Genomic DNA, 57,671 nt, shown 5'->3' with positions numbered 1-57,671 from the left:
ATGCCACCCAAGACACTGATATTGCAAAGCGTAAAGCAGTCATAAAGTTAGGTAGCGCTCCTCGAAGAAGAATTGTGAAAAATACTGTTTTGCTATTTACTTTGTATGCGCGAGCTAATTCCAAGAGTTTGGGATCAATATTACGAACTCCATCCCTCATATTTACGTAGAACGTTCCAAATACGCCTATAGCAATAAGAGCTATTTTCATAGTCTCACCAATGCCTAATAAAATAATAAGCAAAGGTGCTAGTGCAGTAAAAGGAACAGACCGTAGCATGTGGCCAGGCTTGTTAATAATAATGTCGCCCAGCTTTGTGCTACCAGAAATAACTCCTGCTGGAACTGCAATTATCATTCCTAAACATAATCCTGCAATAACTCTTGTAAAACTAATTCCCAACGAAGGCCAAATTAAACCTTCTGAGTTTAATTCTTGAAAAGCGTTAATTACTTCTGCAGGTGATGGAATGTGCCTAGTCTCTTTAGGCCCAAGTGTAGCTAAAAACCATCCAATAAGTATGACAAGTGTAGAAAGCCATGGCACACATAAACGTAGTGAAGAAGATGCATTTTTTAGCATGCTCTTACAATGGCTAACCATTCGACATTCCCTTCGATAGTACTAGCTATATCAGGTTCGACGGGTATGATCTCAGCAATTACAATCAAGCAAATAATTGCACCCCGTGTCAGTTTGTTATTATTGTACAAAGGTGTGGACAAATTAACAAAAGCTTAGATTATATAGTCTTGTATGCTTAACGACTTACGTTGCGAAATAACGTCCATAAAACGCATTAATCTTAAATATGTTACACAACCAACAGATAAATAAGGAGTAGTTGTGGCAGCTATTGAAAGCGTATATGCACGCGAAATTTTGGATTCTCGTGGAAATCCTACTGTTCAGGTTTATTTGGAGACCGAAGATGGCGCTCAAGGAATTGGTTTAGTTCCTTCTGGTGCTTCAACTGGTGAGGCAGAAGCTTGGGAGCGTCGCGATGGCGATAAGTCTCGCTACCAAGGCAAGGGTACTTTGGAAGCAGTTAAGGCTGTTAACGAAGTAATCGCTCCAAAGGTTATTGGCATGGATGCCTCTGATCAGCGCGCTCTTGATGAAACAATGATCGAGCTTGATGGCACTCCAAACAAGGGCAAGCTTGGCGCAAACGCTATTCTTGGCGTTTCTCTTGCTGCTCTTTATGCTGCTGCTGAGTCTGCTGAGCTTCCTTTGTATCGCTACATTGGCGGTACAAATGGCCACATTCTTCCAGTTCCAAACATGAACATTATGAACGGTGGTGCTCACGCTGATTTTGCAACCGATATTCAGGAATACATGATTTCTCCATACGGCTTTGCTACTTATAGCGACGCTTTGCGCGCTGGCGTTGAGGTTTATCACACCTTAAAGAACGTTTTGAAGAAGGAAGGCTTGGCTACTGGTCTTGGCGACGAAGGTGGCTTCGCTCCAAAGATGAAGTCCAACGAAGATTCTTTGAAGTACATTATGGATGCAATCGAAGCTGCTGGTTACGAGCCAGGCAAGCAGATTGGTATTTCCCTCGACGTTGCTTCTTCTGAGTTCTACAACAAGGAAACTGGCAAGTATCGTTTCGACGGCGAAGAGCGCGAATCTGCTTACATGCTTGATTACTACGAGAAGCTCATTAACGAGTATCCAATCGTTTCTATCGAAGATCCATTCCAGGAAGAAGGCTGGGATGATTGGGCAGCAATCACCAAGCGTCTTGGCGATCGTTTGCAGTTCGTTGGTGACGACTTGCTCGTTACTAATCCAAAGCGTTTGGCTAAGGGCATTGAGCTTGGAGCAGCTAACTCCTTGCTCGTAAAGTTGAACCAGATTGGTTCCGTTACCGAGACTCTCGACGCTATTGAGCTTGCAACCAAGAATGGCTTCACTTCTATGGTTTCTCACCGTTCTGGCGAAACCCCAGATACCACCATTTCTGATCTTGCTGTTGCTAAGAACACCGGCCAAATCAAGACTGGTGCTCCTGCTCGTGGCGAGCGTATTGCTAAGTACAACCGCTTGCTTGAGATTGAAGAAGAGCTTGGTTCTACTGCTCAGTATGCTGGTTACAGCGCATTCAAGGCTTGCAAGAAGTATATGAAGTAATATGCTAGAGCTTTTATAAGTTCTACGTGAGTCTTGTTTAAGATCTAGACTGTAGCATAATTCGGCCAGTCGCATTCGTGCGATTGGCCGTTTTTCGTATATTTTAGCGATTTTTTGAAAAAATATATAAATTTTTCTAAAATTACTTTCATTCTCATCAAAATAGTGCTATTTTTTATGGAAAACTAAAAACGGAAGGAGATGTTTCATATGAGAAAAGTCGCAGTTATAGGCATGGGAAACGTTGGTGCAGCAGTAGCGCATCAACTTGTTGTTGGCGGTCATGCTGATGATTTGTATCTTTATGATACAAACGAGGCAAAAGTGAATGCCGACGCATTGGATTTTGAAGATTCAATGGATAATGTGCCTTTTAACGTTAATATTACGGTTAATGATTATGAAGCATTAAAAGACGTAGAGGTAATTGTAAGCGCCTTGGGTCACATAAAGCTTTTGGACGTTCCTCATCCAGATCGTTTTGCAGAGCTTAAGTATAATCGTAAGGAAGTTGCAGAAGTTGGTGCAAAGATTAAGGCTTCTGGATTCCATGGTGTTTTAATCGACATAACAAATCCTTGCGACGCTATTTGCCAGCTTTACAAGGAAGCTACTGGTCTTCCTTACGAAAGGATTATTGGAACTGGCACTTTGCTTGATTCTGCGCGCTTGCATCGTGCAGTAGGCAAGTTCTTTGGCGTGCATCCAAAGGCTGTTAAGGGATATAGCTTAGGAGAGCATGGTGATTCGCAATTTGTTGCGTGGTCCACAGTTAAAGTCTTTGAGCAGCCTATAACAGAGCTTATTAAAGAAAAGAACATGGATTTAGATGCTATTGATGAGGAAACTCGCGAAGGCGGTTTTACTGTGTTCTACGGAAAGAAGTACACAAACTACGGTATTGCTGCTGCTGCAGTTCGTTTAGTGGATGCAGTTCTTTCGGATTCTAAAGAGCAAATGCCTGTTTCTAACTATCGCGAAGAATATCATTCTTATCTTTCTTACCCAGCAATTGTTGGTAGAGAAGGAATTGTTAAGCAATGCCAGCTTGATTTGACTCAAGAAGAGTTGCAAAAATTGCAACATTCTGCAGATACGATTTTGAGCAAAGCTCAAATGGAGTAATCTAAAGTCAAAACTCTAAAGACTACAGCTTAATAATAAGCTTAATAATAAAGCTAAGAGTTGATTGCGGTCAGTGGCCTTGTGCTGCTGGCCGCAATCTTATAAGCGCGTGTGCGTCACGTCGAATATTCAAAGTAATTTAGAAGTATGATTTTAAGAAATCGCCGCATGACTGCAAATACAGTTGACGAATCAAATCAGCCTCAAAAAAAGAAGCTGTTTTCTGGTTCAATCGTATTTGTTTCCATGATAGTTGTTGTATTTCTTTGCTGTATTGGTCTTATATCAACAATTCGTAACTATGCTTTAAGTTTGGCAGAATTGCACGCTTTGCAAAGAGATGAGTCTGCTTTGAAAGATAAAAAGCAAGCTCTTAATAACGATGTAGAGCGTTGGAAAGACAAGGCGTATGTTGCAGCTCAAGCAAGGGAAAGATTGGGGTTTATATTTCCAGGGGAGCAAGCTGTTAGAGTAGAGCATCCAGAGGCGATTACTGGTTCTGTTCCAGAATCGTTTAATAAGGATGATTCTTTGTACGAAGATAGAAAAGCGTTGCCGTGGTATAGTGACTTGTTTTATGCGCTTCACAAGGCAGATAAGCCAGACGATATGAGCTTTAAAGCTAAAGAAAATGATGAAAGTAGCAAGTCTTCTAAGATTAATACCACTAAGCAAAGTGGCAAACAAAATAATCACTCCAATAGCACAGGCAAGTCTAATAAATCTAAAAGTAATAATGAAAAGTCAACAAACAAAAAACATAGTAATAATGGTAATAAAACTAGATAGAATTAAAACTAGATAGAATTTAACAATAATAGTTATATACGATTTTAAGATGCGCAATGTATATGGAGTGTAACATGGGCCTAAACGCAAAGTTATTAGTGAGTAAGCTACTAGAGAATCCTGCAAATAAAGCAGACAAAAACATTGTAAAGCGTCAATTAGGAAGATTTCCAAGGGGCATGGTTGCAGTCGGCGCTAGATGCGTTTGTGGTAGGCCACTTGCTGTTATTACGCGTCCATGCTTAGAAGACGGAACTCCTTTTCCTACAACATGCTATTTAACAAGTCCAGAGGCTGTTAAAGCTGCTTCGCACCTAGAAGCACAAGGCTTTATGAAGGAATGCAATGATTTGTTAAACACTAACGAAGAAGTTGCTAAAAAATACGAATATGCGCATAAAGCGTATTTAGAGTTTCGCAAAGAGTTAGCTAATCGATTAAACGATAGCGAAGAGCATATTAAAAACATGAGTGCAGGCGGAATGCCAGTTCGTGTTAAATGCTTGCATGCTTTGCTAGCTCAAAGTCTTGTTATGGGCAGAGGCGTTAATCCTATTGGAGATATTGTTTTAGACAAAATCGCAAGTGAGTTTAGTCCAAAAGTTTGCAAATGTACTACTCCTTGGGAAGATAATGACTATGCTCAAAATGAAGATGAAGAATCGCTCAATCTTGGTTGCAAAAAAGTTAATCGAGAAGGCGTATCTAACAAGTCTGTTTGTGTTGCTGCAATCGATTGTGGAACTAATTCGATTCGTCTAAAAATTGCTAGAGTTGATGAAAATGGCATGAAAGATGTTGTTCCTAGAATGCTTAGGGTTGTACGCTTGGGGCAGGGAATTGACGAAACGCATATGTTTGCGCCCGATGCATTAGAGCGTGTAAAAGAAGCTGCTAAAGAGTTTGCTAAGGTTCTTAGCGAGCATAAGGTGGATGCTATTCGTTTTGTTGCAACTTCTGCAACAAGGGATGCTCTAAATAGAGATGTGTTTGAACAAATGATGTTTGAAGAACTTGGAGTGCATCCAGAGGTAATTAGTGGAACTGAAGAAGCTGCTTTGAGTTTTTTGGGAGCAACAAGTGTTGTTTCTAGAAAAGACTTGCAAGCGCCTTATCTTGTTATTGATTTAGGTGGAGGCTCCACAGAGCTTGTTTTAGGCGGAGATGGCGTAAATATTGCTGAAGATAAGGTTGATTCTGCATATTCTATGAACATTGGTTCTGTGCGCATGACTGAGCGTCATTTGCATACGGATCCGCCTACCGAAGAAGAGATATCTTGTGCAATTAAAGATATTGACAAGAATATAGATGAAGCGTTAAAGCATGTTGATGCTGGTAAAGCGCGCACGATTATTGGTGTTTCTGGCACTGTTACAACTATGGCGGCTCTTGCGATTGGCTTAAAGCATTATGATCATAAGGCTGTTGATGGAGTAAAAATCGCGTTAGATCAGGCATATACGGTTAACGATAGGTTCTTGCATATGTCTAGGGAGAGGCGCCGCACGTATGCCACGATTCATCCTGGAAGAGTTGATGTTGTTGGCGGAGGGGCAGTTGTGTTAAGTCGCGTTCTTGAGCGTCTTGCTAAAGAGGCTTATCAAGACCATGGCGGAGTGCTGGAAACTTTTGTTGCAAGTGAGCACGGTTTGTTGGACGGAATCACTCTAGATTTGGGTCGTAGAACACTCGCCACACGCTGAGTTGTTTTTAATTGTTTTATATGGCATAATTAATGACTGTTGCCTCCGTGGCGGAATTGGCATACGCATCAGACTTAAAATCTGACGCCCTTACGGGCTTGTGGGTTCGAGTCCCACCAGAGGCACAAATCTTACGCTGCGAATTTAATTTTTTCGCGTATTATGTTAATTCTTTGTTGCAAATCGTAAATCTTTAGGCTAAATGCTTGCTTTTCTATAAAAAATATTTGTATTCGGGCTTGCGTTAATTGAGAATCGTACTAATCTATACCATTAATTGCATTAAAAGCAATTGCAATGCATTAATTATAAAGCAATCACAAATACAGTAATTGCAAATAGGAAAAGAGACATAATGGCCGATTTAGAAGTCGCTCCAGAGTTTAAGGATGCCTACGATTCTTATGATCATAGCGATCCTGCTCTGTTAAACAAATTAGCTGGCAACTTTACCGTTTTGCCTAACGACAATCCAGTTTCTAGTGCTAAGCGCAACGAACTTATTGATAAGCCAGCATTTGGTCAGATTTTCTCCGACAATATGGTTCATATGTCTTGGACCAAGGGAGAAGGCTGGTCTGATAGGCGCGTTGAGCCTTACGGTCCGTTAAAAATGGATCCAGGCGCATCTGTTCTTCATTACGCGCAAGAATGCTTTGAAGGCTTGAAGGCTTATAAGCGTTCCGATGGTTCTGTTTGGCTTTTCCGCCCAGATATTAATGCTGCGCGATTCCAAAATTCTGCTAAGCGTTTGTATTTGCCGGATCTTTCTATTGACGATTTTATTGGATCGGTTGCAGCTTTAGTTAAGCGAGATAAAGAGTGGGTTCCAAGCAGGCGTGAATACACGCTTTATATGCGACCATTTATGTTTGCTTCCGAGCCTTTCCTTGGTGTTCGCGAAGCTCACGAGGTTGAGTATTGCGTAATTGCTTCTCCATCTGGCCCATACTTTAAGGGCGGCTTAAAGCCTGTTAGCATTTGGGTAGAAGATCAATGGTTCCGCACTGGTCCTGGTGGAACTGGTTTTGCTAAGTGCGGCGGAAATTATGCTGCTTCTTTGCTTGGCGAATATAAGGGTATTGAGCACGGATGCGAGCAGGTTTGCTTTGTGGATGCTGCAACTAAGACTTATTTGGAAGAGCTTGGCGGCATGAACATGTTTGCGCTCCACAAGGATGGTCATTTGGAAACTCCATCTTTGACTGGTAGCATTCTTCCAGGCGTTACTCGCCGTTCTATTATTCAACTTGCAAAAGAGAAGGGTCATGATGTTGTTGAAACCATGATTCCTCTTAAAGGCTTGCTTGACGACATTCGTTCTGGCGAAGTTACGGAAGTTCTTGCTTGCGGAACTGCTGCAATCATTACACCAATCGGCAGATTTAAGTCGGATGAATTCGATCTTAAGGTTGCAGACGGCGGTGTTGGTGCTCTTACGCAAGAGCTTCGCGATGAGCTTCTTGGCATTCAGCTTGGAGATGTTGAAGACACTCACAACTGGATGTGGAAGGTGTGCGACTAGTTAAGAATTAAAATCGTTCAAAATTAGTCGTAAAAACGTTATTATATTTGCTATTTAGCGCGTCATCTTATGTTTATAACATTTTATGTTTATAACAAGTGGCGCGCTAATTGTATGCTTGATTATCTATAGGTTTATTGTTAGTTAGATTTTGTTTTTAGTGTTTAGCGCATAGAAAGGGAGTATTGTGGAAGGGGCATTAGGCGACAACGTTTTCTTCCTTGTTGTTGAATACATAGCTATGGGTTGTTGCGGGATGGTTGGTGGAATGTGGGCTATTCGCAAGAACTACGATATTTTTGCAATAATCACAACATCTTGGCTTACAGCATTGGGTGGCGGAATTGTTAGAGACGTTTTGCTTGGAGCTTTGCCTCCTGTAGGAATTGCGGATAGGGGATTTGTTTTTACTGGCCTTGCATCGGGTGTTATTGTTGCTTTTGCTCATCTAGAAATTGATGAGTGGAAGTGGCTTATGTTAACTTTAGATGCTTTAGCATTGGGGCTTTTTGCTGTAAATGGCACTGCTAAAGGCTTGGATTTTCACATGTCTGGAATGGCTTCCGTGTTTTTAGGCATGGCTACCGCTCTTGGTGGTGGTTTAATTCGAGATATGGTTTTGAATCAAGTTCCTGTAATTGTTAGAGATAAGCATTGGTATGCGCTTCCTGCTGCAGTTGGGTGTGTTTTGACGGTATTTGTTGTAAAAGCACAACGCGCAGGGTGTTTTGATGTTATTACAGAGATGATTTTAGACACGCTTATTGTTGTGCTAGTAGTTGCGATGCGATTAATGTCTGTAAAGTTTGATTTAACACTTTTTGGTGCAATGAATCGCAAATCGCCAATAAAAATAAGTAAATATCGTAGGCATAACACATATAATCGTAAAATTTCCGATAAACCTATAAAAAATACAGAAAAAAATAATCAAAATAAGTAGAAAATCTAGTCTAATCTGAATAAATATCGGTTAGTGTCTAGAGTTTGTCTTTGCCTATCTTAATAATAAAACACATCGACCAGAGGTCGCGCTCAACAAGAGTAGCAATCATTAGCCAGAAAGAGGCGTTAAGTGATTTGTAAAAGGGGAGAGCGCCGAAGTTTGTAGGTTATTCTTTCTAGCTTACAAGCTGGGACTTGGCTTAATAGGCCAAGGACTGTCGCAGCAATTTTGGCAATTTGCTGCGGAGTGCTATCGACATGCATACTGTTGCTTGTTTGCCTCTGTTTGAATATTGTCAAAAGGAGGAAACAATGAGTAACAACAGTTCATCAAATACTGAATCTCAAACCGTTCATCGCGGTCTAAAAACACGCCACATTTCCATGATTGCTTTGGGTGGAAGCATTGGAACAGGCTTATTTGTAGCTAGCGGTGCAACAATCCACATGGCAGGCCCTGGGGGTGCGCTTTTAGCGTATGCTGCAATCGGCATTATGGTTTATTTTCTTATGACATCTCTTGGGGAGATGGCAACGTATATGCCAATTAGTGGATCTTTTGCATCTTATTCTGGAAAGTTTATTGATCCAGCTTTAGGATTTGCAATGGGTTGGAATTATTGGTTTAACTGGGCAATCACAGTTGCTGTAGATATAAGCACTGCAGCAATCGTCTTGCAATATTGGCTTCCAAAGGTGCCAATTTGGGTATTTTCTCTAACAGTTCTTGTTGTTATTCTTTTGATTAATATTCTTACTGTTAAGTGCTTTGGAGAAACCGAGTATTGGCTTTCGATTATTAAAGTTGTAACCGTTATTATATTCCTTGCTATTGGTTTGCTTACGATTGTTGGAATTTTAGGCGGAAAAGCGCCATTGCTAAGCAACTTTACGCATAAGAATGCTCCATTTGCTGGCGGAATCCCAGCTGTTTTAGGCGCGTTTGCTATTGCAGGCTTCTCGTTCCAGGGAACAGAGCTTATTGGCATTACAGCAGGCGAATCTGCAACACCAGATAAGAGCATTCCAAAGGCTGTAAAGCAAGTGTTCTGGCGTATTGTTTTGTTCTACATTCTTGCAATCTTTGTAATCGCATGCATTATTCCATACACAAGCCCAAGTTTGCTTGGATCGGAAGCTAGCGATATTTCTATAAGCCCATTCACGCTTGTGTTCCAGCGCGCAGGATTGGCAATTGCAGCAACAATTATGAACGCTGTTGTACTTACATCTGTTATTTCGGCAGCAAACTCTGGAATGTACGCTTCTACTAGAATGCTTTACGCTCTTGCAAAAGATGATCACGCTCCAAAGATGTTTGGAAACGTAGATAGAAGAGGTGTTCCAATGCAATCTTTGGTTGCAACGTTTGTTGTAGCTCTTTTAACATTCTTAATGAGTATTTTTGGAACGCAAATTTACATGTTCTTAGTTGCTGCAAGTGGTTTGACTGGATTTATTGCCTGGGCAGGAATTGCAGCTGCGCACTACAGGTTCCGCAAGGCGTATATTGCGCAAGGAAAGTCTTTGGACGATCTTGTTTATAAAGCTAAGTGGTATCCATTTGGCCCTATTGTGGCTCTTGTATTGTGCATTTTGGTTATTGTTGGACAAGATCTTGAATCGTTCCACACGCTTAATTGGCAAGCGATTGGCATAACTTATATGTCTGTTCCGCTATTCATTGTGCTTTATGTTGGATACAAGATTAAGTATCACACTAAGGTTATTCCGTTAGATCAAGTTGATTTAACAAAGTGATTAGAGTATAAAAAATGCGCTCAGTGATTTGCTGAGCGCATTTTTTATTGATTAACAGAGGTTATTATTTGTTTCCTTTGTCATTAGTTGGTGGAGGTGTAGTGCCGTCAGGATTTCCTGTTGCTGCTTCAGGTGTAGGAACTTGTGGATTAGGATTTTGTGGCTGCTTTTTCTCTTCCTCTTCCTCTTCCTTCTTCTTTCTATCTTCTTCTGCCTTCTTTTCGGCTTCTCTAATCTCTTTTCTCATTTGCTCTAATTCTTCTACTCTCTTTTCAGCTGGATTCTTTTCAGCTGGATTCTTTTCAGCTGGATTCTTTTCAGCTGCAGCCTTCTTCTTTTCTGCTTCTCTAATTGCTTCTTTTGCAGCATCTTCTTCTTGAGCTTTTTTCTTTGCTGTTTCTACAGGATCTGGAGGAATGTTAGGAATGGTAAGTCTTGGCCTGCGTTGTACTCTAGGCGCTTTTCTAATAATAGAATCAGTAAGCTTTTGCAATTGCTTTTGGCTTTCTTCTTCTTTCTTTTTGTCTTCTTGAGTAGACTCGTCGCCTGCAGCTTTATCAATCATAATAGAAGTGATGCTGCGAATTCGTTGAGCGTTATCGGAATACCATTGCGCTGCTGCAACAGCTTGAGCATTTTGCGCGCCTAAAGCTTCTGGTGAATTTGCGTTGCACACAACTGTTTCTGGAATGCGCAACTTCATAAGCTTATTTAGTAGTTTGCCGTTTTCGGAATCTTCTTTAGCAAAAGACACAAGTAGAGAATTTTTAATAAGTTTGTTCCAAGATTTGTTTGCTTTAGTTACTTGCGCAACTTGAACTTCGCAAGCTTTACGAGCCTCTTTTACGCGAGCATTATGCTGAACGCTCCAGCATAATGCGCCTATGCAAAGAACTAGCGCAAGTACTACAAAGCCAGTTATAAGAACTATCATCTTCTTTTTATTGCCATTATTCATGACTTTGGAGATGTTTTCTAACATATTTATCCTCTGTTTATCAATATTTGCCAAGATTTGCTTTATGCAAACGACCTTTACAGTTTACGCCAAAGCAAGTACGTAATGCCTTGCAACTTATAGGTTTTTGGCCTATAACCCGAGAGTTTGACTTAGCTTTGATGTAGCTAAAATTTTTATAAAACAAAAAACCACCAGACGAACTGGTGGTTTATTTTGCTCCTGCGGCTGGGCTTGAACCAGCGACCATTCGATTAACAGTCGAACGCTCTGCCAACTGAGCTACGCAGGAATATCTTCCATGCTTGGCTTTGTGCCGTGCACAAGACATTTATATTACACGGAATTTGGCAATATGCAAATATATGCTCGTTTGGGCGTGTCGAAAATTGTTAAATGTTGAAATATCAAGGTTTTATAGCCTTTAACCACATTGCTTAAAAAATCTTTACTAAAAAAGAATCGTATGAAAAACTTTTAAGAACGTAAATGAAATTAGCAAAAACCCTTAAAATACGCCACTTTTAGTGTGAAATTCAAAGGAGAGAAAACATGCGGAAAATATTGAGTATAAAAGTCATTTATAAAAAAATGATGCAAAGAATCATCAAAAAAATTAATCGAATAAAAAAATATGTTTTGAAACATAAGATAATTTTTGTATACATAATAGCGTTTTTTGCTTTGATTGCATTTATTACACTAATTCGTGTTCTAGAAAATACGAGTATTAGCAAAAGCGTTGAATATGAGTACATTCAAGCGAATCAGCAAGATGCGTATACGCAATATGCGAATATTTGTAAAAATAATTCTAAAAAGCATGTTTTAGCTACAAGTATGAGTGAGGATTCTAAGGAGGAATATTGCAAGTCTAGGATGATATATCCAGTAAAAGAAGCAAATATTATTAAGGATTTTGATGCTCCAAGCAAGCCTTGGCTTGCAGGCCACAGAGGTGTTGATTTACAAGCTAAAGAAGGCGATGAATTGCGCGCGCCACAAGACGGAATAATCGCCTTTGCGGGGCTGGTTGCTGGAAAGTCTGTTGTAACAATAAGTCATGGTGTTTTAACATCTACATTTGAGCCTGCATATACCGATTTGCCTGTTGGATCAATTGTTAAAAAAGGTCAAAATTTTGCATATGTAACAGTTGGATCGGATCATTGCGATAATCTTTGCGTTCAATGGGGATTAAAACGAAAAAACAGAACGTACGCAAACCCAAAAAAGATGGTTCAAAAACAAAAAATAGTGTTAAAGTCAAAAGAAGACTTAAAAGAAAAATAGTAAAATACGTATCGTATAGTGTGTATAGATTCTTGAGTAAAATGTTGAGAATCATTGCTTAAACAATATGCGCAATTTAAGGAGCGGTTATGCAAAAGTATTCTCGCAATCTTGATGAGAAGATTGATTACGACGCAAATGTTTTTTCGCTTCTTGAAGATCGCGTTAATCGCAAGCCAAACGACCCTTTGATTGAATACATTGCAAAAAGCGGAGAGTGGAATTCTTTTAGCGCTAAAGAGTTTAGAGATTTAGTTATAGCGGTTGCAAAAGGGTTTATAGCGCATGGCGTTATGCCAGGGGATTCAATATCTATAATTGCTCATACTTCTTGGCAGTGGACTTTGCTAGATATGGCAATAATGTCTATTGGAGCTTTAACTGTTCCAATCTACGAAACAAGCTCGGTGAGTCAAATAGAAAACATTGTTAACGATTCCAATGTGAGCATGATTTTTGTTGAAGACGAAGCAATTAGAGAGAATGCATTGATTGCAAAAAAGTCGTGCAAATGTCTTGAAGAAATATTCGTATTGAGTTCAGATGCAATAGATGCGTTTATTGAATACGGAAAAACCGTTACGGATGCAGAATTTTACGAAAGAGAAAAATCTGTTAAAGGTAAAGATTTATCAACAATTGTTTATACTTCTGGATCTACTGGAGAGCCAAAAGGCATTGAGCTTTCGCACGGAAACTTTGTTTTTATAGCAAAGTCTGGAATACTTTCTATGCCAGATATAGCGTTAAAAAGTAAGAATGGTAATCCACGACTTTTGCTGTTCCTTCCTCTCGCACACGTTTTTGCGCGATATATGCAATTCTTTTGCTTTACCGGAAACGTTACACTTGGATTATCTAGTAATCTAAAAACAATACTTAGTGATTTCAAAAGCTTTAGACCAACATTCGTGCTTGGTGTTCCTAGAATATTTGAAAAAATCTACAATGCGGCTTCTCAAAAAGCAGGCAGAGGATTAAAAGGCGTTATGTTTGCGTTAAGCGCAAAAGTTGCTAAACAATGGTCAAAAGCGCAGCAAAATGGTGCAATGGTTTCTCCATTGATTGCAATAAGTCACGAATTCTTTAAAAACACTGTATATAAGTCGATTTTGCAAGTTTTTGGAGGATGTGTTGAATACGGTGTTTCTGGTGGTGCTCCTTTAGACACATCTATATCTCACTTCTTTAATGGAATTGGGCTTCCAATTCTTGAAGGCTACGGAATGACAGAAACATGCGCTCCATCAATGGTAAACCCTACAAAGGGATACAGAATTGGAACAGTAGGTATTCCAGTTAAAGGCGTGTCTGTTGCAATAGATAATGAAGGTGAGCTTTGCATTAAAAGCCCTGCAGTATGCGTTGGATACCATAATCATCCAGAAATAACAGAAAAGCAAATAGTAAATGGTTGGTTGCATACGGGAGATTTTGGCCTGCTAGAACCAGATGGATTTGTTAGGATTACAGGCCGTAAAAAGGATTTAATAATAACAGCTGGCGGTAAAAACGTTTCTCCAAGCATTCTAGAAGCTTCTGTTATGACTTGCCCAATAGTTTCTCAATGCGTTGTTGTAGGAGATAGAAAGCCGTTTATATCGGCAATTATTGTGCTTGATTTGGCAGAAGTAAACTCGTGGCTTATATCTAGAGGGGCAGGGGCTGTGCGCTCGCTGGATGAAGCTCGGAAAAATTCGATTGTAAGATCCGAAATCGAGCAAAGTGTTGTAAAAGCAAATTCTAAGGTTTCTAGAGCGCAGTCGATTAGAAAGTTTGAGATTGTTCCAGACGCATTTACGCAAGAAAATGGATTGGTTACTCCAAGCCTTAAAGCAAAAAGAAGCGTTGTTCTAGAGCGTTACAAAGATCTTATTGAAAATAAGATTTATGCTCCAAGAGTCAAAAGATAATCGAAATAATCTCTACTAATAGTGTGCAAGCTAGTGCATAAGATTAAGCTGCCTAGTGTAAGGCGTTAGTGTAATGCAATGGAGTAAAGCGATTAAAGCCCAGCGTCTGCAAGAGTCACATAGCCTGGGTCTATTAAAAGCGCTTTAAGATTAGTTGCGCTGATCGCAAGAATGTCTTCATTTGCAACTGGTACACCTTTTTGCGAATCACTATTGTTTACAAAAATGGTTACATCTTCTAGTTGCGTAATCTTTCCAGTAGTGTTTAACGAATTACACTGTTTTGCAACATCGCTAGAAATCTTTTGGATGTTTTCTATAGAAGTCATCCATTGCTTTCCGTTTACAAGATTAGGCAAAGCGTCTTTGTATGCTCCGTAGCCTGTAATAATAGGCCATTTTGAATCGTTTACAATAGTGTTTGCATACTCACTTTGACTATCTTGGACGCTACTTTGATTGCTATCTTGTGTGTTTTTATTTTTGTTACTTTTTTTGTTTGCTTTTTGTTTTTTGAGCTTATTATTTTTTACATTAGATGGCAAAGGTACTCGTTTTTTACTCAAGTTGCGTTTTCCAATAAAGTTTCCAATAATGTCTGGAAGAGTAAACGAAGGATTAATGTCTGCAGAGCTGCCCTTATATCCAAGTTCTTCTAAAGCGCTTTCTGTTTGCATAGTAACTTGATCTTCTAACGCAATAATTCCATCTACGTGTTTTGTTGGAGTTGCTTTGGAACTATTTTTTTCAATAAGTCTAAATTCAAGTTCTTCTTTAACAGAATCGGAATTATCTGCATCTATAGCAACGTTTTTCCAGTCATTTTCAGTAGAATTTTTGTTAAGCTTTCCAGAAGGAGAAAACATTAGTCCAGACTCAAAATATGGCTTTAGAACTTTCCAGATTCCTTCAAACGCAAGTTTGGAAAATTCGTCATCAAAGTCTGGAGTTTTATACAAAGAATCCTCGGAGTTTATTGTGCGTTTGTTTATTCCAACATGAAAATGAACATTTTGCTTTTGATTATGGCAAGGCAAAAGCACTTCCACGCTTTTTGGATTATCTTTAGATGCTTGATTTAGAGCCAATTTTTGTACAAGAGTGTAGGCTTGAATCTCTCCAATTCTTTGTGCGGAAGAAAGATTAAATAGAATATCTGGCTTAAATCCTTTACTTAGTCTAGAAAGCATAACAACGTGCATTCCAGCTTTTTTAGCAAGCTCTAAAGCGCTAGAAAGCCTATTTTCTGCTTCTTCTTGATTCTTTAAATCATCGTCATTTAATTGATCACTATTTGAATCTGGTTGAGTTACATAATCTCCATAATTGTTGTGTCCGTTTTTATTAGTCCAAGGAGCAACAACAATAGTCGTTTTTGAAAGCTGCTTTTTTGCGCTATCTTGAAGATTCTTAACATTTGCTTTTGAGCTTTTACTTTTAGATTTAGCGTTATCTTTAGAATTTAGTGATGTAATAGTGTTTACAACATAATCTTGAATATCTTGACTTTGATTGTACAAGCTATTAGAAGACTTAGTTGTGATTGCGTTGCTAGAAAATCCTTGCTTTTTTAACGATTTTACTATTTCTGGAACAAGATTATCCCATGTGCTTAATGGAGTTTTTCTACTTAAATTTAGGCCATCAGAGGGTGTAAAAACTATAACGTTGCCGTGGTCCACTTGAGCTTTTGCGCTAGGAGACGCGTTTTGTGCACTAAATCCGCATGCGCAAATCGCAAGAAGCATTGTGCTAGCTGCTATAACAGCAATAGTTTTGCGCAAAATATGCTTATGCGTGCGAATCATAGTTAAAACCTTTCGTAAATTTTAGTTTTGTACTTACTTGTCTATTAGTTTCTATTAAATTATCTAATGCAAATTTACCTATTAAGCAAATCCAAGCACATATCTCGATATTCGCTAACGTAGCCTCCACCGAAGAAAACACAATGACCAGCAATAGGGTAGAGTTGCCAAATTGTCATTCGATTTTCAAAACCAGATTTTAGTTGATGAACAGACTGGTAGCCGTCTAGAATCTGCTTAAAATAGCTGATTCCAAATAAGTGAAGCATTGATAAATCTTCTTCGCGGTGGCCGCCGTGAGCTGCAGGGTCAATTAAAACGGCTTCTGTGTGTTCTCCGTCTTCGCTTTTAGTCCAAAGAACGTTACCGCTCCACAAGTCTCCATGAACGCGCGCTGGCTTATCTTCAGCGGCTTTTCCAAGCAAATCTGGCAAAGCGTCAATAACTTTATTTGTAAGATCTAAATCGCTTTTTGTAAGACTTCCTCTAGAAATGCCGAGGTTTACCATTGGCAAGAGCCTGCCTTCTGCCAAATAGTCAATAACATTGTTCCAAGTGCCGCAATCCATTTTTACCGGGTCGCTTAATGGTCCAAAATAGCATGTGCCATCATAATCTGCAGGTGGCTCCCCAAAATATTTCGCACCGAAATCGTGCATATGCGCCAAAGACGCTCCAAATTCAAGCGATGCTAAAGGAGTAGGGCTTGTAGTTTCAATGCGTTCAATGTTTAAGTAGTCTTTTCCCCAATCAAAAACTTTAGCTACTTTAGGACCGCCATAGTCGTAAGCTTCTCGAAGCCAGTTAAGGCCACGACCTTCGCATTCAAAGAATCGTTCTGGTGCGTATGATCTACTCTTTTTATACACGTTATTACTCATAGCAACCTTCTTAATGTAGTAGCATATGCGGCTTATAGTTACACACTTAACAAATATTTTATGAATAAACTAAATTATTCCTAGCATCACTATTCTAATGAAGTATTAGCACAATGAGTGATGCTGCGTTTAATTTGCAATAAGATGAGTACAATACTTACGCCAAGTAGGATGTGTCCGATTCCTGCTAAACCAGTTATGGAAAAATCTATAGATGGACTGAGATGTAGACGCATTACTTGTGCAATTCCACGAGTAATCATCATTACTGCTGTTAGGTTGAGTCCAATATGATAAGTTATTAGGATTCTTGTAGTTTTTTCGTTACTAAAACCGAAGTTTTTCTCAAATAGTATGAGTAACAGAAAAACAACCATTCCAAGTATAAAGTAGTGTGTGTGAACTACAGCAAGCATACTTTTTGCATGGAAAGCATTAAATTTTGTAAATTCGCGATAAAAGACGCCGCCAATCATGGCGAGGACAGCATACAACAAAGATGTATTAATATAACGTTTCATAACATGGTTCATAGTAACTTCCTTACGTAGAGTGATAGTCAAATATTCCTTAGTAATGTTGATGTTGTTACAGGTGTTTGTAAGCACTATTGCATAGTATGAGTGTTTTTGTAACGCGGACATACGGTTTTAACAAATTGATATCCAAAAAGCAATCCTGCTAAGGCTAATGCAGAGCCTAATCCCGTATAAAACACGGCAATAAAGCGCTCTGGGGCGATATTTGTTGCACGAAGAACAATTCCAAAAGTCATCATAAAAGCCATTATTATAAAAGATTTAACGTCAAAGAATTTAAGGAAAAATTGCTTGTTTTCTTTGTAAGCATTGATTCTAGTTGTGTGCTTTTTAACGAGTTTTCCAAAAATAAACACTTGGAATATTGCAAAAACAGCTAAAGATAAAGTGAAGTTAATAGGAGATAAAAAGCTTGAGTATGCACTAATGCCAATTTTAAGAATGTTGAATCCTGCAAATCCCCATACAAGGCATGCGATTAATAAAAGTGTGTTCTTTGATACCTTCATAACTAACCTCGTTAAATCATATTATTTCTAGTAAATTCTTATGTTAAACTCTTAAAACAATTGTAGTAATGATTTTTATAAAAAACGCTAAATAATAGTATTTTGTGAATTGTGCATTAAAACTTTCAAAAAACACAATAAAATATGCTTAAAAGTTGTAAAAAGTGTTGCAAATTGACGATATGAGTCGCTATAGTGCTTGTTTATGGAAGACAACGATCAACAATATTCAACAGCTGACAATAAAGCTACAATCGCTGAGCCAGCTTTTCGTTATAATGCGCAACTCGCACAAGATATTGAGCAGCGCTGGCAAAAAACCTGGGATGAGCAAGGCACATTCTGGGCTGCTAATGTTAAGGGTAATTTAAGGGATGGTGAAGGCAGGAATGCTGAAGGCCGCCCTTCTTTCTTTGCAATGGACATGTTCCCGTACCCTTCTGGTAAGGGCTTGCACGTTGGGCATCCTCTTGGATATTTGGCAACGGATGTTGTAAGCCGATATCACCGCATGAAAGGCGAGAACGTTTTGCATGCTATGGGCTACGACGCTTTTGGACTTCCTGCAGAACAGTACGCTGTGCAAACTGGTCAGCATCCTCGCATTACTACCGAGGCAAATATTGCAAATATGCGCAGGCAGTTGCATCGCATGGGATTAAGCTTTGATGATCGTAGGTCTTTTGCAACGATTGATACAAACTACGTTCGTTGGACACAATGGATTTTCTCGAAGCTTTACGACGCTTGGTATAACCCTGATTTTGTGCGCAAAGATGGAGGAAAGGGTTCCGCTCGACCAATTTGTGAGCTTGTTGATGAGTTTAAGAGCGCAAAGCGCGAAATTCCTGGTTTTGCAGGCAAAAAGTGGGAAGAACTTAGCAAAGTAGAGCAAGCAGACGTTTTGAATGACTTCCGTATTGCTTATATTTCTAAGTCTCCTGTAAATTGGTGCCCAGGATTGGGAACTGTGCTTGCAAACGAGGAAGTTACTGCAGAAGGAAAATCTGAGCGCGGAAACTTCCCAGTATTCCAGCGCAATCTTCGTCAGTGGTCAATGCGAATTACGGCTTACGCTCATCGCCTGGTTGAAGATTTGAATACGATTGATTGGCCAGAAAAAGTTAAGCTTATGCAGCGAAACTGGATTGGCGAATCTCACGGTGCTTCCGTTCACTTTGATGTGCCTTGTGCAGATGGTGAAACGCGCGATTTGGAAGTGTACACAACTCGTCCAGACACGCTTTTTGGTACAACTTTTGCTGTTGTTTCTGTAGATCATCCGATTCTTGAGCATATTCCAGAAGCCTGGAGTGCAAACGTTCCAGAAAGTTGGAAGGGTGGCTACGCAAATCTTGAAGAAGGATTGGCAGAGTACCAAGCTCAAGCTCGTGCAAAGACTGCTAAAGATCGCACGGAAGATGCTGGAGCAAAAACAGGCTTGTTTACTGGTCTTTATGCAATTAATCCTGTAACTGGTGCAAAACTTCCACTGTTTGTTGCAGATTATGTGCTTATGGGCTACGGAACGGGCGCAATTATGGCAGTTCCAGGCGGTGATCAGCGCGATTATGATTTTGCAAAAGCTTTCGGCTTGCCTGTGATTTACACTGTTAAGCCTTTGCCTGATTCTGGCGAAAAGTTAGAAGATTATGATGGCAAAGCTCCGTTTGTTTCTCACGATGGAATTGTTATTAACTCTTCTGTTGAGCATACTTATAAACTTGGTGACGCTTTGTCTATTAACGGTTTGCGCGTAGATGAAGCTATTAAAAAAGTTACGACTTGGCTTGAAGCAGCAGGCGTAGGAGTTGGCAAGGTTTCTTACAGACTTCGCGACTGGCTGTTCTCTAGGCAGCGCTACTGGGGTGAGCCTTTCCCAATTGTTTACGACGAGGATGGTGTTGCTCATTTAGTTCCAGATAGCGAGCTTCCGATTGCTTTGCCAGACGTTCCAGACTATCAGCCAAAGACTTATGCTCCAGACGATGCAAACTCGGAGCCAGAAGCGCCGTTGAGTCGAAATGATGATTGGGTTAAAGTTCAGCTTGATCTTGGTGACAGTGTAAAAACCTACTATCGAGACACCAACACTATGCCAAATTGGGCTGGTTCATGCTGGTATTACATGCGTTATTTGGATCCAAACGACGCTGAGCATATGGTTGACAGCGACGAATACGACTATTGGATGGGTACGAATCGTCCTGGTAAAGAACATGTTTCTGGCGGCGTTGACCTTTATGTTGGTGGCGTAGAGCATGCAGTTTTGCACTTGCTTTACTCGCGATTCTGGCATAAAGCGCTTTATGACTTGGGCTACGTGGATTCTGCTGAGCCGTTCCATCGCCTATTTAACCAGGGCATGATTCAAGCTTATGCGTACACGGACGAGCGTGGACAGTACGTTCCGGCTGATGAGGTTGAGGAAGGTGCTCCAAATGGCTCCGGCGAGCCAACATTTACGTGGCACGGCAAGAGCGTGAATCGCGAATTTGGCAAAATGGGCAAGAGCCTAAAGAATATTGTGACTCCAGACTACATGTACGAAAACTACGGTGCAGATACGTTCCGTTTGTACGAAATGAGTATGGGTCCACTTTCTGAATCTCGACCATGGAATACGCGTAACGTTGTTGGAGGCATGCGATTCTTGCAGCGCTTGTGGCGTAACGTTGTTAACGAAGAAACAGGCGCTTGCGTAGTAACAGAAGATGCGCTCGACGAAAAGACGCTTAAGCTTCTTAACAACACGATTGCCGAAGTGACTGTAGAAATGGAAGCAATGCGTCCAAACACTGCAATCGCTAAGCTGATTGTGTTAAATAACCACTTAACGTCTTTGCCTAGAGTGCCTCGCGCAGCAGTTGAGCCGCTTGTTCTTATGCTTTCTCCAATTGCGCCGCATATTTGCGAAGAAATGTGGAGCAAGCTTGGGCATACTAAGTCGATTGCTCACGCAAATTGGCCTGTTGCAGATTCTCGCTATGTTGGTGCAGATACTGTTACAGCTGTTGTGCAAATCAAGGGCAAAGTTCGCGCAAAGCTTGAAGTTGACCCGAATATTGATGCTAGCGAGCTTGAAAAGCTTGCGTTGGAAGCTGTTGCTGATCGCTTGGGCGGTAAAGCTCCGCGCAAGGTAATTGTGAAGGCTCCAAAGATTGTGTCTATTGTGCCAGACGAAAGCTGAAAACTCAATGTTTTCTAGGCAAAATAGCCTTTAACCACATTGGTTAATTTTACTTGAAAGATGCTTATCTTCATTTAATAGTGGAGGTAAGCATCTTTTTTTTATGAATGATTATTAAATAACAAAAGGAGGTGGTTAAAGGTGCATAAAACGAGTCGTAATGTTTTGGAAAGGCTTGATGCGATTAGTGGCTTGAACAATTATGTTAGTGAAGAAATCAGCGATATTAGTGATTCTTATAGAGAAGCTAAAGATTTACAGCATACAAAAGATGATTTGAATATTTTAGACTATAAAACTTGTGTTTTAGATAGCGAAACTAAAGAACGTGCGCTCGCTTTGAAAGACCTTGCTACTAATGCTAATAGTTCTTCATTAAAAGTTGATGATTTTAATAAGCGCAACGAAGCAAGAGTGAAGAATCATGTTAGATTGGCTATAAAGCCTGCTCATGTTTTAGCAATAATGCTGATTTTAGTTGTTTGCTTATCTTGTAGTTTAACAATGTTAATGAGTCAATATGCAACGTATAGCAAGGTTTATGCATATAACGCTAGCGCAAAATCAAAAGATCATTCTAATAAGCAAGTTGATTTTTACAATAAGTCAGATGCTAAAGATGATGCTAAAGATGATGCTAAAGATGATGCTAAAGATGATGCTAAAGATGATGGCAAGGATGAATCAAAAGGCGAATCAAAAAGCGAATCAAAAGTGAACGCTAATCATAAAAGTGAGTTAAAAAAAGATGAAGAAAGCGTTGAAAGTGTTAGCAAAAATCAAGATTTGATTGAAAAAAATAAGAGTGAATATAGTCAAAATAGAAGCAAAAATATTCAAAATAAAAGTGAATGCATAAATATAAATAGTGCTGGATCGGAAGAATTACAAGCAATAAAAGGCATAGGGCCAAAAATGGCTCAAAGAATATTAGACATGCGTAAAAAAGTTCGCGTTTTTAATCGTGTTGAAGATTTGATGCAAGTCAACGGGATTGGTCCCAAAACTTTTGCAAAGATTAAATCGATGATTTGTGTTGGTTAAGAATCGCTTATCTATAGGTTTATTTTATAACTTTGTTGTTTAAGGCGTAAAATGGAAGAATTTTATTGGAATTTTGAAAATGGAAACAAGGATTTTAGACTTGTTCCAATTGCTTTTGCAATGTGGTTTGGATGCTTGTATGCAAGATTTATATGCAAAAGTAATCAAGTTTTAGCGTATACAATATTTGCCACTTTTGCGTTTGCTATTCTGTGCTTTTATGTTTCATTCTCTAATGAATCATTTTTTAATGGTGTGCTTAAATCTAAATTTTTGAGACGCTTAGGAATAATCAAATACAAGCAAACTTTTTATGCGATTATGTGCGCATTTTTAGCTTCATTTATGATTTGTTCTATTACGCAATGCTTAGAAGAGCTAGATCCTGTTTTTTCTGTTATTAAAAGCGAAAGTGCTAGAAGCGCTCAAAGCTATGATGGTAATAAAAGGCTCGATTCTAAAAGCGCTAAAGTGGTTATGAAAATAACGTCTCCCTTAAGAACATCTCCTTCTTTTAGAGGAGATTGTGTAGCTAATGTAAGTGTTAAAAGTGTTGAAACAGAAGATAAAAATCATGTTGTGCAAAAACATGTGAGTTTTGCAAGCGCAAAACTCTACGCTTTTAATCCAGATTGTAAAGCAATTAATTATGGCTATACGATTAGCAGTTTTGCAAAGATTGGTATCTCAAAATTTGGAGCAAATAATGTAGAAATTCAAATTCCTAAAGCTAGTAAAAAAGATAAATCTAAGTTTAGCAATGAAGATAAATCGAGCAAAAATCAAGTCAATTCCTTAAAAGTGATTGAAAAATCTGGGTTTTTAACAAGTGCTCTAAACAATCTTTATAAAGAATTTTACAAAGTTACAGGCAATTTGAGTGAGCAGGGTCAAATGCTTGTTCCTGGCCTTACTGTAGGGCTTTTAGGTCAAGAGCATTTAAGCAATGACGATGAAGACAAAAGTAGTCAAATTGACAGCTCTTATGCGAATACAATGAAGCAAAGATTTAAGATTTCGGGAATAATGCATTTAATGGCAGTTTCTGGAGGCCACTTTTTGCTTGTTGCAGCAATGATTCGTAAAGTTTGCTTATATTTTCTTGCTCCAAAATGGGTGTGTGCGTTTCTGGAAATACTGGGAAATGTTTCTTTAGCACTTATTGTTTACCCATCTGCTTCGGTTTTACGCGCACTTATAATGGGCATTATTTGTTCAATCGCATTTTTACTTTCTAGAGCGTATCAATCGGCTAGCGCATTAAGCTTAACTGTTATAGGTGTTTTATTTGTTTGCCCTAAGTTTGCGTGGGATTATGCGTTTGCGCTTTCTGCGTGTGCAACTTTTGGAATAATTGTTTGTGGAATGCCTTTAAGAAGAATCTTTTTAAGATATATGCCGTCTAGTATTGCAAGCGCATTAAGTATTACATTGTGTGCTCAATGTTTTACACTTCCTGTGCAAATATTAATGCAACCTCAAGTTTCTTTTATATCTATTATAGCGAACTTACTTGTTGCTCCTTTTGTTGATTTTGCAACGATTTTTGGGCTTTTGTCACTTGTTTGCGCGTGCTGGAATTACTCGATTGCGCTATTTTTCGCTAATATTTCTTCTATTGGAACAAACATTATGGCAAATTGTGCTTGGAATCTTGGAGATTTACAAATCGGAGTTATTCCATGGGTTTCAGGGCCATTAGGTGCGTGGCTTGCGTGGTCGGTTGAATTTAGCGTATTTTTGTGTGCATTTTTTATTAATAAGTATCTTAAAAATAAAGAATTTTATAATTCGTTTAAGATTTACGCTCAAGCAAAGTCAAATCGCTTTAAGCATCTTGTAGATGATTCGGTTGAACTTTTTGAATGATTTTTGTGCAAGTGATGATTTTGAGCAATTTTTATAGTCAATTTATAGTCAATCATCTTAAGTTTTGTATAGTTTGTACAATTATTAGATGTGTTAAATAGCTAAAAATAATCGAATTAATGGTAGATTTGATTAGCTAACTTGCAAGACATTAGCATTAAGTTGCAAAACATTAGCATTAAGGGGTACGTATGCAAACGTTAAAGAACTTTGCGCCACTTACGATTGTAGTTGGTGGGGATGCGTATTTGAATGATTTGAACGCTCGCGACTTAAAAACGCGCATATTAGGCTCATACCCAGATGCAGATGTTGTAAATTTAGACGCTTTGAATGCCGATAAATATGCTTTTGTAACTGCCACAGGTCCATCACTTTTTTCTAGTGGAACAATTGTTGTTATTAATAATCTTGAGCAAGCTAATGAAGATTTAGTTGAAGCGATAATAGAGTTTTGCGCTAGTAAATCTAAATCTAATGTAAAATCTAATGAAAACGATTGCTGGGTTATTGCACGACACGAAGGTGGCGTTAAAGGAAAGTCAATAGTTACAAAGCTAGAAAAAGCTGGAGCAAATAAAATAACTGTTCCAGATCTTAAAAAAGATGATGCAAGATTGAATTTTATGCTAAGTCTTTTTGAAAGACAAAATCGCACAGTGGAGCCTGCAGCCGCTGCGCGCATTGTAGAGGTTTTAGGCGGGAAAACTGACCAGTTGGCAGCTCTTTGTTCTCAGCTTTGTTTTGATTTTGAAGATAACCCAATAACGCTAAAAATAGTTGACCAATACTTAATATCGGATCCGCAAGTAACTGGATTTTTTGTGGCAGATAAAGCTGCACAAGGAAACGCGGGTCAAGCTATTCTTGCTGCAAGAAGAGCGGTTTTGCAAGGCGTTGACCCTATAGCGTTGATTGGAGCTTTGGCTGTAAAAATGCGCATAATCGCAAAAGCTATAGCAGTTAAAAACGGAGAAATTTCTAATGCTCAAGCAAAAGTGAACCCGTGGGCGTTAAAAATGGCTATGAGAGATTTAGGTGGGTGGAGTGAGAATGGGATTCGTAAGTGTTTTATGTGTTTAGCATGGGCCGATGAGCAATGCAAAGGCGGAACAAGCGATGCTGATTACGCTTTAGAAAAATGCATTAGCATGATTGCTTTGCGTGGTCGTTAAATTAAATTAAGTCGAAAGTGTGCGATTTTGGAAAATCATAATATTAAAAAGCTTGTGATTCCAAGTGATTCGTGTATGCAAGATCTTGGAGAATCAATCGCAAAAATAGTGCATGAAACAGACGTTATTTTGCTTTCTGGCCCTCTTGGTGCTGGAAAGACAACGTTTGCTAAAGGATTTGGTAAAGGCTTAGCAATAAAAGAGCCAATAGTTTCCCCAACTTTTACTATTGCTAGAGAGCTTAAAGGCACGTTTTCTAACGGAAAAGTGGCAAATCTTATTCATGTAGACGCGTACAGGCTTGGTGGAAAAGATTACGCTCCAGGGCAAGACACTGTTTCTAGGCTTTTAGATGAGCTTGAATCACTTGGATTAGACGAAGCTTTGGAAGAGCCAGGAGATGGAACTGTTGTGCTTATGGAATGGGGAGAGCAAATGGCAGGCGTTCTTGCAAATGTTCGTCTTGAAGTTCATATTGATAGGCCGATTGATAAAAGCGAATCAAATGAGTTTACGAGCGAAGGAAATCGCGTTGTAACGCTTGTTCCAGTTGGGGGAGACTGGTGTGATCGCTTAAAAATTCTTGATTAAGAGTAAGCTAAATTGGTTAGTCAATTTAAGGAATGAAAATGAGCAATACGCTGATTATAGACACGTCGTACGGTTCAACAGTTGGAGTTGTGGGGCATAATCCGATAATAGAAACGGATTCTCGCACTCATGTTGAAAGATTGCAAGTAAACATTGATTCTGCTGTAAAAAATGCTGGACTAGAGCTTAATCAAATAGATGAGATTGTAGTTGGAGTAGGCCCTGCTCCTTTTACTGGTTTACGAGCTGGACTAGTTGCTGCTAAGGCGATTGCTTTTGCGAATAACGCAAAGATTCTAGGATGCGACAGCTTGCTTCCACAAAGTTTAATGATTCGTTCTGGAGCTTTTGAAGAATCGCTTAAAAATGGCGTTATCTCTAATAGCGAAATAGTCGAAAATAATGAATCTTGCGTAGCTAAACACACGTATGTTCTTTCGCTAAATGACGCTAGAAGACGCCAAGTTTATATGAGTTTATACGACGATAGTGGTTGCGAAGTAATAGAAATGGATATTGATTATCCTGCAAATATTGTTGATAGAGTAAATCAATATTTTGAATCAAATAATATTTGCGATTATTGCGTTTGCGTTGCAGGTCATGGTGCTAAAAAATACGCTGAAGATTGGAAGAAAATCGAGAATATATGCTTAATTACCGAAGTGAGCGCTCTTGATTTAGGCGTAAAAGGATTAGAGATATTTAAGCTGTGCGCAAGTCAAAAAGACGTTATTGAACCGCTTTATTTAAGAAGACCAGACGTATCTGTTCCAAACCCGTTGAAGCATGTTTTAGGGTCTGGCGCTGCTACAAAAGTGGCAGAAGTAGCGGAAAAATAGGATTCAAGCGAAGTACGCATATGATTGTATACATAACTCGCTCAAAATATCCAGCTTGTGTATCAAATAGTAAAAGCAGAGCTATAGAGAAAATTGATTGTGCAAAATATGAAGCAATAGTTTCTCAAATTGCAAAAATCGAAGCAGACTTGTTTGGACCAGGATGCTGGAACAAGAACATGATTTTGCAAGAGTTACAAGCACCGATGCGCGCGTATTATGCAGATGTTGATCTAAACACAAATACGGTAGCTGGGTATGCAGGATTTTGGTTTGATGGTGACGACGCTCAAATAATGACAATAGGTGTTGCAAAAGAGTATCAAAAGCGAGGAATCGCAAGCAATCTTCTAAAAACTATGATCGAAAATGCAAAATCAATCGGCGCAAAACGAATGCTTTTAGAAGTTAAAGTAAATAACAATCCAGCGTTAAAACTGTATGAAAAATTCGGTTTTACAAAAATGGGATTACGAAAAAGATACTATATGCCAGAAGGAATAGACGCATATACAATGTGTGCGCAAATGGAAGGCTTAAACAACTTAGACGACTTAGAAAATTTAGAAAACTCAAAAAACTTAGAAGAATCTAGCGAAGCTTATAACAGTGCTAAAAGTGAGGAAAACAATGAGTGAAACAATGAATAAAACAAGCGAGCCAATAGTTTTAGGCATTGAATCAACTTGCGACGAAACAGCAGCCGCAATCGTTAAAGGAAGAACATTAGTTTCTAACGTTGTAGCATCCTCAATGCAAGAACATGCGCGCTACGGCGGTGTTATACCAGAAATCGCATCGCGCGCGCATGCAGAAGCATTTGTGCCAGTTGTATCAAAAGCATTAGCAGATGCAAATATGGATTTAAGCGATATTGATGCTATAGCAGTAAGCGCAGGACCGGGATTAGCAGGATGCTTAGCTGTTGGTGTTTCTGGCGCTAAAGCACTAGCCAGTGCTGCAAAAAAGCCGATTTATGGAATAAACCACGTTATTGGACACATTGCAGTAACGCAATTGCAATTCGGAGACGTGCCTAAAGACGTTCTTGCTTTAATTGTTTCTGGCGGACACACTTCACTTCTTCACGTGAACGATATTGCGCGCAGCATAGACGTTGTTGGAACAACATTAGATGATGCAGCTGGCGAGTGCTTTGATAAAGTAGCTAGATTGCTTGGATTCCCTTATCCAGGAGGTCCGCATATTGATAGGCACGGGCGCCTTGGAAATCCAAATACGTTGAAGGTTCCGCAAGGACTTACGCAAGGTCGTTCTGGCAAAGAGCATCCTTACGACTTTAGTTTTTCGGGTGTCAAAACTGCTGTTGCGCGTTGGGTGGAAGCTCGCCAAGCACAAGGCTTAGAAATACCAGTTGACGACGTTTGTGCGTCTTTAGCAAACTCTGTTGCAGATGTTCTTTCTCGCAAAGCTATGATGGGCTGCGAGCAATACGGTTCTAAAACTTTGCTGATTGGTGGCGGATTCTCTGCAAACTCGCAACTTAGAGAGCATCTTTTAGAGCAAGGCAAAGAGCACGGAATCGAAGTTCGCTTGCCGCAGCTTAAGCTTTGCACAGATAACGGAGCAATGGTGGCAATGCTTGGCGTGAATTTGGTAGAAGCAGGCGTTCGTCCATCTGCTCCAGATTTTGCAATCGATTCAGCAATGCCACTTACAACCGTTAGCTTATAATAGTAAAAGTCGTTCTAAAAATAAGCGAGGTGTTTTGTGTACGAAAGCTATGCGCGTAGAGGAGTTTTGCAAGTTGGTGAAAAAATCCAATTCACCGATAGAAAAGGCAAGCGAATCACAGCACAGCTTGTTAAAGGCGGAGTTACACAAACCGAGCATGGCATTATTTTGCACGACGATGTTATTGGCAAAACTCAAGGCGTTGTAGTAACAACAGTTAGCACAAAACGTGATTTTGAGCGCAGTAATAAGCAACTTGACGCATCTAAAGAATCAAACAAGCCTTGGATGGCGGCGCGCGCAATAGGCGGATGGGATTATGTAGTTATGCGTCCGCGATTAGCAGATTACGTTTTATCTATGCCAAGAGGTGCTCAAATAATGTATCCAAAAGATATTGCACAAGTGATTTCTTTAGGAGATATTCGCTCTGGAATGCGCGTTTTAGAGTCGGGAGCAGGCTCTGGTGCAATGAGCTTAAGTCTTTTAGACGCTGTTGGTCAAAGTGGCGAGCTTACAACAATAGAGCTTAGGCCTGATTTTGCTAGAATAGCGCAACTAAATGCAACGATTTATTATGGCGAAAAACCAAAATGGTGGAATCTTTTAACTGGAGATTTTGACACAGTAGCAAAGTCTCTTCCAGAAGGCTATTTTGATCGCATTATGCTAGATATGCTTGACCCTTGGAATAGGCTTGAACAAGCTTATAGGGTTATTGCTCCAGGTGGCGTATTAGTTGCGTACGTAACAACAACAACGCAAATGTCTAGAATGGCACAAAGTTTGCGAGCTTCGGGAGTTTGGACAGAGCCAGAGATTCAAGAAACGTTAGAAAGAACTTGGAAAGCTCAAGATTTAGCAGTTAGACCAGATCACGCAATGATAGGTCATACTGGTTTTTTGGTTATTTCGCGCGCAATGGCTCAAGGATTTAATGCACTAAAAAAGCGCGAGCGTGCTACAAAAGATACTGTTAGCGATATTGATGATTTAACTACCGAAGAGCGCGCAGAACAGCTAGAAGACTTGTCTCTTAGAGATATATCTGATAGAAAACTTAGAAAAGTCCTTAGAGATTTAGATTTGCAAATCGCACAATTGCCTAACTCAAATCCAAAGCCTAATAAGGCTTAACTGAAGACTGAGGAGATTAAAATGGCGGCGTCAATTAAAAAAATCGTTAAAAAAGTAAAGCATGCAAAATATGTGCTGCTACTAATGCGCCACGCAAAAGCGGTGCCGCCAACAATGGGAGATGATTGGGGAAGAGACCTTAGCGATAAAGGCATAAAACAAGCAAAAATCATGGCAAAAGGATTGAAATCTTTAAAGCTTGTTCCAGATTATATTGTTTGTTCAAGTGCAAATCGCACAGAGCAAACAATGCATAAAATGCTTAAAAAGTTTGGAGATTCGCCAATAGTTGCATCAAGAAAAAGCTTATATGATGGCGGAATGCAATCTGTAATGGATGAGCTTTGTGAGATTAGGAGTGAATCTAAAATAACAATGATTATAGGCCATGAGCCAACAATGTCGATGGCTGCGCAATGGCTTTCTTCCCCAGATTCCGACCCAGACGTTTTAGGAACAATGAGACTTGGGCTTTCTAACGCTTCGATTGTTGTGCTAGTTTCCGACTCTCCTTTTGCAACGTGCGGACTTCGCGGAGCAAAAGCATTGGGTGTTATAAGTCCAAAGGATTTTGAGTAGTAAAATACGCATAAATTTGCATAAAATCCTTATAAAATTTGCATAAATATACGCGAATCATTTGTATAAATCTGCATAAATCATATGCATAAATCTGCATATAAGTTTAGCTTATAACGACACCCCAAAATAGGTAATGACCTCATTAAGCCAAATGTTTGCTAGGCTGAATCAGGTTGTTAATTATTTGGAGGATATATGCATACTGTTCTTACATCCGTACAGGGATTCCCGCGAATCGGCGCAAATCGCGAGCTTAAAAAAATTATTGAACGCTATTGGAAAAAAGACGCAACTCTAGAAGAAGTAAGACAAGTTGCAAAAGATTTGCGCAAAAAGCATTGGAAAATTCAAGCAGAATCTGGAATAGAACTTATACCAAGCAACGATTTTAGCTACTATGATCAAATGCTAGACACAGCAATCCTGCTTGGTGCAGTGCCAGAACGGTACAAGAATCTAGAGTTTGAAAATGCAGAAGATACGCTTTTTGCCATCGCGCGCGGATATCAAGGGGATAGAGGGGATGTAACAGCTCTTCCAATGAAGAAGTGGTTTACAACTAATTACCACTACATTGTTCCAGAAGTAGAAAATCCGCAAAATTTGCATTTAGATGGAACAAAACCATTCGACGAGTTTAATGAAGCAAAAGCGCTAGGAATTGAAACAAAGCCAGTGCTGATTGGCCCATACACATTCTTAAAGCTTGCTCGCAATCCTCAAGCTCAAGAATTAGAAGCAAACAAAGAAACGATTGAAGCATTAGCAAACGCATATTGCGATATTGTAAAACGATTTGCAAGTCTTGGAGCAAAATGGTTGCAATTTGACGAACCATACTTGTGCTTAGATAAAGAAGATGGCGATTTAAGGATTTTTAGCGATTTATATGAGCCGATTCTTCAAAGCAGACTTGAAAGCACAGAGAATGCTGAAAACGTTAAGATTTTGCTTAACACGTATTTTGGCAATATTTTAGACTCATACAAAACACTAAACGATTTAGCGTTCGATGCGATTGGCTTAGATTTTGTAGAAGGCAAAGAAGAAAACCTTGAAGCTTTGCAAAAATATGGAGTAAACGAGAAAACAACTATTTTTGCAGGAGTTGTAAACGGCAGAAACATTTGGAAAAATGACTACGCACAAAGTCTTGGCTTGCTAGACGCTTTGCAAAAAAATGTTACTAATCGCATAACTGTTTCTACTGCATGCTCGCTTTTGCATGTTCCATTTAGTACGGATGGAGAAGAGCTTGGCGAAGATGTATTAAAGCATTTTGCGTTTGCTGTAGAAAAGTTGAAGGAAGTAAGCGAAATCGCTAAGCTTTGCGTTTTGAATGATGATGAGCTTAAAAATAGCGAGGAATTAGCACAAAATCAGGCATTATTTGACGGGTCTAGAGTAAAGGTAGACGAAAACGTTAAATCGCGAATCGCAAGCCTTAAGACAGAAGATTTTGAGCGAAAGCCATCTCGCGCGGAGCGTCAAAAATTACAAAAAGAAGCATTAGGATTGCCTGATTTACCTACAACAACTATCGGATCCTTCCCTCAAACAAAAGAAATAAGGTCAATTCGAGCGCTTTTTAGAAAAGGCGAAATCAGCAAAGAAGAATATAACGCTTTTATTGCCAAGCAAATAGACGAGTGCATAGAACATCAGGAGCGCATTGGCTTAGACGTTCTTGTGCATGGCGAATTTGAGCGAAACGACATGGTTGAATACTTTGGCCAGCATTTGCACGGATTTAAGTTTACAAAAAACGCTTGGGTGCAGTCTTATGGAACTCGATGCGTAAAGCCTCCAATCGTTTGGAGCGATGTTTCTAGAGCGCAGCCAATCACAGTAGAGTGGAGTGCGTATGCTCAAAGCCGCACAAATCGTGTTATGAAAGGCATGCTAACGGGGCCTGTTACGATTCTTAACTGGTCTTGGCCTCGAGAAGATATTACGCACGAAGAACAAACGCAGCAGCTTGCTCTTGCTATTCGAGATGAAGTTTTGGACTTGGAGCGTGCTGGAATTCGCGTAATTCAAATCGATGAGGCAGCTTTGCGTGAAAAGCTTCCGCTTAGGCGTTCTGATTGGCATAAGAAGTATTTGGATTGGGCAATTGCATCTTTCCGTCTTGTGCACTCTGCTGTAGATGCTACTACGCAAATCCACACGCATATGTGCTACTCGGAGTTTAACGACATTATTCGAGACATTGATGCAATGGACGCGGACGTTATTTCGTTTGAAGCTTCGCGCGGAGATCTAGTTGTTTTGGACGCTATTCATAACGCGAACTTTGAAACAGAAGCGGGCCCTGGAGTTTACGACATTCACTCTCCTCGCGTTCCTGGCGAAGAAGAAATTGTTAACAGGATTCACGAGATTTTGCACAAAATGCCAGCTAACAAACTTTGGATTAATCCAGATTGTGGCTTAAAAACTCGAGGCAATGCAGAAACGTGGGTTAGCTTGCAAAATCTTGTTTCTGCAGCTAAAAAAGTTAGAAGCGAATTGGGTGGCGGTCTAAAATGACGTACAAACCAAAGTTTTCTTTAGAGGTGTTTCCGCCTAAAAGAACATCTCCAATAGGCACGATTTACGACACTTTAGACGGCTTAAGGGGTTTAGATCCAGATTTTATATCTGTAACTTACGGAACAGGAAAATCTTCGGATCGAACTGCTACTGCTAGGATCGCAAACACTATTCGATCGGAGTATGGTATTAAAACTGTTGCTCACTTAACAGCAAGATACTTGGATTATGACGATGTTGACGAAGCTTTAGACATGTTTGATAAGGCAGGCGTTAGTGGTGTTTTAGCTTTGCGCGGAGACGTTATTGAAAGTCAGAATGCTGCTGGAGTGTTTAATCACGCAAGCGATTTAGTGTCGTATATTCGCTCAAAGCGACCAGATTTGCCTATTTTGGGTGCATGCTACCCAGAAAAACATCCAGAAGCTGCTACTTTGCAAGAAGACATCGATAATCTAAAGCGAAAAGTGGATGCTGGAGTAACTTACTTGATTTCGCAACTTTTTTACAATAACGATGACTTTTTGCATTTTAGGGATTTAGCTAGAAAAGCTGGCATTAACGTTCCTATTGAAGCTGGAGTTATGCCAGTTGTAAACGCAAATCAAGTTAAGCGAATGACAAAAATGTGCTCTTCTAAAATGAGTGAGCCAGTTTTAGCAATGATTGAGCGATGGGGAAGTAACCCAGAAGTTTTGCAAGACGCTGGAAGCATATTTGCGTCTCAACAGATTAACGATTTAGTTGCGGAAGGTGTAGACGGAATACACTTGTACACAATGAATCGTCCTGGCGTTACTAGAAGCATTTGGTCAAACGTTAAGCCACTTTTTACTAAAATCGTGTAGATTGCGCAAATCGTACTTGTGGTGCCGTGCAAAATATTGTTGTACGACACCACAATGTACAGTGGCGTTATGAGCAATCAAACAAGTAATGCTGGAGATCTAAGCAATGGCTTTAGCACGATTTTGAACGTGGAATCAAAAGCTAATTTGCAAAATGGTTCAAAAAGCAACTTAGGTTTTGCTCAAGAAAGCAACTTATCGTATAGAAGTCTAGTTAAAGCAGGGTTTGCGCGCCCAGAATCTGCTCGTAAAACTATAGAAGATATTTGCAAAAATTGTGAGAATAATTCAATTAATGTGCTCAAAATCTTAGAAAGCATAAATAGAGTAGAAGATCCAGATTACGCAATTTTATCATTTAACGACATGTATAAATCGCGTCAAAAAGTTGTTGAAAATATTGCTCAAAACTCGAATAATTCACTAATAACAAGTCCGCTTTCGTCTTTAATGCAAGTTCTTGGAGCATCTAAAGCGTTTGCAATGCTAATGCGAACACGCGAAGACTTAATAAGCGCTGCCGCAAATGACCCAAATCATTTGCTACATATGACTTTAGAAGAGCGTGTTTCGGATTTACTAGAAGCTGTTCAATCGTACAGTGCAACAGTAGTAAATGAAGAAAAAGATGATGACAAGAATTGCGATTCGTGCACTGTTCCAATAAGCTCCATGGGTTTTGCACAAGCTGTTTGTGCGCTTAGAGCGAGATATCGCCAGCATATTGCTGCGATTATGGCATACGATTTGGCAAGCGCAGATCCTGTAGAATTGCAGCCAGATATAAGCTGTAAACTTTCGGATGCTGCGGATGCTGCTTTAGAGGCGGCTCTTGCGATTGCACGCGGGCAAGTTTCTGGATCTTGTTGTTGCAAGTTTGCAATAATCGCAATGGGAAAATTGGGAGCGCGAGAAATAAACTACGTTTCCGACATTGACTTAATATATGTAGTGGAGCCAACTAATGGCGTTAAACAAGATGAAGCTTTGCGAGTTGGCTCTTCTATTGCGCTTGTTTTGCAAAAAGTATGTCAGTCGGTTGTAATGGGTTGCGCTGAGCCGCCATTGTGGCAAATTGATACTGCTCTAAGGCCAGAAGGCAAAGATGGTCCGCTTGTTAGGCGTTTGGAATCGCATAGAGAATACTACGAAAAGTGGGCAAGTAGTTGGGAGTTTCAAGCATTACTAAAGTCGAGGCCAGCTGCAGGAGATGTGCAACTTGGTAAAGATTATAGACAAATGGCAGATTCGCTTGTTTGGAAAGCGTCTGGTCGTGAACACTTTGTTGCAGATTGCCAACATATGAGACAGCGAGTGGAGTCTTTGATTCCTGCGTCTCATAGAGATTTAGACATGAAGCTTGGTCGCGGAGGATTGCGCGATGTTGAGTTTACTGTGCAAATGTTGCAACTTGTGCACGGAAGCGAAGACACGTCTTTGCGAGTTAGAGATACACTAGGCGCGCTTAACGCATTATCTGCTGGAGGTTATGTTTCTAGATCGCAAGCTGCGATTTTGGCAGAACACTACCGTTTTGAGCGCGTGCTCGAGCATCGCCAGCAAATGTGGAATATGCAACGTACGCATTTATTCCCAGATTTAGGTGCGCAAGGAAATGGTGGGTTAGATCGCGCAAGAAGCATTAGTGTAGAAGATCTTAACAGTAACGAGCAAATTAGGCGTCTTGCTAGAGCTGTTAGACTTAAGCCAGAAGAGCTTGTTGCGCGATTCGACAAAGCGCGACGAGAAATTAGACACTTGCATAAAGATATTTATTACCGCCCAATGCTTCCGATTAATGCGCAAACGGATGCGGATCCTATTGTGTTGTCTGCAGAGGCTGCTCGCGCTCGCTTTGCGTCAATCGGATTTGCAGATGCAAAAGCTGCACAAATGCATGTTGAAGCTCTTACTGAGGGACTTTCGCGTGCTGCTAAAATTCACAGAATTTTGCTTCCTGCAGTGTTGAAATGGCTTGGAGAAGGTCAAAATCCCGACATGGGTTTGCTTGCTTTTAGGCGACTTTCCGAGCTCTTCGGTGGGAAAAACACGTATCTTGGATTTTTGCGTGACTCTCCTAGCGCAGCTCAACGGCTTTGCCACGTTTTGTCTGATTCGCGCTATTTAGGCGATGCAATGATGAAGTCCATACAGTCGATAACTTGGCTTGGAGACGACTCGACGCTTGCGCCAAGAGGCAGAGAAAGCTTAGATATGCAAACGCGAGCAATGGTTGCAAGATATTCAAGCAGTATTGCGGATTTTGCTCAATCTTTGCGCGCTTTAAGACGGCAAGAAATTGAGCGAGTAGCTCTTGCTTGGATGTGTGGGATTATTGACGATGATACTTCGATGCAAGCAATGAGTGACGTATTTGACGCTGTTCTTGATGCTGCTTTGCAATGGGCTATGAAAGATGCGTCTCGCAAAATGTGCCTAGATGAGAGCAAAGCTTCGATTTCAATTATTGCCCTCGGACGTTATGGCGGTAGGGAAGTTAACTTCTGCTCTGATGCAGATATGATGGTTGTTTATAAGCCTACACAAGATATTTGCGGTTGCGATTCTGGCGATGATTCTGGAGCTAATCTTGCTCACCGTTTTGCGCAAACTACTGTAGACATATTGCGAAATATTTTGCAAGGTACTCTTACTTTAGAGCCAAAAATCATGGTTGATTTAGATTTGCGACCAGAAGGTAAAGATGGGCCGCTTGTGCGCTCACTAGAATCGTGCGAGCACTACTACCAAAAGTGGGCAAGTACGTGGGAAAATCAGGCACTTTTGCGCGCGCGCTTTGCTGCAGGTTCTAAAGAGTTGGCGGATGCCTTGCTAAGTGGAGTAGTAAACGACTTGCGCTATTCATTGGAGCCTCTTAGCGAATCCCAATTAGCGGAAATTCGTAAGCTTAAAGCGCGTATGGAAGCAGAACGCTTGCCAAGAGGAGTTAGCAGAGACAGACATTTGAAGCTTGGGCGCGGCGGTTTAAGCGATGTTGAGTGGACTGTTCAGCTTTTGCAATTGCAATACGCTGGAAAATACGAGTCTTTGCGCACGGTTGGCACAATGCAAGCGTTGAAAGCGCTTAAAGAATTGCATTTGATTGAAGATGAAGATGCAAACGTGCTGGAGCGCTGCTGGCATATGTGTTCTGCAGTGCGAAATGCGAACTTCTTGTGGTCTGGCTCACTTGAGCGTGCGGATGTTATTCCAACAGACTCTTATTCTTTAGGCGGAATCGCCACTTATCTTGGCTACGATCCAAACCAGGGTCGCGTTTTTGAAAACGATTTAATGGCTGTTATGCGTCAATGCCGCGAAGTTATGTCTCGTCTGTTCTACTGTCGCTAAGTTTACAGTCGCAATCTAGTCATATTTTGTAGCTTCGAATTTATTGTTGCATTCTGTTCTTTAAGTTATAATTGCAGGATGGGAGGTGATTTTTAATGAAAAATTCAATGATAAGCATTGATGTAAAAGAAAGAGCTAAGTCTTCAGTTTTTTATTCTGATGTTTCTTCACGTATAAAGCAAACAGTCAGTAGTGAAAATTTAGAAGAAAATGACGAATTATTCTCTACTGATTTTGCTGCAAAACTTATGAATAGTTACAAGCAGTCAGCTTCTGGTTTATCTAGACCATATAAAGATGTTTTTGCTGAGTTAGAAAAGGGCTTGTAATGAGTTCTTTTGATATTCTTGTTACTCAAGATGCAGAAAATGATTTAAAAAATATAAGAGATTATATTGCATCTAATATTTCTAAGAAAACTTCTGCCAGAATTATTAATATCATTAAATTTAATATTGAAAGACTATCTCTTTTTCCTCAGTTTGCGCCTGTAGTTAAGTATGAGCCGTGGAATTCACTTGGTGTGCGTCGTATTGTTGTAAAGAATTTTCTTATTTATTACAGAGTTGATTTAGAAAAAAATACAGTTTATATTTTGAAGGTTACTTATGGTAAATGTAATCAACAAACTGTATTGGAACAAATAGATTTATTGGATTAAATACTTATTAAATGTTGCATAATAAGTTATAGTTGTTCGCCACTCCGAGTATAGGTTTCGTCAAAGCTAATCAGTAATATTACGTAGGTCGCGCACAATCGCGGTCGTTTGCCAACTAGCGAAAGGTAAGCGGTTCTATTATGACGAACGCATTTTATGATTCTTCAAATCAAGTTTTTTCTCGTTGCGCAATTGCTCAATCGTTAGCAGGCAAAAGCGTTGTTACTTTAGACGATATTTCTACGGCACAAATACGAATGCTTTTAGATAAAGCGCGATACATTGATTCGCACAGAAAAGAAGTGGCCCACACTTGCGATGGCAGAGTGTTGGCCACTCTTTTTTATGAGCCAAGTACGCGCACGCGATTAAGCTTTGAAACAGCAATGCTTCGCTTAGGTGGCAAGGTGATTGGCTTTGCAGGCGCTCAACTTTCTAGCGCTAGTAAAGGCGAAACAGTTAGCGACACGTTAAAAGTGGTGTCAAACTATGTAGATGTTGTAGCAATGCGTCACCCTAAGGAAGGCGCCGCTTTTGTAGCAACGCAAGCTGTTAGCACGCCAGTAATTAATGCAGGAGACGGCGGTCACATGCATCCTACTCAAACTCTTGCAGATTTAGCAACGATTCTTGCACGATTTGGCAGACTGAATAATTTAACAGTTGGGCTTTGCGGAGACTTAACGTACGGTCGCACAGTTCACTCGCTTATTGAAACTTTATGCCGCTTTGGAAATGTTCATTTTGTGTTGATTAGTCCAGATGAGCTTAAAACTCCGCAATACGTTATTGATCGTATAAACGCAACCGAATCGTGCTCTTACGAAGAAACTCGCGATTTGATGGAAGTTATTGGAAGTTTAGACGTTCTTTATATGACTCGTGTGCAAGAAGAGCGTTTTACAGACAGGGATCAATACTTGCGACTTAGAGATACTTACATTTTGACGGAAGAAAAATTGCAAAAAGCGAAGCCTAATACGGCTGTTCTTCACCCACTTCCTAGGATTAACGAGATTGCGGTTGATGTTGACGCAGACCCTCGTGCAGCATACTTTGAGCAAGTTAAAAACGGTATGCTTATGCGAATGGCTCTTGAAAGCTCAGTTCTTGGAGATGAGCTTTTGGGCTATGAACCAACAGATTTTGTGAATGTGCCTAAAGACGAATCGCAAGCTTACGATGCTAATGGAATTTCGCTGGCTAATCCTCGTGTTCATAAAGAAGATAAAAACGCTCCTAAAGATCTTAAATGTCCTAATATTCGTTGCATAACAAATAGTGAATTGTCGTTAGTTAAAAAGTTCTATAAGGATGATTCTGACGCAAATGTGTATAGATGCTTGTATTGCGATGAAGAAGCATAAGTAGATTGAATGCAGATTGAATGCAGTCAAAACGTAAAAATAATCGCGATTAACGCAATTGAAATATAAAGTAATCTAAAATAATCTAAATAACTTAAAACCTTGAGCAAACTAGGAGCAATATGAATAACTCTCGAACCTTAACTTTGCAAAATATTGCAGTTTGGGATACTAGCGAGCGCATTGATTTAATCGTAGAAGGTGTGCGGCAAGATGCTTTAATTGAGCCAAATGCCAGAATATGCGGAGAAATTGATGCAAGTGATTGGATTGTTGCTCCTGGTTTTGCAGACCCACACGTGCATTTTAGAGATCCTGGTCAAACAGATAAAGAAACGATGATGACTGGCGGCAATGCTGCTGCTGCAGGCGGATATACGCAAGTTTTGATTATGCCAAACACGATTCCAGCAGTTGATGGCGAGCCTTGGAATGATGCTCCTTTTGATGTGGAAAATGTGATTGACTACTTGCAAAGATACGGTTGCATATATGGCGTAAAATTGCCAGTTCGCTACGATTTAAGCGTTTGTGCATCGGGCGGAAGAAGTGGCGTTGATCCTAGCAACGTTAATTTGTGGAAAAAGTATGTTCCTGGAATCGAAGATAGTCAAAAAACGTCTCCAATGAAGAAGCATCCTGTAGTTGCAATCAGTGACGATGGTGCTGCAGTTACAGATTCGATTTTGCAAGACGTTCTAAAAATCGCTAAAGAAACAGGATTGCCTCTTCTTGAACATTGTGAGCATCATAATTCTGGCTCAGTAAACGAAGGGCCAGTTGCTAAGATTTTAGGCGTTGGTGGAATTCCTGCTTCTACGGAGCTTGCGATTGTTAAGCGAGACATTGATGCTGCGCGAGTTAGTGGCGTTCATGTGCACTTCCAGCATGTGAGTACTGCAGCTGCTTTTGAAGCGATTCGCAAAGCTAAGAAGGAAGGTTTGCCTATTACTTGCGAAACAGCTCCGCATTATCTTGCTCTTTGCGATGAAGATGTGCTTAAGTATGGCGTTAACGCAAAAATGAATCCGCCTCTTAGGTCTAAAGCAGATAGACAGGCTACTCTTGGTGCAATCGCAGATGGAACTATAGACATGATTGCGACTGACCATGCTCCGCATACAGATGCAGATAAGGCTGGCGACTTTGCGAGCGCGCCTAATGGCATTATTGGCTTAGAATGCGCGTACGCGGTTTGTAGAAAAGTGCTTGTGGATGCAGGATACACGGACGATAAGCACTTAATTGAGCTAATGTCTGTTAATCCAATGCAACTAATGAGCCGCAGGCCTACGGATGTTTCTGCTTTGCTAAACGTGTCTTCTAAGTGCGCGCTTCGGCGTACATTGCGATTAAGTAGCACAGAGCACCCAGAAAACGTTGATTTAGTGTTGATTAATATGAACGAAAAGTGGAGTGTGGATTCAAGCTTGTTCCATTCAAAAGCTAGAAATACGCCATTTGACGGTTGGCAATTAAAGGGCAGGCCAGTGGCAACTATTATTGGATCGCAAATTGCGTTTTCTAGAATGTAGTCGCGTATTTAATAAGTCGTATGTGTAAGTCATATGAGTAAGTCGCGTGAGTAAGTCGTAAAAAATAGTAAAAATGGGAGAAAAATGGACGAGTTAGTAGAAGCGATTGCATCCAAGCAAAATCCTACTGTTGTTGGATTAGACCCAAAGCCTGGTATTTTGCCTGCGCAAATTTTAAGCGGCTTAGCAAATGAAGTTTTGCAAGAAGTAGAAAGCGAAGAAGCTTTGTCAACTTTGCTTGGTGCTGCTTATTTTGAGTTTAATCGAGCAATTATTGATGCGATTTGCGATATTGTTCCAGCTGTTAAGCCACAAATTGCAATGTATGAGGCGCTTGGTTCTGCTGGAATCGACACTTACACAATGACTTGCGATTATGCCAAATCTAAAGGTTTAGTTGTTATTGGAGACGCAAAACGAGGAGATATTGGCTCTACGGCAGCTCAATATGCAGCGCATTTGCGAGGATTTGCTAATCTTGATTCGTATTTTAGCGATGATTCTTACGACTTTGACGAGTCTTTGCTTAATCTTCTAAAAAGCTCTAGCACAAAGGATGTTTGGCACGAGGATTCGCTTACTGTAAACCCGTATATGGGATCGGATGGTGTTATGCCTTTTGTAAACGAAGCAATTTCGCGCAACAAGAGCATTTTTGTGCTTTTGCGCACGTCTAATCCTTCTAGCAAAGAGTTGCAAGAGCTTGTTGTTGAAGATGGCAGGCCAGTTTACGAGCATATGGCAAGCTTGATTGAAAATTGGGGCGAATCAAACATTGGGAATCACGGATATTCTAGAGTTGGAGCGGTTGTTGGAGCAACGCATCCGCAAGAAGGCAAGCGGTTGCGTGAGCTTATGCCGCATACTTTCTTCCTTGTTCCAGGTTATGGAGCGCAAGGTGGAACAGCTAAAGATGTTGCTGGAATGTTTGATAAAGACGGCAGTGGCGCAATAGTAAACTCTTCGCGCGGAATTATTGGCGCTTGGAAAAACAGTGAATCTTATAAAAAGCACGAATCTTCAATCTCTTTAGATGACATTCTAGATATTGTTGCACATTCTTCTGCATGCGCTGCTATTAATATGCGAGATGATTTAAGGCAGGCGATTTATAAGTGAATCTATTTATAAGTGAATATAGATAAACATAAGCGAATATAATTTATAGCTAATAACAAGCTACAAATCGCAAGTTATAAGTTACAAATTACAAATCGCAAGATGCAAATTACAAATTATATAACTAAAAACTAAACAGTTACACACTACACAAGATAGGGCAAATACATGAGTGATGGCATGTTTATTCAAACTAGAAAATCTTCTAGAAGCTTTATATTTACTATTCGTGAAAGCTCTTTAGACTATTCGGGTGCAGATTCTAGTAAGCCAAAATATAGCCGTCTTTTAGGAAGGCGCCCAATAGAAGTTCTTGATAATCAAAAGCTTGACGAAGGTGTGTATCGCTTAGTTTTGCGCGATGATGCTATTGCTAAAACAGCCACTCCTGCGCAATTTGTTAACTTATATTCTCCAGATTCTACAACTATGCTTCCTAGGCCATTTGGTGTTGCAAGCGTTGATGGAGATACTTTTACTCTTATTTTTGCTGTGATTGGTAAAGGCACTGCCGAGTTTGCGCAGCTTAAAGCAGGAGACACTGTAGACGCTTTAGGGCCATTAGGATTGGGCTTTGATATTTCTAAGCCAGCGCACTATGTTCTTGTAAGCGGAGGATTGGGTGTTCCTCCTTTGATTTGTGCTGCGCAAGCGATTGCAAAAAATAAGGATTGCAAGGTTACGGCCGTTCTTGGATACAGAGATAATCATTTTGCTGACTCATTTATGAAGGAATACGTTGATAACGTTTATAGCATTAGCAATGCGCAAGGAACTGTTATTACTTTGCTTAATGAGCTAGAGCAAGAAAATCATTTTGATTTTAATGGCGATTTGCCTATTGTTATTCTTTCTTGCGGGCCTATGCCAATGATGAAAGCTGTAGCTCATTGGGCGCATGAGCGTAACGTTAAATGCCAACTAAGCCTAGAAGCAAGAATGGGATGCGGCTATGGCACTTGTGTTGCTTGCGTTGTAGATACTTTGGAAGGCAGACTTAAAGTTTGTAACGAAGGGCCAGTATTTGACTCTGAAAGATTAGGCTGGGAGTAAATAAAAGTCTGAGAACAAATACTGGAAACAATAAAGGCTGGGAGTAAAAAGATATGAGTAACGAAATGAATAAAGCTTTAGAAAATGCGCAAAATAGCGCGCAAAACAATGCATCAACTCTTGGATTTGACACAAGCCACGTTTGGAAGCACTCAACTAAAGTTGCGGGAGTTGAGTGGAAAAACATGGTTGGAACAGCGTCTGGAACGTTCCAACTTGCAGCTTGCGCGCACTTTTATGACGTTAGCCAACTTGGAGCAATTTGTACAAAAGGTGTTTCCCCAGTTCCTTGGGAGGGTAATCCTTCTCCGCGCACTGCAGAATCGCCTTCTGGAATGGTGAATGCTGTTGGTTTGCAAAATCCTGGAGTTGATCACTATTTAGTAGACGAGCTTCCAAAGTTAAAAAAGCTTGGGGCGCTTGTAATCACAAATGTTGCAGGCCACAGTGACGAAGATTATGCGCAAGTTGTTGAAAAGCTTGCGGATTCCGCGGCAGATATGCTAGAGATTAACGTTAGCTGCCCAAACGTAACTCATGGCGGAATGAGTGTTGGCACAGACCCAGTTGCATTGCATCGTTTAATTAAGCGACTTCGCGCAATGACAGATAAGCCGATGATTGTAAAAATGACGCCAAATGTTACAGATATTGTTTCGATTTGCAAAGCTGCTGTTGATGCTGGCGCAGATGCTTTAAGCATGATTAATACTTTAGTTGGATTGAGAATTGACATTCGCACAGGCGAGCCGATTATTGCAAACCGTACGGGCGGTGTTTCTGGCCCTGCAATCTTCCCGATTGGACTTGGATTTGTGTGGCGAGTGCGTCAAGCTATGCCAGATATTCCAATCATTGGTATTGGTGGCATTGATTCTGGAGAGAAAGCTTTGGAATATTTGTATGCTGGCGCTAATGCTGTAGAAGTTGGGGCGGCCGCTCTTGTGGACCCAACTGCTCCGATTCGCATTGCGCGTGAGTTGGATGATTTGCTTGATTCTAGGCCAAAGCTTGCGTCTTTGCTTAAAGAAGGCAAAACTTGGCGATGACATTTAATGCATTATTTAAGACAATTTACTAAGACAATTCATTCAAGACAGATTTAACAAGGAGAGTTAATTATGGCACAATTACACGAGGATTTTACAAAGTTTTTGCTTGATTCAGGCGCACTTAAATTTGGTGATTTTACGCTTAAGTCTGGTCGCCAATCGCCTTACTTTATTAATGCTGGTGCTTTTGACGACGGAATGAAAATCGCTTCTCTTGGTGATTATTACGCTCAAAGAATTGTTGCAGCAATCAAAGATGGTATTCTTTCTAACAATATTGACACAGTTTTTGGTCCTGCTTATAAAGGCATTCCTTTGGCAGTTTCTACGTCTATGGCTTTAACAAATAATTACAATATGCCAGTTGGTTTTACTTTTGATAGAAAAGAGCGAAAAGACCACGGCGACGGCGGAATGATGGTTGGAAAGCCGCTAAAAGACGGCATGAATGTGTTGCTAGTTGACGACGTTATGACTGCTGGAACTGCAGTTCGCGAAACTTTGCCAAAGCTTAAAGCAGAAGCAAATGTGCAAGTTGTTGGCTTGATTTTGGCAGTAGATAGAATGGAGCGCACAAAAGACAGTGATCTTTCTGCAGTAAAAGCAGTAGAGCAAGAGTTTGGATTCCCAGTGCTTCCAATTGCAAACGTGCGCGAAATCTTCGATGCAGCTAAAAGGATTAGTAATTCAAACGGGGAGCCCGTAATGAATCAGCAGTTGGCAGATTGCGCTGCTAAATATCTTCTTCAATACGGCGCTTGATATATGGCGTTTTAATAAAATATCTTAAAGTTTTCCGCAAAATGTTGTAAACATGTTGTGTAGAACAACATTTTGCGGAAAATTATTGCAAATGTTTTAGTTTTTCTTTAGAGTAAAGGTTGCAATTCCAGCAATTGCAACAACAAATACAACTAATATAGCAATAGCTAATACATGCGTATTATTGGTTGAAGAGGCTGCTTTCGCAATATAGCTGTTATTTGTTAGTGCGTCCTTCTTTTTGTTTACGCTTTTACTTGAATCATTATCTTTAGAGTTGTTTTCTTTAGAATCATTGCTTTGCAAATCTTTGTAATCAGCGTTATTGCTGATTGAGTTGCTGCTTTGTTCGGTTTGATTCTTATTTGTTGCAGTTTTGTTGGCGATTTCTGCTTTGTAAGAAGTATCTTGATTTTCTTGTTGCGATTTAGCAGATTCTGCAGTTTTAGGTTCTGCAACCTTTTGTTGTTCTGCAGTATATGTTTTCGCATAAACACTGGTTTGATTATAACTACTATAATTGTAATCATCTTTATTAAAAGGAATGAATAATAATTTGTTCAAACTGTAATCAGAATCAGAATCATGGTCCGAAGATTCAGATCTACTAGGCTCAACAACGTTTGAAGTTTCCTTTTGAATGCTTTTAGTTTTAACAGTCAAATTAAAATCTTTACTTAAATCAAGATTGCTTAAATCTGTATTAAAAGCAGAGTTCCCATTATTCCAATCTGTAATCACTTCGTCTTTTAAGCCTAGAATTGTAGATAAAGTTGCGTTTGCTTTTTCTATACCTAGATTTCGGAAGTCAGTTATTTTATTATTTGAATCTTTACAGTTAACAATTGCATCAACAAAATTATGTTTTCCATTCGTATTAACTAAGCAATTAATATTAGCATCGCCGTGTTTTATTGTAGCCATAAAGTATCCGCGTAAGAATCTTCTAGAGCCGCTTTCTTTGCTTTGTTTTGCGTTATTTTCTATTAAATCTTTTGCACTATTTGAGAATCCACCTTCTTTAATAAGAAGATTTCCATTTTGTGTGCCTGCTTCTTTCCAAATGTCATTAAGTGCCGAAAGATTTGTTTGTTCGAGATTAACGCCAGATGGAATGGTAATATCAACGATTTTGCTGCCGCCAAACATGTTTTTAACACCTTGGTTTAATGAACCGGTTTGAATATTAAGAGCTTGTGTTAAATCCCACTTAGAAATATCTAGAGACGTTACAGAAGAGTTTGCAAACATATCGTTCATGTCTGTTGCGCTAGAAGTGTTCCAATTTTCGATTCCTGGTATTTGTGTTAAATTGGTAGTGTTTGAAAATGCTTTTCCCATATTCCAAACATTTTTTGTATTCCAATTTTCTAAGCCAGTTATCTTTTTAACGCCACTGTTGTCAAAAAGACCAACAATGTTTGAAACATAAGAAGTTTTCCATTTTCCAAGGTTGGCTTCTTTAAGTGAGGTTGTTCCAGTAAACATTTTTCCAATGTCGTTAGTATTGCTAATATCCCAGTTTTTAAGCGCTTTAATGTCTTCTAGCTTGTTGGCGTTCATAAACATTCTTCCCATTGAAGCAAGATTGTTGTTTGTAAACACTTCCAAGCCATCGGTAGTTGTTAAGCCGCTATCTTCAAACATTCCAGTTGCTTCATCGCAGTAGGTGTTGTCCCAAGTAATTCCCTTAACGTTTGAAAGATTCTTTGCTTGGTAGAACATGTTGCTCATATGATGAACATTGCGAGTTTTAAAGTTTCTAATGCCGTCTGCAGATTCAATTGCGCCGCCTTCAAACATGCTAGTCATGTCTGTAACGTTGCTAGTGTTCCACTTTTCGTCTAATCCGTGAACTGTGCGCAAATTTTTTGTGTTTCTAAACATTAGTTGCATGTTTTCAACGTTGCTAACGTCCCAGTTAGATATTGGATTTATGCTGCTTATTCCGCTATCTTCAAACAGGCTGCTCATATCTGTTACGCGGCTTGTATCCCAGTCTTTAGTACCATTAATGTTTTTTAACTTAGGTGTTGAAGAAAACATTCCAGACATATCTTCTACATTAGAAGTGTCAAATAAATTCAAATTGTTTATTGTTTCTAGATTTGCAAAGTTTGAAAACAGTTTGCTAGCACCGTTTCCTAGTTGGATTTTTCCAGCATTTTCAGTTTGATCGCCTGATTGAACAATATTTATGACTTTGACTTTAGATGTATCAAGATTTACGCCATCTGGATTGTTTTTATTAGACGAAATAATCTTTTCAATTGAGTTAGATGCAAAATCTGTTCCGTTAATTTTTGATATTTCAAGAGTATTAGTGGATTCGTCAAACTTCCACTTTAGCCCAGTAGGAGTTGGGTCAAAGAATCCCTGATATTTTGCTTCATGCCAAGTGTTTAGTGCGTTTTCTTTGTTTTTTGGATTAGATGCAACAGATTCGTTATACTGCGTTAGCCCAGTGTTTAATTTTTCGCGAGCAATGGCTTGAGTTGGTATTAGTGAGAAAATTATTACTAAAGATAAGCAAGATGCGAATATATTTTTTCTCATGGTTTCTCTTCTCTGTTAAATCATGCGTATGTTCGTTCTTGTTAGAACATGTTAAATATATCAGTCTTTATGAATAAAGTAAAGATAATATGTTAGTTTATGTTCTTTTTTTGTAAAAATAATTATAAATTAGTGTTTTATAATGATGCTTTTATATGTGAGTAAAAATATCAAAAGATTGTATTAATCTCATAATATGGAAAACAGCAATAATAAGTACCAAGAATCAGAAGATTTGGATGATATCGCTTCCTTTAATAATCAAGATACCTACGAGCCAGAAAACATTTTTGGCTCCTCTAATAATGATTCAAACAACTCTTTATTAAGTGATAAAAAAGCTATTGCTGTTATTGTTTGTGCATCTCTTATATCAATCGGAGTTGTTGCTGTATTATGGTTTGTGTTATTTGCTAATAACTCTAAGCCTAGTCTAAAAGCGAGTGAGCCTTCTAAAAATTGCGTTCAATTGCGCAAAAAAGTAATCAATGCTAAAGAAGAGCTTAAAAAAATTGTATCAAGTCAAGATGTTAAAGATGCATCTAGCATAAAAGCTGCTGATTTTGATGAAGATTTTGATGCCGCTAAAGACGCAGCGGACGATTTTGAAACTTCTCTAAGCTACGCTAATGATGACTTAAACGATGATATTCCATCATGCCCACTTGGCGCGGATTCTTACGATTCTACAACAGTTGAAAATAAGCTTTCAGACAAATTGGATTCTTTCCACAAAGATGCTAATTCTGTTAAAACGCATGCAAAGAATTTACTAAAAACTAGCAGAACTGCTTTTGGTGATCAATTGTTAAATCTTGTTAAAAAAGCTAGAGAGCTTGTAGAAAAAGCGAAAAATTTGCCTATTTTAGCTGATGCTTCTAAAAGCCTAGAAAATGCTATTAATGATGCAGGGAATGCTCTTGCTAAAAGCAGCAATAATTATACAGAGTTAAAGCAGGCTTATCAAAAAATAAAAGCTGTTATAAGCCAGTATGAAGATAGAATTAAAAAAGTGAGCGATAGATTTTTAAGCAGAGATGGCAATGGGTATCCTTTTGATGCTCCACATCCTAAGGATGATCAAGGTGGCTATATTCCAATGGGTCGTAGTCAAAACTCAGAGTCTTCGGAACAAAACGATCAGAGTAACGAATAATTGCGTTAAATGCGGTTGTTATTTTAGTTGTTATTTTAATTAGTTGACGCTTTGTGGCATAATAAGCAAGGTTTATTTCTTAGCTGCGCAAATTGCAGCTTTATTAGCGAAAGAAACGGATAACTCGTGGCACAGACTACCAATGATATTAAAAATGGATCGGTTTTGAACCTTGAAGGTCAGCTTTGGACTGTTGTTAAGTTCCAGCACGTAAAGCCAGGCAAAGGCCCTGCTTTCGTTCGTACCACCATTAAGAACGTGCTCTCGGGCAAGATTGTCGATAAGACTTTTAATGCCGGCATGAAGATGGAGTTCGAGACCGTTGATAACCGTACTTTGCAATACTCTTACGAAGACGGCGATAACTTTGTGTTTATGGATATGACAACCTACGACCAGGTGTACATTCCTAAGGATTTGGTTGGAGATCAAAGCAAGTATCTTCTTGAAGGAACTGATTGCATTGTTAGCTTCCATGATGGCACTCCTTTGAGCGTAGAGCTTCCAGCGTCTGTAATTTTGACAATTACGCACACTGAGCCAGGCTTGCAAGGCAACCGTTCTAACGCTGGTACTAAGCCTGCAACAGTTGAAACTGGTGCCGAAATTCAGGTTCCACTCTTTGTTGGCGAAGGCGAAAAGGTTAAGGTCGATACTCGTGATGGCTCTTACCTTGGTCGTGAAAACTAGTAAAAACTTATAAAAAGGACGCTAATATGGCACGCTCCACTGCTCGAAAGAGGGCATTGAACACTCTTTATGAGGCAGACGAGAAAAGTCAGAATATTCTTTCTTTACTCGACGAACGTTTGAAAGAGCCAGGCGCGCAAACTCCTCTTCCAGATTATGCTGTTGATATTATTCGCGGAGTAGGAGAGCGCAGAAATAGGATTGATAAAACCTTAAATCGCTATTCAACAGGCTGGAAAGTTGGAAGAATGGCGGTTATTGATCGCAATATTTTGCGCATTGCTGTTTGGGAGATTCTTCTAAACGACGAAGTGCCAGATAAAGTTGCGATTGATGAGGCAATTGCTCTTTCTAAAACATATAGTGACGATGAAGCAATCACCTTTATTCATGGTCTTTTAAGCGCAATTGTTTCCGATAAAGACGCTTGCTTGGCTAAGTTTAATGGTGAATCTGGTGAATCTGGTGAAGATGCTTCTGCGGAAGCTGCTGAATAAATTTTCTGTAATTGCTTTCCTATTTGGCTACAAATATCGTGTATTTTGACAGTTTCTTTACTTGCGTGTAAAGGAAAAGTCGAAATCTTGCGAAATGTTTCACGCGAATCTGCACTGCCTTCGTCAATCGAGACGAAGGCAGACCTCGCTTGCGTTGAAAGCACCCCATGCTTTCAACCTTGAGCAAGCTCGGCGCTCCGAATTGCTTTCGCATGCTACGCTTTGAGTGCGAAAGCAGGTCGGAGCGCATCGGCGCGTCGCCGTCCGCCAATATGAGTAGACTTGCCACGAATAACCTAAAGCCATAAGGGGGTTAAGGTGGACTATAACGACACCTTCGCCGGATTCGGCACTGATGATGCAGTATTAGTATTGGAAGACGGGCAAGTTTACGTTGGTAAACCATTTGGCGCAAAAGGTTCTACACGCGCTGAAATCGTGTTCTCTACAGGAATGACTGGTTACCAAGAAACACTCACTGATCCAAGTTATGATCAACAAATAGTTGTTCAAACGTTCCCACACATAGGAAATACGGGAATAAACGGCGAAGACCCAGAGTCGTCAAAAATATGGGTTGCAGGATACGTTGTAAAAGCTCCAAGTCCAAATGTTAGCAATTGGAGAGCTACTGGTTCCTTGGAAGATGATTTAGAAAAACAAGGTATTGTAGGAATCAGTGGTATTGATACAAGAATGCTGGTACGACATTTACGCTCAGTTGGCGTTATGCGTGCCGGCATTTTTTCTAATGATGCTCTTATAGACAAAACTACTGGAGCAATTCGCACGGTTGCATCTTTTGTAAATGAGATTAAAGAAACTCCTCAAATGCAAGGCTTGCGACTAACAGACGAAGTTAGTACGCAAGAAGCTTATACGATTGAGCCTTGCGGAGATTATGAGGGCAAAGAGCCGCTTTACACTGTTGTAGCTGTTGACTTTGGCATAAAAGCCATGACTCCTCACCGTTTGGCACAGCGTGGATGCCGTGTACACGTTGTAAGTTCCTCAATAAGCTTTGAGTCACTTCAAGCGCTTAACGCAGATGGCGTGTTCTTCTCGAATGGTCCTGGAGACCCTGCTCAAGCAAATCGCGAAGTGGAATTATTGCGTAACGTGTTAGATGCGGGCTACCCATTCTTTGGAATATGCTTTGGAAACCAATTGCTTGGTCGCGCGCTCGGCTTTGGAACATACAAGCTTAAGTTTGGTCATCGTGGCATAAATCAGCCTGTAAAAGACGTGACTACTGGAAAAGTGGAAGTTACGGCTCATAATCACGGATTTGCTGTAGACGCACCTATTGGCCAGACTGTTCAGTCTCCTTACGAAAATGGCCATTTTGGTCGCGTAATAGTGTCTCATGTAGATCTTAACGACAATGTTGTAGAAGGCTTGCAATGCCTTGATATTCCAGCTTTTTCTGTGCAATATCACCCAGAAGCAGCCGCAGGACCTCACGACGCATCATACTTGTTTGATCGCTTTGTAGAACTTATGCAAAATCACAAGAATAAAAGCGAAAAATAGTAGGTATAAAGAGATAAAAGGAATTTATAATGCCAAAACGCGATGATATTAAGTCTGTAATGGTGATTGGTTCTGGCCCAATCGTAATTGGTCAGGCTGCAGAATTCGACTATTCGGGAACGCAAGCTTGCCGAGTGCTTCACGAAGAAGGAATCCGCGTAATCCTTGTAAACTCTAATCCTGCTACGATTATGACGGATCCAGAGCTTGCAGACGCAACATACATTGAGCCAATAGACACGGCGATTTTGGAGCGCATTATTGCTAAAGAGAAGCCAGACGCGCTTCTTCCAACGCTCGGCGGCCAAACTGCTCTTAATGCCGCAATGGACTTGGGCCGTGCAGGAATCCTAAAAAAGTACAATGTGGAGCTTATTGGCGCATCTTTGGAAGCAATCGACCGCGGCGAAGATCGTGAGCTTTTTAAGAAAGTCGTAGAAAAAGCTGGAGCAGAAAGCGCAAAATCATTTATTGCTCACTCAATCGAAGAAGTAGACAAGATTGTTGAAACGCTTGGATACCCAGTAGTGGTACGCCCAAGCTTTACAATGGGCGGCTTAGGATCTGGAATTGCTCACAATCAAGAAGAATTACACCGCATTGCAGGAGCAGGCATCCACTATTCTCCAACAGACGAAGTGCTTATTGAAGAAGGCATTGAAGGCTGGAAGGAATTTGAGCTGGAGCTTATGCGAGATTCTAAAGACAACGTTGTTGTTGTGTGCCCAATCGAAAACGTTGATCCTGTAGGCGTTCACACGGGAGACTCGATTACTGTTGCTCCATGCTTTACGCTAACAGATCGCGAGTATCAAAAGATGCGCGATATTGGCATTGCGATTATTCGAGGCGTAGGCGTTGATACAGGCGGTTGCAATATTCAGTTCGCAATCAACCCTAAGACTGGTCGCATAATCGTAATCGAAATGAATCCGCGAGTTTCGCGTTCTTCTGCGCTCGCATCTAAAGCAACAGGATTCCCAATCGCAAAAATCGCTACAAAACTTGCTCTCGGCTACACTTTGGACGAAATCCAAAATGATATTACGCGTTCGACTCCTGCAAGCTTTGAGCCAACGATTGACTATGTTGTAACTAAGATTCCTCGTTTTGCGTTTGAAAAGTTCCCTGGAGCAGATACTACGCTTACTACTTCTATGAAGTCGGTTGGCGAAGCAATGGCTTTGGCTGGAAACTTCCAGGAGTCTCTTGGAAAAGCAATGCGCTCAATAGACAAGCGTCACGCATGCTTTAACTGGGACGGCGAGCGCCCAAGCAAAGAAGAAGTTAATAGACTTCTTGAAGAAATGCACACACCAACAGAGCACCGCTACTTGCAAATTCAGCGCGCGCTTTGGGGTGGAGCAACTCCAGAGCAGATTTTTGACGCAACAAAAATCGACCCATGGTTTGTTGAGCAGCTTTCGCTAATTAACAAAACAGCGCTAGAGGTTCGTGAAGCAGAAAACTTGACGCCAAAAGTGTTAAAGAGCGCTAAGCTTGCAGGCCTTTCGGATGTTCAAATTGCGCATTTGCGTAATCTTGGCGACGAAGGCGAAAACATGGTTCGAGAGCTTCGATGGGCCTATGGATTGCATCCTGTTTACAAAACGGTTGACACTTGCGCTGCCGAGTTCGACGCTGTAACGCCTTACTACTATTCTTGCTACGCTCAAGAAAGTGAGCTTAAGCCGCGCAATCGCGAAGCTGTGATTATTCTTGGATCTGGTCCAAATAGAATCGGCCAAGGTATTGAGTTTGACTACACTTGCGTTCACGCTGTTCAAGAGCTGGGTAAGGATTACGACACAATCATGGTTAATTGCAATCCTGAAACAGTTTCTACAGACTACGATATGTCGGATCGCCTCTACTTTGAGCCTCTTACTTTCGAAGACGTGCTTGAGATTTATCAAGCAGAAAAGAAACTTGGACCAGTTAAAGGCGTGATTGTTCAGCTTGGTGGTCAAACTCCGCTTTCGCTCGCTGCACGTCTTAAAGCTGCAGGCGTTCCAATTTTGGGAACGACTCCTGAGGCCATTGATTTGGCGGAAAATCGCGAGCTTTTCGGAGAGGTTCTTCGCCAAGAAGGCATGAATGCTCCGCGCTACGGCACGGCTTTAAGTCTTGAAGAAGCTAAAGATGCTGCTCACGCAATCGGATATCCGGTTCTTGTGCGACCAAGCTACGTGCTTGGTGGTCGTGGCATGGAAATCGTGTACGACGATGCTCAGCTTGCAAAATACGTAGATCGCGCTTTGCAAGAAGCTAGAGCAGACACTGTTGTTTCTGGTCGTTTACCTTCGCCGCTTTTGATTGATAAGTTCCTCCAAGATGCTATTGAGATTGACGTTGACGCGCTTTACGACGGCAACGAGCTTTATATTGGCGGAATTATGGAGCATGTTGAAGAGGCTGGTGTGCACTCTGGCGATGCTGCTTGCACTCTTCCTCCAAGCACGCTTTCCGACGATCAAATTCGCCGCCTTAGGGAAGGCACGCTTTCGATTGCTCGCGGATGCTCGGTTCGTGGTCTTATTAACGTTCAATACGCTTTTATGGCAAACACTTTGTACGTAATTGAGGCAAATCCTAGAGCGTCTAGAACTGTTCCGTTTGCTTCTAAAGCTACGGGTGTTGCTCTTGCTAAAGCTGCTGCTCGAATTATGTCTGGAGAAACAATCGAACAGCAGCGAAAGCGTGGTCTTCTTCTTCCAAAGGGAGATGGTGGAGATATTCATCCAGGCCAGCAGGTTGCTATTAAAGCTTCCGTCTTGCCTTTCAAGCGTTTCCGCACGCCTGTTGGTCGTACAGTTGATATTTTGCTTGGGCCAGAAATGCGCTCTACTGGAGAAGTTATGGGCTTCGACAGAGACTTCCCACATGCTTTTGCTAAGAGTCAGCTTGCAGCATACAAGGGCGGTTTGCCTACAAGTGGCAACGTGTTTGTGTCTGTAAGCGATGCAGATAAGAGGCAATTGCCGTTACTTGCAGTGCGCTTAGTAGAACTTGGATTTACGATTTGGGCTACAGAAGGTACGGCATCTGTTCTTAGACGCTACGGCATTGATTCCGTTATTGTTGACAAGCTCTCAAGCCAAGGCGACACGGCGAAGGATGTGCGAAATGACGTGCCTTCGCGCGAAAGAATCGGCAAAAACGTGGTTGAGCTGATTGAAAATGGTAAGATTGATATGGTGTTGAACACGCCGAATTCAAGAGGGTCGCGTACGGATGGTTATGCTATTCGTGCAGCTGCTGTTGCAGCAGACCTTCCGCAATTCACTACAATTACGGAGTTTGCACCAGTTCTTATGGCTATAGAAGCCGTTAAGAACAACGATTACCAAGTGATGAGCATTCAGGAGCATGCAAAGCAACTGTTTGCAATCGAGAAGGCAGAAAACGAAGAAAGTCGGGCTTAATACATGACCGAAAGTATACGAGAGCAGGAATTGCAGGCGCAAAGATCCGATTTTGGATTGCGTCTAAAAAACGCTATGGCAAAATATGGGCCATTATGCGTTGGCATAGATCCGCACCGCAAGATGCTGCTTAATTGGGGATACAATATGGATGCTCAAGGAGCAGAATTGTTCTCCATGCGTATGCTTCAAGCCATGAACGGCAGAGCTGCTGCCGTAAAATTCCAATCAAGCATGTTCGAGCGCTACGGGTCTAAGGGTTTCGCTGCGCTCGAACGAGTGCTGTATGCTGCAAGGCAAATGGATGTAATCACTATTGTTGATTGTGGTCATGGTGGTTTGTCTACAACAATCTCCGCTCTTGCAGACGCTTATTTTAAGCCAGATGCTCCTCTTCTTACAGATGCAATTACTCTTCTTCCATATTACGGAGCTAGGTCAATGGGTGGGTTGATTAATGAGGCTCTTAATAATGGCAAGGGTGTGTTTATTGCTTCGCTAACGTCTAATCGCGAAGGCGCTAGTTTGCAAACAGCAATTCGTCAAACTGGTTCATACCGTGGTACAACTGTTGCTCATGGTATTGCTCAAACTGCTCAAACTTTTAACAACAATACAAAGGGCATGGGTTCTGTTGGCTTAATTGTTGGAGCCACTATTGGAGATTGGATGAATGGCGGTGGAATCGATTTAACGAGTTTTACTGGCCCTATTCTTTCTCCAGGCTACGGCTGGCAGGGTGCGGAAGCTAACGATTTGAAAACGGTTTTTGCTGGAACTCACGGAAATGTTTTAGTAACTGTTTCTAGGTCTATTGCTTCGCACGGTCCAGATATTGGTGCATTATCTAATGCAACTGAACGAATAGCTTGGGATATTCGTCAAGCTTTAATGGATTCATAAAAATGATTTAAGAGAGTCAAATATGGTTAGTTTAGACAATACACAAAGTACGCAATCCATTAAAAGGCGATTGATTGTTCTTACTGGTCCTACTGCTGCTGGTAAGGGCACTGTTGAGGGGGTATTGCGCGAAAAACACCCTAATATTTGGCTTTCTGTTTCTGCGACTACAAGAAAGCCTCGCTATGACGAGTTTAATGGCATTCATTATTGGTTTATTGACGAAGAAGAGTTTGCTAGAAGGCAAAAGAACGGCGAATTTTTAGAGACTGCTCTTGTTCACGGAATGGCTCACTATGGTACTCTTCTTAAACCAGTTTTGGATCATCTTGCTCAAAACGTTCCAACGCTTCTAGAGATTGATCTTCAAGGAGCTAGAAGAGTAAAGCAAGAGGCTTCTAGACTTGGTTTGGAAGTTGTGTACGTGTTTATTGCTCCTCCTAGTTTTGAAGAGCTTAAGCGTAGGCTTATTGGTAGAGGTACAGAAACTCCTGAGCAACAAGCTAAGCGTTTGCAAACAGCAAAAGTGGAAATTGCTGCGTCTAGTGAGTTTGATTTTGTGATTGTTAATTACGATGCTAATCGCGCTGCGGACGAGCTTTGGAATATAATCGCTAAAGAATACGATTTAGATTAATCTTGATTAGTTTTAGTTTAGATTAGTTTAGATTAGTTCCAATCACTTTAGTTTAATTTTGATTAGTGTTTTGAATATCCTTGCAATAGCTTACAATTGATTATTTGGAAACTATTGTGGCACCATAGAATATGGAGAACATTATGGCATTGGGCACTAAGCCAACACCTACGGGACTTGCAAATCCGCCTATTGATGATTTAATGCAGCATGCGGATTCCAAGTATGCGCTTGCCTTGTTTGCCGCAAAACGAGCACGGCAGATTAATTCTTATTTCACACAGCTTAACGAGGGATTGTTGCAAAACGTTGGTCCTCTTGTTGAGTATAAGAACCAAGAAAAGCCTCTTTCTATTGCATTCCGCGAGATTAATAAGGGTTTGCTAGTAGAGAATCTTGGTGAAGACGATGTGAACGAAGGAAACTGAGTTTTCTTTTTCGTTTAATTGCAGCCGTATTATCCTTGCGCTTACAATCGCGTGTGGGTATGCGGCTGCGATTGTTTTAATGCGCGATTTATAGAGTTAGCTTGATTAGAGAGTTAGCTTGATTTATAAAGTTATAAAGTTATAAAGGGGAATTATGAAAGAGTCTAAACTTATTTCTGCAGAATCTGTTACGGAAGGTCATCCAGATAAGCTTTGCGATCAGATTGCAGATGCAATTTTAGACGACATGCTTCGTCAAGATCCCCATGCGCATGTTGCTGTTGAAGTTTGCGCTTGCGTAGGCCAATTTGTTGTTTTTGGCGAAGTTAGGGGAGAAGTTTACACAGATATTCCTGGAATCGTAAGAAAAGTTGTGCGCGAAGTTGGATACAACAGTTCTTCGGTTGGCTTAGACGCTGATTCTTGTGGAGTAATGGTTTCGCTAACTGAGCAAAGCGCGGAGATAAATCAAGGTGTTTCTAGATTAGATTTAGAATCCGAAAATCTTGCGTCTAAAGAAGAACGCTACAAAAATCAAGGAGCAGGCGACCAGGGCGTTATGTTTGGTTATGCTAGCGACGAAACAGACACTTATATGCCTCTTCCAATCTATCTTGCTCATCGTCTTGCTCAACGCTTATCTTATGTTAGAAAGTCTGGAATTGTGCCAAATCTTCGACCAGACGGAAAAACACAAGTAACAATCGAGTATAACGAAAAGTTAGAGCCTATTCGCTTAGATACTGTTTTGATTTCCACTCAACATAGCCCTAATGTAAGCGTTGATTGGCTTAGAGAACAGCTTGTTAAAAACGTTGTAGAGCCTGTTCTTAGTAAAGTCTTAGAAAATCGCGTTGATTATAGCGATTATAGAATGCTTGTAAATCCTACAGGGTCGTTTGTTTTAGGCGGTCCTGCTGCAGACTCTGGATTGACTGGCAGAAAGATTATTGTAGACACTTATGGTGGAGCCGCTCATCATGGTGGCGGAGCTTTTTCTGGAAAAGACCCTAGTAAGGTAGATCGTTCTGCGGCATACGCTGCACGTTGGGTTGCTAAGAATCTTGTTGCTGCAGGTTTGGCTCATAAAGTAGAAGTGCAAGTCGCGTACGCAATTGGTATTGCGGAGCCTGTTAGCGTAAATGTAGAAACTTTTGGAACAGAAGCCAACGGAATTACGCGTTCGGATATTTCTGCAATAGTTCGCAAAGTCTTTGATTTGAGACCAGCTGCGATTATAGACGAGCTTGATTTGCTTATACCAATTTACTCTAAGACTTCTGCTTATGGTCATTTTGGCAGAAGTGATGTTGAGTTTCCTTGGGAAAAGTTGAATCGTGTTGAACAGATTAAAAATGAGGTAAAATCATTAAAAAAATGATTTGAAGTTTTATAAGGATTAATTTTATAAGGATTATTAATGCTTGAACAGTCTTCGTTGCAGCCTTCTTTAGAAGGTTTAGCGAAAAAATCGCACAGGCGCAAAAAGGGTGGTTCAACACCAATCCAAGCGAGTAACTGTGCGATTGCGCATGTTGTTTTA

47 protein-coding genes, 2 tRNA genes and 2 riboswitches (2 of these 51 cut by a window edge) are annotated in these 57,671 nt (G+C 40.4%); of the genes, 41 read left to right on the top strand and 8 right to left on the bottom strand.

Annotation, left to right across the window (positions count from 1 at the left end; all coding sequences use genetic code 11):
• Positions 1 to 583, bottom strand: the 5' portion of a protein-coding gene (locus tag HXT45_RS04370; RefSeq protein ID WP_421782303.1) for an ABC transporter permease. Its footprint begins 206 nt before the window's first position; the window shows 583 of its 789 coding nt (coding positions 1-583); it begins with the start codon at positions 581 to 583; its stop codon lies off the left edge, out of view.
• Between the two features lie 10 nt (positions 584 to 593).
• A riboswitch (TPP riboswitch) is annotated at positions 594 to 700 on the bottom strand.
• A gap of 147 nt (positions 701 to 847) precedes the next feature.
• Here HXT45_RS04370 and eno point away from each other — a divergent pair.
• The 8 genes from eno to HXT45_RS04330 all read left to right on the top strand — a co-directional run bounded on the left by eno (position 848) and on the right by HXT45_RS04330 (position 9,994).
• Complete coding sequence (eno, locus tag HXT45_RS04365; protein ID WP_004111823.1) at positions 848 to 2,143, top strand: phosphopyruvate hydratase; 1,296 nt, start codon at positions 848 to 850, stop codon at positions 2,141 to 2,143.
• 210 nt (positions 2,144 to 2,353) lie between these two features.
• The gene (locus tag HXT45_RS04360) at positions 2,354 to 3,268 is read left to right on the top strand and encodes an L-lactate dehydrogenase (protein ID WP_421781378.1); all 915 of its coding nucleotides are present in this window, start codon (positions 2,354 to 2,356) and stop codon (positions 3,266 to 3,268) included.
• A 147-nt stretch (positions 3,269 to 3,415) separates the two neighbouring features.
• Positions 3,416 to 4,057, top strand: a complete 642-nt coding sequence (locus HXT45_RS04355; RefSeq protein ID WP_421781376.1) for an FtsB family cell division protein — start codon at positions 3,416 to 3,418, stop codon at positions 4,055 to 4,057.
• Positions 4,058 to 4,131: 74 nt separating this feature from the next.
• Positions 4,132 to 5,763, top strand: coding sequence for a DUF501 domain-containing protein (locus HXT45_RS04350; RefSeq protein ID WP_421782301.1), 1,632 nt, complete (start codon positions 4,132 to 4,134; stop codon positions 5,761 to 5,763).
• A 41-nt stretch (positions 5,764 to 5,804) separates the two neighbouring features.
• Positions 5,805 to 5,888: transfer RNA gene (locus tag HXT45_RS04345), tRNA-Leu, on the top strand.
• A 230-nt stretch (positions 5,889 to 6,118) separates the two neighbouring features.
• Complete coding sequence (locus HXT45_RS04340) at positions 6,119 to 7,288, top strand: branched-chain amino acid aminotransferase (protein WP_004130487.1); 1,170 nt, start codon at positions 6,119 to 6,121, stop codon at positions 7,286 to 7,288.
• 187 nt (positions 7,289 to 7,475) lie between these two features.
• Positions 7,476 to 8,231 (top strand): trimeric intracellular cation channel family protein, encoded by a 756-nt coding sequence (locus HXT45_RS04335; RefSeq protein ID WP_421781374.1) that lies wholly within the window; start codon positions 7,476 to 7,478, stop codon positions 8,229 to 8,231.
• Positions 8,232 to 8,302: 71 nt separating this feature from the next.
• A riboswitch (Lysine riboswitch) is annotated at positions 8,303 to 8,494 on the top strand.
• A 51-nt stretch (positions 8,495 to 8,545) separates the two neighbouring features.
• Positions 8,546 to 9,994, top strand: a complete 1,449-nt coding sequence (locus HXT45_RS04330) for an amino acid permease (RefSeq protein ID WP_248901239.1) — start codon at positions 8,546 to 8,548, stop codon at positions 9,992 to 9,994.
• Between the two features lie 64 nt (positions 9,995 to 10,058).
• Here the strand turns inward: HXT45_RS04330 and HXT45_RS04325 are convergent, their stop codons facing one another.
• Positions 10,059 to 10,976 carry a hypothetical protein gene (locus HXT45_RS04325; protein ID WP_421781373.1) on the bottom strand — a complete coding sequence of 306 codons (918 nt, stop codon included), beginning with the start codon at positions 10,974 to 10,976 and terminating at the stop codon, positions 10,059 to 10,061.
• A 195-nt stretch (positions 10,977 to 11,171) separates the two neighbouring features.
• Positions 11,172 to 11,244 (bottom strand) — tRNA-Asn (locus HXT45_RS04320).
• A 260-nt stretch (positions 11,245 to 11,504) separates the two neighbouring features.
• On the opposite strand from HXT45_RS04320, the gene HXT45_RS04315 reads away from it, so the two are divergent.
• Positions 11,505 to 12,245: a M23 family metallopeptidase gene (locus tag HXT45_RS04315; RefSeq protein ID WP_020758608.1), complete on the top strand. Its 741-nt coding sequence runs from the start codon at positions 11,505 to 11,507 to the stop codon at positions 12,243 to 12,245.
• An 89-nt stretch (positions 12,246 to 12,334) separates the two neighbouring features.
• A complete protein-coding gene (locus tag HXT45_RS04310) occupies positions 12,335 to 14,158 on the top strand; it encodes an AMP-dependent synthetase/ligase (RefSeq protein WP_421781370.1) in 1,824 nt (607 codons plus the stop codon).
• 92 nt (positions 14,159 to 14,250) lie between these two features.
• Here the strand turns inward: HXT45_RS04310 and HXT45_RS04305 are convergent, their stop codons facing one another.
• From HXT45_RS04305 to HXT45_RS04290, 4 genes are all read right to left on the bottom strand, one after another.
• Positions 14,251 to 15,966 carry a hypothetical protein gene (locus HXT45_RS04305; protein ID WP_020758610.1) on the bottom strand — a complete coding sequence of 572 codons (1,716 nt, stop codon included), beginning with the start codon at positions 15,964 to 15,966 and terminating at the stop codon, positions 14,251 to 14,253.
• A 74-nt stretch (positions 15,967 to 16,040) separates the two neighbouring features.
• Entirely contained in the window at positions 16,041 to 16,847 is an 807-nt protein-coding gene (locus HXT45_RS04300) for a fructosamine kinase family protein (RefSeq protein WP_421781368.1), read from the bottom strand.
• An 89-nt stretch (positions 16,848 to 16,936) separates the two neighbouring features.
• The gene (locus tag HXT45_RS04295; RefSeq protein ID WP_082258755.1) at positions 16,937 to 17,380 is read right to left on the bottom strand and encodes a DUF2871 domain-containing protein; all 444 of its coding nucleotides are present in this window, start codon (positions 17,378 to 17,380) and stop codon (positions 16,937 to 16,939) included.
• A gap of 74 nt (positions 17,381 to 17,454) precedes the next feature.
• The gene (locus HXT45_RS04290; protein WP_020758613.1) at positions 17,455 to 17,895 is read right to left on the bottom strand and encodes a hypothetical protein; all 441 of its coding nucleotides are present in this window, start codon (positions 17,893 to 17,895) and stop codon (positions 17,455 to 17,457) included.
• Positions 17,896 to 18,100: 205 nt separating this feature from the next.
• Between HXT45_RS04290 and leuS the strand changes: the two genes are divergently transcribed.
• The 21 genes from leuS to pyrE all read left to right on the top strand — a co-directional run bounded on the left by leuS (position 18,101) and on the right by pyrE (position 44,303).
• On the top strand, positions 18,101 to 21,085 hold the full coding sequence (gene leuS / locus HXT45_RS04285) for a leucine--tRNA ligase (RefSeq protein WP_020758614.1): 2,985 nt from the start codon (positions 18,101 to 18,103) through the stop codon (positions 21,083 to 21,085).
• A gap of 141 nt (positions 21,086 to 21,226) precedes the next feature.
• Positions 21,227 to 22,129, top strand: a complete 903-nt coding sequence (locus HXT45_RS04280) for a ComEA family DNA-binding protein (protein WP_421781365.1) — start codon at positions 21,227 to 21,229, stop codon at positions 22,127 to 22,129.
• Between the two features lie 51 nt (positions 22,130 to 22,180).
• Positions 22,181 to 23,998 (top strand): ComEC/Rec2 family competence protein, encoded by a 1,818-nt coding sequence (locus HXT45_RS04275; protein ID WP_421781363.1) that lies wholly within the window; start codon positions 22,181 to 22,183, stop codon positions 23,996 to 23,998.
• Between the two features lie 191 nt (positions 23,999 to 24,189).
• Positions 24,190 to 25,173, top strand: coding sequence for a DNA polymerase III subunit delta (gene holA, locus HXT45_RS04270; protein ID WP_421781361.1), 984 nt, complete (start codon positions 24,190 to 24,192; stop codon positions 25,171 to 25,173).
• 75 nt (positions 25,174 to 25,248) lie between these two features.
• Positions 25,249 to 25,764: a tRNA (adenosine(37)-N6)-threonylcarbamoyltransferase complex ATPase subunit type 1 TsaE gene (gene tsaE / locus HXT45_RS04265; protein ID WP_020758617.1), complete on the top strand. Its 516-nt coding sequence runs from the start codon at positions 25,249 to 25,251 to the stop codon at positions 25,762 to 25,764.
• Between the two features lie 38 nt (positions 25,765 to 25,802).
• Positions 25,803 to 26,606, top strand: a complete 804-nt coding sequence (tsaB, locus tag HXT45_RS04260; protein WP_421781360.1) for a tRNA (adenosine(37)-N6)-threonylcarbamoyltransferase complex dimerization subunit type 1 TsaB — start codon at positions 25,803 to 25,805, stop codon at positions 26,604 to 26,606.
• 20 nt (positions 26,607 to 26,626) lie between these two features.
• Positions 26,627 to 27,244, top strand: coding sequence for a ribosomal protein S18-alanine N-acetyltransferase (rimI, locus tag HXT45_RS04255; RefSeq protein ID WP_421781358.1), 618 nt, complete (start codon positions 26,627 to 26,629; stop codon positions 27,242 to 27,244).
• Entirely contained in the window at positions 27,237 to 28,301 is a 1,065-nt protein-coding gene (tsaD, locus tag HXT45_RS04250) for a tRNA (adenosine(37)-N6)-threonylcarbamoyltransferase complex transferase subunit TsaD (RefSeq protein ID WP_421781356.1), read from the top strand. The genes rimI and tsaD overlap by 8 nt, the downstream gene beginning before the upstream one ends.
• A 36-nt stretch (positions 28,302 to 28,337) precedes the next feature.
• Positions 28,338 to 29,438, top strand: coding sequence for a tRNA (adenine-N1)-methyltransferase (locus HXT45_RS04245; RefSeq protein WP_421781354.1), 1,101 nt, complete (start codon positions 28,338 to 28,340; stop codon positions 29,436 to 29,438).
• A 21-nt stretch (positions 29,439 to 29,459) separates the two neighbouring features.
• Positions 29,460 to 30,017 (top strand): SixA phosphatase family protein, encoded by a 558-nt coding sequence (locus HXT45_RS04240; RefSeq protein WP_004131024.1) that lies wholly within the window; start codon positions 29,460 to 29,462, stop codon positions 30,015 to 30,017.
• Between the two features lie 198 nt (positions 30,018 to 30,215).
• Positions 30,216 to 32,552, top strand: a complete 2,337-nt coding sequence (metE, locus tag HXT45_RS04235) for a 5-methyltetrahydropteroyltriglutamate--homocysteine S-methyltransferase (protein ID WP_421781352.1) — start codon at positions 30,216 to 30,218, stop codon at positions 32,550 to 32,552.
• Positions 32,549 to 33,403, top strand: a complete 855-nt coding sequence (gene metF, locus HXT45_RS04230; protein WP_004133041.1) for a methylenetetrahydrofolate reductase [NAD(P)H] — start codon at positions 32,549 to 32,551, stop codon at positions 33,401 to 33,403. The genes metE and metF overlap by 4 nt, the downstream gene beginning before the upstream one ends.
• 54 nt (positions 33,404 to 33,457) lie before the next feature.
• A complete protein-coding gene (locus HXT45_RS04225) occupies positions 33,458 to 36,754 on the top strand; it encodes a bifunctional [glutamine synthetase] adenylyltransferase/[glutamine synthetase]-adenylyl-L-tyrosine phosphorylase (RefSeq protein WP_421781350.1) in 3,297 nt (1,098 codons plus the stop codon).
• Between the two features lie 95 nt (positions 36,755 to 36,849).
• A complete protein-coding gene (locus tag HXT45_RS04220; protein WP_004131017.1) occupies positions 36,850 to 37,083 on the top strand; it encodes a hypothetical protein in 234 nt (77 codons plus the stop codon).
• Positions 37,083 to 37,415: a type II toxin-antitoxin system RelE/ParE family toxin gene (locus HXT45_RS04215; protein ID WP_004131015.1), complete on the top strand. Its 333-nt coding sequence runs from the start codon at positions 37,083 to 37,085 to the stop codon at positions 37,413 to 37,415. The genes HXT45_RS04220 and HXT45_RS04215 overlap by 1 nt, the downstream gene beginning before the upstream one ends.
• Positions 37,416 to 37,555: 140 nt before the next feature.
• Positions 37,556 to 38,782 carry an aspartate carbamoyltransferase gene (gene pyrB / locus HXT45_RS04210; protein WP_016805028.1) on the top strand — a complete coding sequence of 409 codons (1,227 nt, stop codon included), beginning with the start codon at positions 37,556 to 37,558 and terminating at the stop codon, positions 38,780 to 38,782.
• A gap of 122 nt (positions 38,783 to 38,904) precedes the next feature.
• Complete coding sequence (locus HXT45_RS04205; RefSeq protein WP_119529318.1) at positions 38,905 to 40,317, top strand: dihydroorotase; 1,413 nt, start codon at positions 38,905 to 38,907, stop codon at positions 40,315 to 40,317.
• A gap of 84 nt (positions 40,318 to 40,401) precedes the next feature.
• A complete protein-coding gene (gene pyrF, locus HXT45_RS04200) occupies positions 40,402 to 41,436 on the top strand; it encodes an orotidine-5'-phosphate decarboxylase (RefSeq protein WP_421781347.1) in 1,035 nt (344 codons plus the stop codon).
• Positions 41,437 to 41,604: 168 nt separating this feature from the next.
• Positions 41,605 to 42,489, top strand: a complete 885-nt coding sequence (locus tag HXT45_RS04195) for a dihydroorotate dehydrogenase electron transfer subunit (RefSeq protein WP_004131005.1) — start codon at positions 41,605 to 41,607, stop codon at positions 42,487 to 42,489.
• A gap of 53 nt (positions 42,490 to 42,542) precedes the next feature.
• Positions 42,543 to 43,538 carry a dihydroorotate dehydrogenase gene (locus HXT45_RS04190; RefSeq protein WP_004133050.1) on the top strand — a complete coding sequence of 332 codons (996 nt, stop codon included), beginning with the start codon at positions 42,543 to 42,545 and terminating at the stop codon, positions 43,536 to 43,538.
• 72 nt (positions 43,539 to 43,610) lie between these two features.
• Positions 43,611 to 44,303 (top strand): orotate phosphoribosyltransferase, encoded by a 693-nt coding sequence (gene pyrE / locus HXT45_RS04185; protein WP_415684808.1) that lies wholly within the window; start codon positions 43,611 to 43,613, stop codon positions 44,301 to 44,303.
• Positions 44,304 to 44,399: 96 nt separating this feature from the next.
• Here pyrE and HXT45_RS04180 read toward each other — a convergent pair whose 3' ends face one another.
• Complete coding sequence (locus HXT45_RS04180) at positions 44,400 to 46,859, bottom strand: BspA family leucine-rich repeat surface protein (RefSeq protein ID WP_421781344.1); 2,460 nt, start codon at positions 46,857 to 46,859, stop codon at positions 44,400 to 44,402.
• 196 nt (positions 46,860 to 47,055) lie between these two features.
• Between HXT45_RS04180 and HXT45_RS04175 the strand changes: the two genes are divergently transcribed.
• The 10 genes from HXT45_RS04175 to HXT45_RS04130 form a co-directional block, all read left to right on the top strand.
• Positions 47,056 to 48,015, top strand: a complete 960-nt coding sequence (locus HXT45_RS04175) for a hypothetical protein (RefSeq protein ID WP_421781342.1) — start codon at positions 47,056 to 47,058, stop codon at positions 48,013 to 48,015.
• A 126-nt stretch (positions 48,016 to 48,141) separates the two neighbouring features.
• Positions 48,142 to 48,705 (top strand): elongation factor P, encoded by a 564-nt coding sequence (gene efp, locus HXT45_RS04170; protein WP_004130995.1) that lies wholly within the window; start codon positions 48,142 to 48,144, stop codon positions 48,703 to 48,705.
• A 26-nt stretch (positions 48,706 to 48,731) separates the two neighbouring features.
• On the top strand, positions 48,732 to 49,202 hold the full coding sequence (gene nusB, locus HXT45_RS04165) for a transcription antitermination factor NusB (RefSeq protein ID WP_004133060.1): 471 nt from the start codon (positions 48,732 to 48,734) through the stop codon (positions 49,200 to 49,202).
• 318 nt (positions 49,203 to 49,520) lie between these two features.
• Positions 49,521 to 50,735 (top strand): glutamine-hydrolyzing carbamoyl-phosphate synthase small subunit, encoded by a 1,215-nt coding sequence (carA, locus tag HXT45_RS04160; RefSeq protein ID WP_421781340.1) that lies wholly within the window; start codon positions 49,521 to 49,523, stop codon positions 50,733 to 50,735.
• Between the two features lie 29 nt (positions 50,736 to 50,764).
• On the top strand, positions 50,765 to 54,160 hold the full coding sequence (carB, locus tag HXT45_RS04155) for a carbamoyl-phosphate synthase large subunit (protein WP_116689533.1): 3,396 nt from the start codon (positions 50,765 to 50,767) through the stop codon (positions 54,158 to 54,160).
• A 3-nt stretch (positions 54,161 to 54,163) separates the two neighbouring features.
• Positions 54,164 to 55,063 (top strand): orotidine-5'-phosphate decarboxylase, encoded by a 900-nt coding sequence (gene pyrF / locus HXT45_RS04150; RefSeq protein ID WP_016635439.1) that lies wholly within the window; start codon positions 54,164 to 54,166, stop codon positions 55,061 to 55,063.
• Positions 55,064 to 55,085: 22 nt separating this feature from the next.
• A complete protein-coding gene (gmk, locus tag HXT45_RS04145; protein WP_421781338.1) occupies positions 55,086 to 55,700 on the top strand; it encodes a guanylate kinase in 615 nt (204 codons plus the stop codon).
• A 143-nt stretch (positions 55,701 to 55,843) separates the two neighbouring features.
• A complete protein-coding gene (gene rpoZ / locus HXT45_RS04140) occupies positions 55,844 to 56,128 on the top strand; it encodes a DNA-directed RNA polymerase subunit omega (protein ID WP_004130985.1) in 285 nt (94 codons plus the stop codon).
• Positions 56,129 to 56,282: 154 nt separating this feature from the next.
• Positions 56,283 to 57,509 carry a methionine adenosyltransferase gene (gene metK / locus HXT45_RS04135; RefSeq protein ID WP_115761913.1) on the top strand — a complete coding sequence of 409 codons (1,227 nt, stop codon included), beginning with the start codon at positions 56,283 to 56,285 and terminating at the stop codon, positions 57,507 to 57,509.
• A 39-nt stretch (positions 57,510 to 57,548) separates the two neighbouring features.
• Positions 57,549 to 57,671 carry the beginning of a primosomal protein N' gene (locus tag HXT45_RS04130; protein ID WP_421781336.1) on the top strand. 2,370 nt of this gene lie beyond the right edge of the window, so 123 of the gene's 2,493 nt are visible here — the first part of the coding sequence; it begins with the start codon at positions 57,549 to 57,551; its stop codon lies off the right edge, out of view.

This window comes from Gardnerella sp. DNF01199S, from assembly GCF_049244155.1.
GTDB classification, from domain to species: Bacteria; Actinomycetota; Actinomycetes; order Actinomycetales; family Bifidobacteriaceae; genus Bifidobacterium; species Bifidobacterium piotii.
The sequence above is the reverse complement of the archived record's forward strand: the minus strand, read 5'-3'. Positions and strand labels throughout refer to the sequence as shown.

Coding starts and splice junctions, on each gene's coding strand:
- HXT45_RS04360 (WP_421781378.1), top strand. CDS start 2,354: ATGAGAAAAGTCGCAGTTATAGGCATGGGAAACGTTGGTGCAGCAGTA.
- HXT45_RS04355 (WP_421781376.1), top strand. CDS start 3,416: ATGATTTTAAGAAATCGCCGCATGACTGCAAATACAGTTGACGAATCA.
- HXT45_RS04350 (WP_421782301.1), top strand. CDS start 4,132: ATGGGCCTAAACGCAAAGTTATTAGTGAGTAAGCTACTAGAGAATCCT.
- HXT45_RS04340 (WP_004130487.1), top strand. CDS start 6,119: ATGGCCGATTTAGAAGTCGCTCCAGAGTTTAAGGATGCCTACGATTCT.
- HXT45_RS04330 (WP_248901239.1), top strand. CDS start 8,546: ATGAGTAACAACAGTTCATCAAATACTGAATCTCAAACCGTTCATCGC.
- HXT45_RS04325 (WP_421781373.1), bottom strand. CDS start 10,976: ATGTTAGAAAACATCTCCAAAGTCATGAATAATGGCAATAAAAAGAAG.
- HXT45_RS04315 (WP_020758608.1), top strand. CDS start 11,505: ATGCGGAAAATATTGAGTATAAAAGTCATTTATAAAAAAATGATGCAA.
- HXT45_RS04310 (WP_421781370.1), top strand. CDS start 12,335: ATGCAAAAGTATTCTCGCAATCTTGATGAGAAGATTGATTACGACGCA.
- HXT45_RS04305 (WP_020758610.1), bottom strand. CDS start 15,966: ATGATTCGCACGCATAAGCATATTTTGCGCAAAACTATTGCTGTTATA.
- HXT45_RS04300 (WP_421781368.1), bottom strand. CDS start 16,847: ATGAGTAATAACGTGTATAAAAAGAGTAGATCATACGCACCAGAACGA.
- HXT45_RS04295 (WP_082258755.1), bottom strand. CDS start 17,380: ATGAACCATGTTATGAAACGTTATATTAATACATCTTTGTTGTATGCT.
- HXT45_RS04290 (WP_020758613.1), bottom strand. CDS start 17,895: ATGAAGGTATCAAAGAACACACTTTTATTAATCGCATGCCTTGTATGG.
- leuS (WP_020758614.1), top strand. CDS start 18,101: ATGGAAGACAACGATCAACAATATTCAACAGCTGACAATAAAGCTACA.
- HXT45_RS04275 (WP_421781363.1), top strand. CDS start 22,181: ATGGAAGAATTTTATTGGAATTTTGAAAATGGAAACAAGGATTTTAGA.
- holA (WP_421781361.1), top strand. CDS start 24,190: ATGCAAACGTTAAAGAACTTTGCGCCACTTACGATTGTAGTTGGTGGG.
- tsaE (WP_020758617.1), top strand. CDS start 25,249: ATGCAAGATCTTGGAGAATCAATCGCAAAAATAGTGCATGAAACAGAC.
- tsaB (WP_421781360.1), top strand. CDS start 25,803: ATGAGCAATACGCTGATTATAGACACGTCGTACGGTTCAACAGTTGGA.
- rimI (WP_421781358.1), top strand. CDS start 26,627: ATGATTGTATACATAACTCGCTCAAAATATCCAGCTTGTGTATCAAAT.
- tsaD (WP_421781356.1), top strand. CDS start 27,237: ATGAGTGAAACAATGAATAAAACAAGCGAGCCAATAGTTTTAGGCATT.
- HXT45_RS04240 (WP_004131024.1), top strand. CDS start 29,460: ATGGCGGCGTCAATTAAAAAAATCGTTAAAAAAGTAAAGCATGCAAAA.
- metE (WP_421781352.1), top strand. CDS start 30,216: ATGCATACTGTTCTTACATCCGTACAGGGATTCCCGCGAATCGGCGCA.
- metF (WP_004133041.1), top strand. CDS start 32,549: ATGACGTACAAACCAAAGTTTTCTTTAGAGGTGTTTCCGCCTAAAAGA.
- HXT45_RS04225 (WP_421781350.1), top strand. CDS start 33,458: ATGTACAGTGGCGTTATGAGCAATCAAACAAGTAATGCTGGAGATCTA.
- HXT45_RS04220 (WP_004131017.1), top strand. CDS start 36,850: ATGAAAAATTCAATGATAAGCATTGATGTAAAAGAAAGAGCTAAGTCT.
- HXT45_RS04215 (WP_004131015.1), top strand. CDS start 37,083: ATGAGTTCTTTTGATATTCTTGTTACTCAAGATGCAGAAAATGATTTA.
- pyrB (WP_016805028.1), top strand. CDS start 37,556: ATGACGAACGCATTTTATGATTCTTCAAATCAAGTTTTTTCTCGTTGC.
- HXT45_RS04205 (WP_119529318.1), top strand. CDS start 38,905: ATGAATAACTCTCGAACCTTAACTTTGCAAAATATTGCAGTTTGGGAT.
- pyrF (WP_421781347.1), top strand. CDS start 40,402: ATGGACGAGTTAGTAGAAGCGATTGCATCCAAGCAAAATCCTACTGTT.
- HXT45_RS04195 (WP_004131005.1), top strand. CDS start 41,605: ATGAGTGATGGCATGTTTATTCAAACTAGAAAATCTTCTAGAAGCTTT.
- HXT45_RS04190 (WP_004133050.1), top strand. CDS start 42,543: ATGAGTAACGAAATGAATAAAGCTTTAGAAAATGCGCAAAATAGCGCG.
- pyrE (WP_415684808.1), top strand. CDS start 43,611: ATGGCACAATTACACGAGGATTTTACAAAGTTTTTGCTTGATTCAGGC.
- HXT45_RS04180 (WP_421781344.1), bottom strand. CDS start 46,859: ATGAGAAAAAATATATTCGCATCTTGCTTATCTTTAGTAATAATTTTC.
- HXT45_RS04175 (WP_421781342.1), top strand. CDS start 47,056: ATGGAAAACAGCAATAATAAGTACCAAGAATCAGAAGATTTGGATGAT.
- nusB (WP_004133060.1), top strand. CDS start 48,732: ATGGCACGCTCCACTGCTCGAAAGAGGGCATTGAACACTCTTTATGAG.
- carB (WP_116689533.1), top strand. CDS start 50,765: ATGCCAAAACGCGATGATATTAAGTCTGTAATGGTGATTGGTTCTGGC.
- pyrF (WP_016635439.1), top strand. CDS start 54,164: ATGACCGAAAGTATACGAGAGCAGGAATTGCAGGCGCAAAGATCCGAT.
- gmk (WP_421781338.1), top strand. CDS start 55,086: ATGGTTAGTTTAGACAATACACAAAGTACGCAATCCATTAAAAGGCGA.
- rpoZ (WP_004130985.1), top strand. CDS start 55,844: ATGGCATTGGGCACTAAGCCAACACCTACGGGACTTGCAAATCCGCCT.
- metK (WP_115761913.1), top strand. CDS start 56,283: ATGAAAGAGTCTAAACTTATTTCTGCAGAATCTGTTACGGAAGGTCAT.